The 57,671-nt window shown below is 72.7% G+C and carries 49 protein-coding genes (1 of these 49 cut by a window edge); 30 read left to right on the top strand and 19 right to left on the bottom strand.

Going from position 1 to position 57,671, the window contains the following annotated elements; all coding sequences use genetic code 11:
• Positions 1–71 precede the first annotated feature (71 nt).
• The 3 genes from M2163_RS09320 (at position 72) to M2163_RS09310 (ending at position 7,694) form a co-directional block, all read left to right on the top strand.
• Entirely contained in the window at positions 72–2,951 is a 2,880-nt protein-coding gene (locus tag M2163_RS09320) for an AAA family ATPase (RefSeq protein ID WP_280897238.1), read from the top strand.
• A gap of 78 nt (positions 2,952–3,029) precedes the next feature.
• Positions 3,030–3,527 carry a hypothetical protein gene (locus tag M2163_RS09315; RefSeq protein ID WP_037718541.1) on the top strand — a complete coding sequence of 166 codons (498 nt, stop codon included), beginning with the start codon at positions 3,030–3,032 and terminating at the stop codon, positions 3,525–3,527.
• A 396-nt stretch (positions 3,528–3,923) separates the two neighbouring features.
• A complete protein-coding gene (locus M2163_RS09310) occupies positions 3,924–7,694 on the top strand; it encodes a hypothetical protein (protein ID WP_280893706.1) in 3,771 nt (1,256 codons plus the stop codon).
• Here M2163_RS09310 and M2163_RS09305 read toward each other — a convergent pair.
• Positions 7,682–9,640: a peptidoglycan recognition family protein gene (locus M2163_RS09305; protein ID WP_280893705.1), complete on the bottom strand. Its 1,959-nt coding sequence runs from the start codon at positions 9,638–9,640 to the stop codon at positions 7,682–7,684. The genes M2163_RS09310 and M2163_RS09305 overlap by 13 nt on opposite strands.
• 267 nt (positions 9,641–9,907) lie before the next feature.
• Positions 9,908–11,044, bottom strand: coding sequence for an aminoglycoside phosphotransferase family protein (locus M2163_RS09300; protein WP_280853272.1), 1,137 nt, complete (start codon positions 11,042–11,044; stop codon positions 9,908–9,910).
• A gap of 243 nt (positions 11,045–11,287) precedes the next feature.
• Between M2163_RS09300 and M2163_RS09295 the strand changes: the two genes are divergently transcribed.
• Positions 11,288–12,781: a hypothetical protein gene (locus tag M2163_RS09295; RefSeq protein WP_280853273.1), complete on the top strand. Its 1,494-nt coding sequence runs from the start codon at positions 11,288–11,290 to the stop codon at positions 12,779–12,781.
• Between the two features lie 5 nt (positions 12,782–12,786).
• Here the strand turns inward: M2163_RS09295 and M2163_RS09290 are convergent, their stop codons facing one another.
• A complete protein-coding gene (locus tag M2163_RS09290) occupies positions 12,787–14,217 on the bottom strand; it encodes a SpoIIE family protein phosphatase (protein WP_280893704.1) in 1,431 nt (476 codons plus the stop codon).
• A gap of 378 nt (positions 14,218–14,595) precedes the next feature.
• Here M2163_RS09290 and M2163_RS09285 point away from each other — a divergent pair, with 378 nt between their 5' ends.
• Positions 14,596–15,009: an SsgA family sporulation/cell division regulator gene (locus M2163_RS09285; RefSeq protein WP_280853275.1), complete on the top strand. Its 414-nt coding sequence runs from the start codon at positions 14,596–14,598 to the stop codon at positions 15,007–15,009.
• Between the two features lie 34 nt (positions 15,010–15,043).
• Here M2163_RS09285 and M2163_RS09280 read toward each other — a convergent pair whose 3' ends face one another.
• Positions 15,044–16,141 carry a chemotaxis protein gene (locus M2163_RS09280; RefSeq protein WP_280853276.1) on the bottom strand — a complete coding sequence of 366 codons (1,098 nt, stop codon included), beginning with the start codon at positions 16,139–16,141 and terminating at the stop codon, positions 15,044–15,046.
• Between the two features lie 89 nt (positions 16,142–16,230).
• Here M2163_RS09280 and M2163_RS09275 point away from each other — a divergent pair, with 89 nt between their 5' ends.
• Both M2163_RS09275 and M2163_RS09270 read left to right on the top strand, forming a co-directional pair.
• Complete coding sequence (locus tag M2163_RS09275; protein WP_280893703.1) at positions 16,231–17,643, top strand: basic amino acid/polyamine antiporter; 1,413 nt, start codon at positions 16,231–16,233, stop codon at positions 17,641–17,643.
• Between the two features lie 21 nt (positions 17,644–17,664).
• Positions 17,665–18,918 (top strand): arginine deiminase, encoded by a 1,254-nt coding sequence (locus M2163_RS09270; RefSeq protein ID WP_280893702.1) that lies wholly within the window; start codon positions 17,665–17,667, stop codon positions 18,916–18,918.
• A gap of 4 nt (positions 18,919–18,922) precedes the next feature.
• Here M2163_RS09270 and M2163_RS09265 read toward each other — a convergent pair whose 3' ends face one another.
• Positions 18,923–19,351, bottom strand: coding sequence for a PaaI family thioesterase (locus tag M2163_RS09265; protein ID WP_280853279.1), 429 nt, complete (start codon positions 19,349–19,351; stop codon positions 18,923–18,925).
• A gap of 67 nt (positions 19,352–19,418) precedes the next feature.
• Between M2163_RS09265 and M2163_RS09260 the strand changes: the two genes are divergently transcribed.
• Positions 19,419–19,847, top strand: coding sequence for a MarR family winged helix-turn-helix transcriptional regulator (locus tag M2163_RS09260; RefSeq protein WP_280853280.1), 429 nt, complete (start codon positions 19,419–19,421; stop codon positions 19,845–19,847).
• Between the two features lie 14 nt (positions 19,848–19,861).
• Here M2163_RS09260 and M2163_RS09255 read toward each other — a convergent pair whose 3' ends face one another.
• From M2163_RS09255 to M2163_RS09240, 4 genes are all read right to left on the bottom strand, one after another.
• A complete protein-coding gene (locus M2163_RS09255; protein ID WP_280853281.1) occupies positions 19,862–21,448 on the bottom strand; it encodes an alpha/beta hydrolase in 1,587 nt (528 codons plus the stop codon).
• Between the two features lie 124 nt (positions 21,449–21,572).
• Positions 21,573–22,310 (bottom strand): class I SAM-dependent methyltransferase, encoded by a 738-nt coding sequence (locus M2163_RS09250; protein WP_280893701.1) that lies wholly within the window; start codon positions 22,308–22,310, stop codon positions 21,573–21,575.
• A 19-nt stretch (positions 22,311–22,329) separates the two neighbouring features.
• Positions 22,330–26,616, bottom strand: coding sequence for an aminotransferase class I/II-fold pyridoxal phosphate-dependent enzyme (locus M2163_RS09245; RefSeq protein ID WP_280897237.1), 4,287 nt, complete (start codon positions 26,614–26,616; stop codon positions 22,330–22,332).
• Positions 26,617–26,750: 134 nt separating this feature from the next.
• Positions 26,751–27,230 (bottom strand): nucleoside deaminase, encoded by a 480-nt coding sequence (locus tag M2163_RS09240; RefSeq protein WP_280893700.1) that lies wholly within the window; start codon positions 27,228–27,230, stop codon positions 26,751–26,753.
• 160 nt (positions 27,231–27,390) lie between these two features.
• Here M2163_RS09240 and M2163_RS09235 point away from each other — a divergent pair, with 160 nt between their 5' ends.
• Together M2163_RS09235 and M2163_RS09230 are read left to right on the top strand one after the other, a co-directional pair.
• On the top strand, positions 27,391–28,167 hold the full coding sequence (locus tag M2163_RS09235; protein ID WP_280853284.1) for a GNAT family N-acetyltransferase: 777 nt from the start codon (positions 27,391–27,393) through the stop codon (positions 28,165–28,167).
• A gap of 87 nt (positions 28,168–28,254) precedes the next feature.
• Positions 28,255–28,425, top strand: coding sequence for a hypothetical protein (locus M2163_RS09230; RefSeq protein WP_280893699.1), 171 nt, complete (start codon positions 28,255–28,257; stop codon positions 28,423–28,425).
• Here the strand turns inward: M2163_RS09230 and M2163_RS09225 are convergent, their stop codons facing one another.
• The 3 genes from M2163_RS09225 to M2163_RS09215 form a co-directional block, all read right to left on the bottom strand.
• Complete coding sequence (locus M2163_RS09225; RefSeq protein ID WP_280893698.1) at positions 28,426–29,307, bottom strand: GNAT family N-acetyltransferase; 882 nt, start codon at positions 29,305–29,307, stop codon at positions 28,426–28,428. It abuts the gene before it with no gap.
• A gap of 91 nt (positions 29,308–29,398) precedes the next feature.
• Entirely contained in the window at positions 29,399–29,944 is a 546-nt protein-coding gene (locus M2163_RS09220; RefSeq protein WP_280853287.1) for a hypothetical protein, read from the bottom strand.
• Positions 29,945–29,987: 43 nt separating this feature from the next.
• Positions 29,988–30,539, bottom strand: coding sequence for a GNAT family N-acetyltransferase (locus M2163_RS09215; protein ID WP_280893697.1), 552 nt, complete (start codon positions 30,537–30,539; stop codon positions 29,988–29,990).
• A gap of 43 nt (positions 30,540–30,582) precedes the next feature.
• Between M2163_RS09215 and M2163_RS09210 the strand changes: the two genes are divergently transcribed.
• Positions 30,583–31,308: a phosphotransferase gene (locus tag M2163_RS09210; RefSeq protein WP_280893696.1), complete on the top strand. Its 726-nt coding sequence runs from the start codon at positions 30,583–30,585 to the stop codon at positions 31,306–31,308.
• Positions 31,309–31,375: 67 nt separating this feature from the next.
• On the opposite strand, the gene M2163_RS09205 is transcribed toward M2163_RS09210, so the two are convergent.
• Complete coding sequence (locus M2163_RS09205; protein ID WP_280853290.1) at positions 31,376–31,816, bottom strand: SPW repeat protein; 441 nt, start codon at positions 31,814–31,816, stop codon at positions 31,376–31,378.
• 313 nt (positions 31,817–32,129) lie between these two features.
• Here M2163_RS09205 and M2163_RS09200 point away from each other — a divergent pair, with 313 nt between their 5' ends.
• Positions 32,130–33,155, top strand: coding sequence for a MerR family transcriptional regulator (locus M2163_RS09200; protein WP_280893695.1), 1,026 nt, complete (start codon positions 32,130–32,132; stop codon positions 33,153–33,155).
• A gap of 1 nt (position 33,156) precedes the next feature.
• Here the strand turns inward: M2163_RS09200 and M2163_RS09195 are convergent, their stop codons facing one another.
• Positions 33,157–34,530 (bottom strand): deoxyribodipyrimidine photo-lyase, encoded by a 1,374-nt coding sequence (locus tag M2163_RS09195; protein WP_280893694.1) that lies wholly within the window; start codon positions 34,528–34,530, stop codon positions 33,157–33,159.
• A gap of 36 nt (positions 34,531–34,566) precedes the next feature.
• A complete protein-coding gene (locus M2163_RS09190) occupies positions 34,567–36,093 on the bottom strand; it encodes an SDR family oxidoreductase (protein ID WP_280853293.1) in 1,527 nt (508 codons plus the stop codon).
• 105 nt (positions 36,094–36,198) lie between these two features.
• Here M2163_RS09190 and M2163_RS09185 point away from each other — a divergent pair, with 105 nt between their 5' ends.
• From M2163_RS09185 to M2163_RS09175, 3 genes are all read left to right on the top strand, one after another.
• Entirely contained in the window at positions 36,199–36,702 is a 504-nt protein-coding gene (locus M2163_RS09185; protein WP_280853294.1) for a MarR family winged helix-turn-helix transcriptional regulator, read from the top strand.
• Between the two features lie 135 nt (positions 36,703–36,837).
• Positions 36,838–38,901 (top strand): MMPL family transporter, encoded by a 2,064-nt coding sequence (locus M2163_RS09180; RefSeq protein ID WP_280893693.1) that lies wholly within the window; start codon positions 36,838–36,840, stop codon positions 38,899–38,901.
• A gap of 53 nt (positions 38,902–38,954) precedes the next feature.
• Positions 38,955–39,143, top strand: coding sequence for a hypothetical protein (locus tag M2163_RS09175; RefSeq protein WP_007379835.1), 189 nt, complete (start codon positions 38,955–38,957; stop codon positions 39,141–39,143).
• A gap of 69 nt (positions 39,144–39,212) precedes the next feature.
• Here M2163_RS09175 and M2163_RS09170 read toward each other — a convergent pair whose 3' ends face one another.
• Complete coding sequence (locus tag M2163_RS09170) at positions 39,213–40,133, bottom strand: LysR family transcriptional regulator (protein ID WP_280893692.1); 921 nt, start codon at positions 40,131–40,133, stop codon at positions 39,213–39,215.
• A gap of 345 nt (positions 40,134–40,478) precedes the next feature.
• Here M2163_RS09170 and sfnG point away from each other — a divergent pair, with 345 nt between their 5' ends.
• From sfnG to M2163_RS09140, 6 genes are all read left to right on the top strand, one after another.
• Positions 40,479–41,588: a dimethylsulfone monooxygenase SfnG gene (sfnG, locus tag M2163_RS09165; protein ID WP_280893691.1), complete on the top strand. Its 1,110-nt coding sequence runs from the start codon at positions 40,479–40,481 to the stop codon at positions 41,586–41,588.
• 13 nt (positions 41,589–41,601) lie between these two features.
• Complete coding sequence (locus M2163_RS09160; protein WP_280893690.1) at positions 41,602–42,819, top strand: acyl-CoA dehydrogenase family protein; 1,218 nt, start codon at positions 41,602–41,604, stop codon at positions 42,817–42,819.
• A gap of 66 nt (positions 42,820–42,885) precedes the next feature.
• Positions 42,886–43,440 carry an NADPH-dependent FMN reductase gene (ssuE, locus tag M2163_RS09155; protein WP_280853299.1) on the top strand — a complete coding sequence of 185 codons (555 nt, stop codon included), beginning with the start codon at positions 42,886–42,888 and terminating at the stop codon, positions 43,438–43,440.
• A 5-nt stretch (positions 43,441–43,445) separates the two neighbouring features.
• The gene (locus tag M2163_RS09150; protein WP_280893689.1) at positions 43,446–44,630 is read left to right on the top strand and encodes an SfnB family sulfur acquisition oxidoreductase; all 1,185 of its coding nucleotides are present in this window, start codon (positions 43,446–43,448) and stop codon (positions 44,628–44,630) included.
• A 23-nt stretch (positions 44,631–44,653) separates the two neighbouring features.
• The gene (locus M2163_RS09145; RefSeq protein ID WP_280893688.1) at positions 44,654–45,799 is read left to right on the top strand and encodes an LLM class flavin-dependent oxidoreductase; all 1,146 of its coding nucleotides are present in this window, start codon (positions 44,654–44,656) and stop codon (positions 45,797–45,799) included.
• A gap of 93 nt (positions 45,800–45,892) precedes the next feature.
• Complete coding sequence (locus M2163_RS09140) at positions 45,893–46,708, top strand: alpha/beta hydrolase (protein ID WP_280893687.1); 816 nt, start codon at positions 45,893–45,895, stop codon at positions 46,706–46,708.
• On the opposite strand, the gene M2163_RS09135 is transcribed toward M2163_RS09140, so the two are convergent.
• Positions 46,705–47,751: an acyl-CoA dehydrogenase family protein gene (locus tag M2163_RS09135; RefSeq protein ID WP_280853303.1), complete on the bottom strand. Its 1,047-nt coding sequence runs from the start codon at positions 47,749–47,751 to the stop codon at positions 46,705–46,707. The two genes, M2163_RS09140 and M2163_RS09135, sit on opposite strands and share 4 nt — an antisense overlap.
• A gap of 94 nt (positions 47,752–47,845) precedes the next feature.
• On the opposite strand from M2163_RS09135, the gene M2163_RS09130 reads away from it, so the two are divergent.
• From M2163_RS09130 to M2163_RS09105, 6 genes are all read left to right on the top strand, one after another.
• Positions 47,846–48,202, top strand: a complete 357-nt coding sequence (locus M2163_RS09130) for a YciI family protein (RefSeq protein WP_280853304.1) — start codon at positions 47,846–47,848, stop codon at positions 48,200–48,202.
• Positions 48,202–49,371: an RNA polymerase sigma factor gene (locus tag M2163_RS09125; RefSeq protein ID WP_280893686.1), complete on the top strand. Its 1,170-nt coding sequence runs from the start codon at positions 48,202–48,204 to the stop codon at positions 49,369–49,371. Before M2163_RS09130 ends, M2163_RS09125 begins: the two co-directional genes overlap by 1 nt.
• A gap of 118 nt (positions 49,372–49,489) precedes the next feature.
• A complete protein-coding gene (locus tag M2163_RS09120) occupies positions 49,490–50,815 on the top strand; it encodes an aldehyde dehydrogenase family protein (protein WP_280897236.1) in 1,326 nt (441 codons plus the stop codon).
• 170 nt (positions 50,816–50,985) lie between these two features.
• Positions 50,986–51,726, top strand: coding sequence for a tRNA-dependent cyclodipeptide synthase (locus M2163_RS09115; RefSeq protein WP_280893685.1), 741 nt, complete (start codon positions 50,986–50,988; stop codon positions 51,724–51,726).
• Positions 51,727–51,812: 86 nt separating this feature from the next.
• On the top strand, positions 51,813–52,697 hold the full coding sequence (locus M2163_RS09110) for an NAD(P)-dependent oxidoreductase (RefSeq protein ID WP_280893684.1): 885 nt from the start codon (positions 51,813–51,815) through the stop codon (positions 52,695–52,697).
• A gap of 45 nt (positions 52,698–52,742) precedes the next feature.
• The gene (locus M2163_RS09105) at positions 52,743–53,165 is read left to right on the top strand and encodes a PPOX class F420-dependent oxidoreductase (protein WP_280893683.1); all 423 of its coding nucleotides are present in this window, start codon (positions 52,743–52,745) and stop codon (positions 53,163–53,165) included.
• Between the two features lie 79 nt (positions 53,166–53,244).
• On the opposite strand, the gene M2163_RS09100 is transcribed toward M2163_RS09105, so the two are convergent.
• Entirely contained in the window at positions 53,245–54,039 is a 795-nt protein-coding gene (locus tag M2163_RS09100; protein ID WP_280893682.1) for an IclR family transcriptional regulator, read from the bottom strand.
• Positions 54,040–54,386: 347 nt separating this feature from the next.
• On the opposite strand from M2163_RS09100, the gene M2163_RS09095 reads away from it, so the two are divergent.
• The 3 genes from M2163_RS09095 (at position 54,387) to M2163_RS09085 (ending at position 57,528) form a co-directional block, all read left to right on the top strand.
• Complete coding sequence (locus tag M2163_RS09095; RefSeq protein ID WP_280893681.1) at positions 54,387–54,728, top strand: alcohol dehydrogenase catalytic domain-containing protein; 342 nt, start codon at positions 54,387–54,389, stop codon at positions 54,726–54,728.
• A gap of 64 nt (positions 54,729–54,792) precedes the next feature.
• A complete protein-coding gene (locus M2163_RS09090) occupies positions 54,793–56,571 on the top strand; it encodes a sugar phosphate isomerase/epimerase and 4-hydroxyphenylpyruvate domain-containing protein (RefSeq protein ID WP_280893680.1) in 1,779 nt (592 codons plus the stop codon).
• Between the two features lie 51 nt (positions 56,572–56,622).
• Positions 56,623–57,528: an aldo/keto reductase gene (locus M2163_RS09085; RefSeq protein ID WP_280893679.1), complete on the top strand. Its 906-nt coding sequence runs from the start codon at positions 56,623–56,625 to the stop codon at positions 57,526–57,528.
• A gap of 4 nt (positions 57,529–57,532) precedes the next feature.
• On the opposite strand, the gene M2163_RS09080 is transcribed toward M2163_RS09085, so the two are convergent.
• Positions 57,533–57,671: the end of a pyridoxamine 5'-phosphate oxidase family protein gene (locus M2163_RS09080; RefSeq protein ID WP_280893678.1), read on the bottom strand. Its footprint extends 317 nt past the window's final position; 139 of the gene's 456 nt are visible here — the last part of the coding sequence; the start codon falls outside the window, past its right edge; the stop codon is at positions 57,533–57,535.

Below are 57,671 nucleotides of genomic sequence, written 5' to 3'. Positions count from 1 at the left end.
AGGTGCCTGTAGGTCACGGTGTGCGTTCGCTCCCCGCGCGGGTGCAACTCCGTGACGGGGGGTGCGCCATGATGCAGCACGGTGTCCGGAGCAGAAGGCCTCTCCTGGAGCGGGAGAGTGAACTCGCCACCGTCGACGAGGCGTTGGGTGAGCTCACCGGGCTGCGCCCGGACGGTGCCGAACCGCACGCACGCCGCCGCGGAGCCCTGCTCGCCGTCGCCGGCCGTCCGGGCATCGGCAAGACCACCCTGCTCGCCGAGGTCCGCCGCCGCGCCGCCGCCCGCGGCTGCACCGTACTGGCCGCCCGCGGCGGCGACCAGGAGCAGCGCGTCGCCTTCCATGTCGCCCGGCAGCTCCTCCAGCCGCAGTTCGCCGGCGCGGCCGAAGCCGAACTCCGTGCCCAACTGGGCAGTTGGTACGACATCGTCGGTCCCGCGCTCGGCCTGTGCGCCCCGACCGACGGAGCGCCGCCCGACCCGCAGGGCCTGCGCGACGGACTCGACTGGGTCCTCACCCACCTCGCCGTGCTGCGCGCCCCGATGGTGCTGGTCCTCGACGACGCCCACTGGGCCGACCCCGAGTCCCTGGGCTGGCTGTCCGCGTTCGCCCCCCGTGCCGAGGAACTCCCGATGCTGGTCGTGGTCGCCTACCGGCCCGACGAACTCCCCGCGCACACCGAGTCGTTCAGGGCCCTGCCCGGCCGGGCAGGCGGACGTCCGCTCGACCTGGAACCGCTCAGCGCCGTCGCCGTCGCCCGCCTCGTACGGGAGACGCTCGGCGCGCACGCCGACGACGCCTTCTGCCGGGAGTGCTGGGCCGTCACCGCGGGCAACCCCTTCGAGACGGTCGAACTGACCGCCAAGGTGCACGACCGCGGGGTCACCCCGACCGAGGACGCCGCCCATCTGCTCCGCGACCTCGCGGCCGCCGTCAAGGGCAGCGGACTGGTCGCCCGCCTCGAACGCCTGGGCGCCTCGACGGTGCGCTTCGCCTGGGCCTGCGCGGTCCTCGGCACCGAGATCCACCCCCACCTCGCCGCCGCCGTCGCGGGCCTCGGCCACGAGGAGGCCGCCGACGCCGCCGACGACCTGCGCGGCGCCCGCATCCTCACCGGCGTCGAATCCCTGGAGTTCGTGCATCCGCTCATCGCCACCGCCGTCTACCGGGCCATCCCGGCGGGCTTCCGTGTCGCCCTGCACGGCCAGGCCGCCTGGTGCGTCGTCGACGACGGCCGGGGACCCGCCGTCGCTGCCCGCCACCTCCTGGAGACCCACCCCGACGGCGACCCGTGGGTCGTGCAGCAACTGCGGGCCGCCGCCGCCGAGACCCTGCGCTCCGGCGCGCCCGACGCGGCCCGCAGCTACCTCGCCCGCGCCCTGCGCGAACCCCCGCCCTTCGAGGACCGCGCCGCCGTCCTGTACGAACTGGGCAGCGCCTCCCTGCTCACCGAACCGGCCACCACGGTCAACCACCTGCGCGCCGCCCTCGAAGAGCCCATCGCGGAACCCGGTCTTCGCCACCGCATCGTCTACCGGCTCTCCCAGGTCCTCGCCCACAGCGACCGCCTCGCCGAGGCCTCCGACACCCTCGCCCGCGAGATCGAGGTCACCGGCGACGCCCGCGTCAAGCTGCGCATGGTCGCCGAGCAGTTCATGTGGGACGCCTTCCGCGCCGACGAGCCCGACCACCCCTCCCGCTCCCGCCGCATGGCCAGGCTCGCCGACCGTCTCACCGGCCGCGACCTGACCGAGCGGTACGTCATCGGCCTGCGCACCTGGGACGCCGTCCTGCGCGGCGAACCCGCACCCGTCGCCCTCCGGCACGCCGAGCGGGCGCTCGCCGGCGGCCTCGGCTGGGCCGAGCCCGACCGCGGCTTCGAGGTGCCCGTCCTGGTCGCCCTCGCCTTCACCTACGCCGACCGGCCCGGCCGCACCGAGGAACTCTTCGCCGCCGGGATCGCCGACTTCGAGCGCCAGGGCTGGCGCGGCGCCCACCTCTCCTTCGCCTACACCCTCCTCGCCTACGTCCGGTTCCGCCGCGGACGCCTCGCCGAGGCCGAGGACTTCGTCCGCGCCGGGCTGCGGCTGGCCGAGCGTGTGGGTTCGGGCACCCCGGCCCACTGGTACGCCGTGGGCACCCTGATCGAGGTGCTGCTGGCCCGCGGCCGGGTCGAGGAGGCCGCGCAGACCGCCGAGGACTACTCCTTCGGCGCCCCTTACCCGGCCGCGGTGGTCTTCCCCGACGCCCAGACCGTGCGCGGCGAACTGCTGCTGGCCCGCGGCCTGGCCGAGGAGGCGGCAGCCGAGCTGGCCGCCGCCGGGCGCCGCCTGGAACCGCGCGGCATGCGCAACCCCGCCTGGTGCCCCTGGCGGCTGCACCTCGCCCGCGCCCAGAGCCACGACGACCCCGACCGGGCGGTCGTCACGGCCCTCGAAGCGGTGGCCAGGGCCCGGCAGTTCGGAGCCCCGTCCGCCGTGGGCCAGGCGCTGAGGCTCGCCGCCGAGGTCGCGCCGGGTTCGGCCCGGATGAAGCTGTTGGAGGAGTCGGTCACCCACCTCGAACGCTCCCCGGCCGCGTACGAACTCGCCTGCGCGCTGGTGGCCCTGGGCACCGAACTCCGCCGCACGGGCCGCGCCCGGGAGGCGGCGGAGACCCTCTACCGGGGCCTGGACACCGCCGTCCAGTGCGGCGCCGACGGCCTGATCGAGACCGCCCGCGACGAACTGACCGCGGCGGGCCTGCGCCCGCGCCGCCTGCACAGCACGGAGACGGACACCCTCACGGCCCGCGAACGCAGGGCGGCGGACCTGGCCGCCGAGGGCCGTACGGACGCGGAGATCGCGAAGGAGATGAGCGTGGACGAACCGGTGGCGGTCCGCCTGCTGTCGTCCGTCTTCCGGAAACTGGGAACGGACCGTACCGGTCTGCGAACGGTGAGTCGCTCCACCTGAGGCGTGCGGGGCGCTACCCGATCAACCCCCACTCACCTGCACCCGCACGACCACCTCACCGCCCATTACCATGGGCGCATGTCGTTCCTCCGCCGCCGCAGCGCAACCCCCGCCGGTCCAGACTTCGACGTCCTGGCCATGGACCCGGGCGACTGGCCCGGCAACCTCGGCGCGGGGCTCCTGCCCGCCCCCGACGGCACCTGCCAGGGCGTCTTCCTGCGCTACGACCTGTTCGGCGGCCGCGGCCCCGCGATGATCATCGGCAACCTCCCCGAGGGCTCCCCGGCGCGCGAGGTCCCCGAGGGGCAGGTCCCCTTCGAGGTGGCCCAGCTGCTGATCGCGCTGGAGAACGACGAGGAGGTGACCGTCACCGACACCGAGGACGTGCCGGTGATGCAGGGCGACAACCTCCTGATCGTGCGCCGCCTCAAGCTCTCCGAGAGCCGGATCTCCTGCGTCCAGTTCGACCGCAGCGACAACGTCCTGGTGACCATCGCCGCCTGGGACCGCCCGATCACGGACGACCTGTACGCCCTCCTGAAGCCCCTGCCCGCCGAGCTCTTCCAGCAGGGCTGACCCCCCGGCGGCACCGGGCCCCGGAAGGCCGTGTCCCCCGACGCACGGCCACCGCGCAGGCCCCGGAAGCCATCGACGCATGACCACCGCGCAGGCCCCGGAAGGCCATGTCCCCCGACGCATGGCCTTCCGGAGCCGCCCACGGGCACGGTCGGTCGTCCGGCCCACCACGGTCACACCCGGGATCCCCCGCTCCGCCCGCCGCGGCGAAGCCCCGGGGTGCCGTGCCGCCAGCTTTCGCCATCCCGGAGTTGTCCGGCAGCCCCCTTCCACCACTCCAGACAATTTCCTGATCTTCCGCCACGCCCGCGGAACTGCCTTGCCCCGCACCCGCGTCGGTCCCTAGCGTGCGGATCCGCAGCCGACCGCGCCGACGAACGATGCCGGGGGAGAGCCATGGGGCGACGCGAGCGACCGCTGGACCCGACCGAGGGGCCGGTCGCCCGATTCGCACACGAGCTGCGGACGTTACGGCAGCAGGCCGGCGGCCCCACCTACCGGGCCATGGCAGAGCGGGCCCACTACTCCACCGCGACCCTGGCCCAGGCAGCGGCCGGCGACCGGCTCCCCTCCCTCCAGGTCACCCTCGCCTATGCCGCGGCCTGCGGAGGCGACCTGGACGAGTGGCAGCGGCGGTGGCAGCAGGCGGCCGACGAGACGACGGAGGAGCGCCGGGCCGCCGACGATCCGGGCCAGGCCCCCTATCTGGGCCTCGCGCGCTTCGACACAGGTGACCGCGAACGCTTCTTCGGCCGCGACCGGCTGATCGCCCGACTCGTGGAGATGGTCACCGCCGGCCACCTCGTCGTCCTCGTCGGCCCCTCCGGCAGCGGCAAGTCCTCACTGCTGCGCGCCGGCCTGCTCCCGCGACTGCCCGGCCGGACCCGCATCCTCTCCCCGGGACCGCACCCCTCCCGGGCCCACGCCGACGCCCTGACGTCCGAGGCGTCCCTGATCGTGGTCGACCAGTTCGAGGAACTCTTCACCCTCTGCACGGACCCCGACGAACGGGCTCGCTTCCTGGACCTGCTCTTCGCCGCCGCACGGAGACCCACCCGCGTCGTGATCTCCGTACGCGCCGACTTCTACGGCCACCTCACCCGCGACCGCCGACTCGCCGCCGCCGCCCAGGAGGCGACCCTGCTGGTGACGCCCATGAGCCCGGACGAACTGCGCGAGACCGTCGTGCGGCCCGCGGCCCTCGGCGGCCTGGTCGTCGAACGCTCGCTGACCGCACGGCTGCTGGACGAGATCGCCGACGAGCCGGGCGGACTGCCCCTGCTCTCCCACGCCCTGCTGGAGACCTGGCTCCGACGCCGGGGAAGAACCCTGACCGAGGCGGCCTACGAGGCGGCCGGCGGCATCCACGGGGCCATCGCCCGCACCGCCGAGGAACTGCACGCGCGGCTCACCCCGCAGCAGGCCGACACCGCCCGCCGCATCCTGCTGCGTCTGGTCACCCCGGGCCAGGGCACCCCCGACACCCGGCGGCCCGCCGACCGCGCCGAACTCACCGGCGCCGACTGGCCCGACACCCCGCTGGTCCTCGAACAGCTCGCCCGGGCACGGCTGATCACCGTCGACGACCGGACGGTGGACCTGGCCCACGAGGCCGTGCTCAGCGCCTGGCCCCGGCTGCGCACCTGGATCGACGAGGACCGTGAACGGCTGCGCACCCAGCGCGCCCTCACCGAGGCCGCCCACACCTGGGCCGACCTGCACCGCGACCCGGAGGCCCTGTACCGCGGACTGCGACTGGCCGCAGCTCAGGAGCACTTCACCGCCGACTCCGCGGAACTCACTCCTCTGGAGCGGGAGTTCCTCGACTGCTCGGCCCGGGCGCGCCGACGGGCCCGGCACCGGCGGCACGGCCGGCTCGGCGCCCTGTCCCTGCTGGTGGTCCTCTGCCTCGTCGCCGGGCTCGTCGCCTGGCAGCAGAACCGGCTCGGTGAACAGCGCAGGGTGGAGGCCGAGGCCCGCCGTCTCGCCGGCGTCGCCGAGAGCCTCAGACTGTCCGACCCGGTCACCTCGATGCGGCTGAGCCTCGCCGCCTGGCGGGTGGCCGACCTGCCCGAGACCCGGTCCGGGCTGCTCTCGGCGGCGGTCCAGCACGAACAGGACGTGTTCACCGACCCGGACGGCGGCAAGCGGACCATGCGGCGGCTGAGCGCCGACGGACGCACCCTGATCAGCGTGGGCGTCGACCGCGTGACCCGGTGGGACGTCACCGCCCACCGGCGGCTGAGCCGCGGGCCGGGCCTCGGCCGGAGCTTCGAACTCGCCGGATTCCCCCGCGCGGACACCACCTGGCTCCCGGTCTTCGACGGCACCCGCGTCACCGTGCGCGACCTCGCCACCGGGCGCCAGGACCGCACCCCTCTCACGGACGCGGACGGCGGCGCGGAGATGAGCCCGAGCGGCCGCACCCTCGTCGTGTACGACCGGAAGGGGACGAGCCGGCGCGTCCAGCTCTGGGACCCCCTCCACCGGCGGAAACTGCTGGACGTCGAGGAGCCGGGGAGGGTGCGCGACATCGACGTGGGCGGCATCGCCTGGGCCCGGCTCACCGCGCTGATGGCCCAGCTGCGGCAGGAGCGCCGCACCGCCGTCCAGACCTATCTGGCCACCCCGGACGCGACGGTCGGCCCCGACGACCGCCACCTGGCCCTGTGCGTCCCGGGCGGGCGGCTCCGGCTGTGGGACGTCCCCGCACGGCGTGAGATCACCGCGCCCTGGCTGCCGAGGACCTCGGCCCAGCAGTGCCTCCAGGAACAGATCGTGTTCAGCCCCGACGGGCGCAGCCTCGGCATGGTCGGCGCCGACGGCTTCCGTGCCTGGCGGATCGACGGCGGCCGGAAGATCGCCGAGGTGGCGTACCCGGGCCTCAAGACGGCCCAGTTCAGCACCGACGGCACCTTCCTGGCCGCCTCGGACGGCCAGGAGATCCTCGTCTGGCGGCTGTCCGGCTCCGACTTCCCGGTGTTCCGCCACCGACTCGCCGGCGAGACCGTCAAGGACATCCGCCTCGACACCGCCCGCCGGACCCTGCGCTACCTCGGCGGCGCGGAGGGCGTGTGGGGCCCGGGAGTGCACACGGTCACTCTGGGGCGGGCCGCGACCGACGACTGGACCACCACCCCCACGGCGGCCGCGGTGTTCAGCCGCGACGGCGAACGGCTGGCCACCGCCCGCCCGGACCCGGACGGAAAGCACCTGCGGATCCGTCTCCTGGACGGCCGCACCGGACGGCTCGTGGCCGGCGTCGGCACCGTGCCGTGCCAGGACGCCCTCGACGACTGCACCGGCAACCTGGCCTTCGACTCCACCGGCACGACCCTCGCCTACGGCGGCACGTCGCCCGACCCGTCGGGGCCCGCGACGGGCCGGATATGGCTGTACGACGTCCCGGGCCGCCGGGTCACCACCGTCCTGACCACGCAGGACCTCGGCGGGGGCCCGCTGTCGGACTTCGTCTTCGGACGGGGCGACCGCTCCCTCCTGCTGTCCGACGCGGCAAGCCCCGGGACCGGTGCCACCCGGGTGTGGGACCTGCGGCAGCACCGGACCACGGCCGTCCTGGCCGACACCTCCGGGCGGGCGGTCGTGCACCCCGACGGCGACCTCGCCGTCACCACCGGCGGAGAGGCCTACCGCCTGCCCTCCGGCACCCGGCTGCCCGCCACCCGTTTCACCGGCGGCGGCACCGCCGTGGCCTTCAGCCCCGACGGCCGCTACCTGGCCGTCGGGGAGGGGTCCGGCCGGGTCGTGCTGTGGGACGGCCGGCTCCAACGCCGGCTCGGCGTCCTCGCCGACCCCGAGACGACCACCTACCAGTACGTCTCGGCCCTGGCGTTCTCGCCCGACGGCCGCACGCTCGCCGTCGCCGGCGACGAAGGCACGCTGCAGCTGTGGGACGTCGACTCCCGCCGCCGTGTCGGATCACCGCTGCCCACGCCGGGGGACACCGTGCGGGCCCTGGCGTTCGGGCCGGACGGGAGCACCCTGCGCGCGGCGGGACAGCACGCCCCGCCGCAGACGTACCGGACCGGGCCCACCGACGCCGCCGGAACCGTCTGCCACCGGGCCGGCGGCGGCCTCACCCCCGAGGAGTGGAGCCGCCACCTCCCGGACGTCCCCTACCGGCGCACCTGCCCCTACCGGCGCTGAACGGACGGCTTCACATCGACGTCCGCGGCCCGTACGAACGCCACCCGGTGGCCGTACTGGATCTCGTAGTACAGGTCCTCGCCGACCACGACCCGGTGCGAGTCCGTAGTGAAGGTGACCGCGTAGTAGTACTCGCCGGGCACCCGGTCACCGGCCACGTACGCCTGGCCCTTGAGCACCTTGTACGGCAGCGGCGAGACCGCCTGTGCGGGAACCCCCGCCGGATAGGCCGAGGCCTCGGGGTAGGCGCGGCCGTACACCGGGACGCTGTCGAGGCCCTCCTTCGGTGTCACCACGAGGCCCGCGGCGTTCACCGCGGTCGGGTTGCTCGCGGGGTTCCTGAACCAGGCCTTCTGGCCCAGGTACCAGATCGCCGTCCAGTCGCCCTCGCGCCCCGCGACCGCGTACTGCTGGCCGGTGGAGACCCGAGACGACAGGTCGTTGACGTCGATCGTCGGGGCCCTGCCGCCCAGGCCGATGTCCGTGATGAGCGCGGAGTTCTCGTCGGGTGCCGAGTACAGCCGTACCTCGCTGGAACCGTGGGCGGCGCAGGGCTCGCCCTTGGTGACGCAGCCCGTGTACCGCGGCTGGTTGGTGGCGTAGTCCGGCCGGATCGTCACCAGGCCGCCCTGCTTGGGCGCGGTCGCCCGGAACGGGTGGCCCAGCAGCTCGAAGTAGTGCCGCCAGTCCCAGTACGGGCCGGGGTCGGTGTGCATGCCCGCGACGGTCGAGGTGGTCGGCCCGGGCACGTTGTCGTGGCCGAGGATGTGCTGCCGGTCCAGCGGGATGCCGTACTTCGCGGAGAGGTACTTCACCAGCCGCGCCGAGGACCGGTACATGGCCTCCGTGTACCAGGCGTCCGGATTCGCCAGGAAGCCCTCGTGCTCCAGACCGATCGACTTGGCGTTGACGTACCAGTTGCCCGCGTGCCAGGCGACGTCCTTGGCCTTCACATGCTGGGCGATGTGACCGTCGGTCGAGCGCAGGGTGTAGTTCCAGGACACATAGGTCGGGTCCTGCACCAGGTTGAGGACACCTTCCCAGGCGCCCTCCGTGTCATGGATGACGATGTACTTGATGCTCTGCGAGGCCGGACGGTCGCCCAGGTCGTGGTTGCCGTAGTCGTTGTCCCCGAACTCCTCGTACGGCGCCGGGATCCACTCGCAGGACACGCTCTTCGGGCACTCGGTGTTCGCCGCGCTCAGCTTCCTGAGACCCGTCCGGGCCAGCTGCGCGGTGTCCGGGGCGTGCTCCGGGCGGGCCGCCAGGGCGACGCGCTGGCCGGCGTCCGTGGTGCGTTCCCCGCCGGTGCGCAGTACGTCGAAGACGTCGTTCGCGTACGCCGCCGCCGTCGCGCTGTCGTCCGCTCCGGAGAAGCGGGCCACCGCGCCGTACCAGTCCGCCGGGTCCTGGCTCAGCGGCTCGCCCAGGTCCTTCTGGGCGGCGGCCAGCAGCGCGGCACCGCCCGCGACGTTGGCCGCGGGGTCGGTGCGCAGGTCCCCCGCGCTCAGGCCGGTCAGCTCGGCGGCCTTCGGCAGGGTTTCCAGCCGGGCGGGGAGATCGGCCGGCTCCGGGACCTTCGTGTCGGGCAGGAGAGCCGCGCGGGCGCTGTCACCGCGCGCGTCCTCGGTGCCCTCGCTGTGGTGCGGGGCCGAGGCGAGTGCGGTGCGGGCGTCGGTCAGGTGCATCGGCCCGTAGCCACCGGTCACGCTCGGCGCACCGGCGTGCGTGTCCCAGCGGGACTGGAGATACGAGACACCCAGCAGGACGCTCTGCGGCACGTGGTACTCGGCGGCCGCCGCGGCGAAGGCCCGCTGGAGACCGGCCGAGGAATCCCCTGCCGACGACGGGGCCGCGCCCAGCAGGGGCAGCAGCAGGGCGGTACCGGCCAGCGTGCCGAGCACCCTCCGGGTGACTCTGTTGGGGTCGGTGGGAGATCCTCGCAATGCAGCCTCCAGGGACGATCGAGCGCGATGAGCCGAGCGGGGCCGGGCGTGCGTCAGTGCTACCGGCTTGTCGACGATCCGTCAATCATGCCCAGAGACAGGGGATTTCCCATGTCAATCCGGGTGCACGGGAGTTTCGTGGCGGGTGCCCCGCGGGCCTGCGGGGCGTCAGTGGCGTACACCATTGACCGGGCCCGCGCAGGGTCCGGACATACGACGGTCCGCGGCGCGCCGCTCCACCGGGCGCACCGCGGACCATCGTCCCCGTCAGCGAGTGCCGACCGCCGCGCGTACGGCCCGTCGGGCCAGCTGGCAGTCGTCGTGCAGCCGCCTCAGCAGCAGCCGCTGTTCCTCGCCGGACGGCGCAGCACCAGGGTGGGCCGCGCCCGGTGCCGCCGGGGTCGAGTCGTGCATCGAACGCTGCACGGCCGTCTCGTAGGTACGGATCTCACGCGTCAGGACCAGCATCAGGTTCACCAGGAAGGCGTCCCGGGATGCAGGACCCGCTGTCTGGGCGATCTGGCTGATCTGACGGCGCGCCACCGGGGCGTCGCCGAGGACCGACCACAGGGTCGCCAGGTCGTACCCCGGCAGATACCAGCCCGCGTGCTCCCAGTCCACCAGCACTGGACCGGCCGGTGAGAGCAGGATGTTCGAGAGCAGTGCGTCGCCGTGGCAGAACTGGCCCATGCCCTGCCGGCCCGCCGAGTGCGCGATGCCGTGCAGCAGCTTCTGGAGGTCTCCCATGTCCCGGTCGGTCAGCAGCCCCAGCTCGTGGTAGCGGGAGATACGGGCCGCGTAGTCGAGCGGGGCGTCGAAGGTCCCCGCGGGCGGGCGCCAGGCGTTGAGCCGGCACACCGCGCCGAGTGCCGCCCGGATGTCCGCCCGCGGCGGGGCCTCCGCCGGATGCCGGTGCAGCGCCGCCACCCGGCCGGGCATCCGCTCGATGACCAGGGTGCAGTTGTCCGGGTCCGCCGCGATCAGCCGCGGCACGCGCACCGGAGGCCGGTGCCGGACGAACGAGCGGTAGGCGGCTATTTCGTGCCGGATCCGCTCGGCCCATACCGGGGAGTGGTCGAGTAAACACTTGGCGACGGCCGTGCTGCGTCCCGTCGTACCGACCAGGAGCACGGAGCGTCCGCTGCGGCGCAGCACCTGCACCGGGGCGAACTCCGGGCAGATCCGGTGCACCGACGCGATCGCCGTGCGCAGCTGGGCGCCCTGGGGGCCGGACAAGTCGAGTCTCCCGCTGAGCGGTTGGGTGCCGAGCCCCGGAACGCGCCGTGCCCTGCCCGCACCCGGTACGGGGGCCGTCGGCCGCGCGGGGTCGAGGTAGGGGCCACCGCCCGGGCGGAGATGCGGCGACCGGGGCGGGGCGGACACGGAGGACGATGCTGCGTACATGGGCGAGACAGATCCCTTCGTGTGCCTGCTGTGCCTGGAGAAGCAGTGCGCCGCCCGACCCGGATCACCGGGTGCACCCTGGGGAATGTCCCTGTGCGGTCCGGGTCGGGGTGGCGCGTTCCTACCTCACCGCATATGCCGCGTGGCACACCATCTGGCGAACCCTGGCGAACCCTGGCGAATAGTCCCGGAGCAACTGACGCGGGGCTACTGTCAACTCAGCCGAGAACCTGGGGGCTTGACGTGAGCGGACAACCCAACACCCGACTCTCGGACCTGTTCGGCCTGGCCGGCTGGTCCAAGGGTGAACTCGCGAGGCTGGTCAACCGGCAGGCGGCGGCCATGGGCCATCCCCAGCTCTCGACCGACACCTCCCGGGTGCGGCGGTGGATCGACATGGGAGAGATCCCGCGCGATCCGGTGCCGCGGGTGCTGGCGGCTCTGTTCACCGAGCGTCTCGGCCGTGTCGTGACCATCGAGGACCTCGGTCTGGTCAGGCACGGGCGTACGGGGAAACGGCAGGGCGACGGGAGCGCGGAACATCCCGACGGCATGCCGTGGGCGCCCGACCGAACCGCCGCGGTCCTCACCGAATTCACGGGAATGGACCTCATGCTCAACCGACGCGGCTTGGTGGGCGCGGGTGCCGCGCTCGCCGCGGGATCCGCACTCACCAGTGCCATGCACGACTGGCTGCACACCGATCCGGCCCTCACCGCCGATGCCCCCCAGTTCGACGACCCCCTGCACGCCGACCCCGCTGGGTTCGACCGATACGAGGCCGCCCCCATCGGGTCGCAGGAGATCGAGGAGCTGGAGCGCTCGGTCGAGGTGTTCCGGGCCTGGGACGCGGCCCGCGGCGGCGGGCTGCAGCGCAAGGCCGTCGTGGGCCAGCTCAACGAGGTGGGCGGCATGCTCGCCTACCGCCACCCCGACCACCTCCAGCGGCGCCTGTGGGGAGTCGCCGCCAACCTGGCCGTCCTCGCGGGCTGGATGTCCCACGACGTCGGCCTCGAACCCACCGCCCAGAAGTACTTCGTGATCGCCGCCCATGCCGCGCGCGAGGGCGGTGACCGGCCCCGGGCCGGCGAGGCGCTCTCCCGGGCGGCCCGCCAGATGGTGCACCTGGGCCGGCCCGACGACGCGCTCGACCTGATGAAGCTCGCCCAGTCCGGCTCCGGTGAGGAGGTGCTGCCCCGCACCCGGGCGATGCTCTACACCATCGAGGCCTGGGCCCAGGCGTCCATGGGCAAGGGCCAGGCGATGCGCCGCACCCTCGGACAGGCGGAGGACCTCTTCGTCTCCGACAAGAGCGACGTGCCGTCACCGAGCTGGATGCAGACCTTCAAGGAGGAGGACCTGTACGGCATGCAGGCCCTGGCCTACCGCACGCTGGCCGAGCACGAGCCCGGTGCGGCCGCGCACGCCCAGCACTACGCGGAGAAGGCCCTCGCCCTGCGGGTCGACGGACGGCAGCGGTCGAAGATCTTCGACTTCCTGTCGATGGCCTCGGCCTGCTTCATCGCCGACGACCCCGAACAGGCGGACCGCTACGCGCGGTTGGCGCTGGTGTCGATGGGTTCCAACTCCTCCCACCGCACCTGGGACCGGCTGCGCCAGATGTACCGGCTCACCGCCGAGTACTCCAGTTACCCGAAGATCAACGAACTGCGCGAGGAGATCAGGCAGGCGCTGCCGAAGCCCAAGGGAAGGGGTGGCAACAGCGCACGTGCGTGAGGTTGTTATGAAGTCACCTTGGCGATGAGCACGCAGGCGTCGTCCTCGCGCTCTCTCGCGCCGAACTCCTCCATGACCATCCGCACACAGTCCTGAGCGGTGCGCGCCCCGCCGAACCGGGGGGCGAGGTCGAGGAGACGGTTCACGGCGGTCGTGTGGTCCGGTCCGGGCACCAGTCCGTCCGTGTGCAGCAGGAGCAGGTCGCCCGGTTCGAGGGTCACCTCGGCCTGTGCGTAGACGGCTCCGGAGGTCGCGCCGAGGAGCACCCCGTCGGGGGCGTCGAGCCTGCGCCCCGTCCCGCGGCGGAACAGCAGCGGGGCGGGGTGCCCGGCCTGCGCCCAGACCAGGGTGCGGGTGCCGGGGCGGTAGCGGCAGCACACCGCGCTGCCGAGGGCCGGCTGGACGGTGGCGTCGAGCAACTGGTTGAGCAGGGACATCAGCGGGCCGGGCTGGGTGCCGGCCATCGCCATGCCGCGCACGGCGCCGAGCAGGGTGGCCATGCCGGAGGTCACGGAGACGCCATGGCCGGTGAGGTCGCCGACGCTGAGCAGGGTCTCGCCGTCGGCCAGTTCGAGGGCGTCGTACCAGTCGCCGCCGATCAGGGCGCTCGACGAGGACGGCAGATAGTGGCCGGCCAGGTCCAGGGTCCCGGTGCCCCGGTGCGGGAGCCGCAGGGAGCCGCGCCACGGCGGCAGCACGGCCTCCTGCAGCTCGACCGCGAGCCGGTGTTCGCTCTGCGCGCGCTGCCGGTGGCGTTGTAACGACTCACGGGTCTCGCTCACCGCCCGTTCACTGCGGCGCAGTTCGCTGACGTCCCGCAGCACGGCCCACATCGCGGCGGTGCTGCCGTCGGCGGCGAGCACGGGCTCGCCCATCATGTGGACGGTGCGCACCTCGCCGTCCGGGCGCACGACACGGAACTCGCCGTCTATGCGCTGGGCGTCGACCAGGCAGTCGGTGACCATGACGGTCAGCTTCGGCCGGTCCTCGTCGAGCACCAGGGAAGGGAGCTCGTCGAGGGTGAGCGGGGGAGCGGCGGGGTCGCGGCCCAGGATCTCGTACAGCTCACCGGACCAACTGGCCTCGTCGGTCAGCAGGTTCCACTCCGCGCTGCCGACCCGGCTGAGCAATGAGCCGCGCCGGGGAGCGGGCGGCGCGGTGCGTCCCGCGGACTCCGTCCCGGCCGGCGACGGCACGGGCGGCGGGCCGTCCCGCAGCTGTGCCAAGTGCGCGTCGAGGTCGCTGAGTTGGTGCAGGGCGAGGTCGTACAGCGCGCGCTGCCAGCGCTCCTGGGGGTCGGAGTCGTCGCTCGGCGCGTCCCGTCGTACGGCGTCCACGTCACCCTTGAGCCGCCGCGCCTGCGAGATGAGCGCGTCGACCGGGCCGCGTCCTGGCGGCTGGGCGGCGGGGCGGTCCGCGGAGAGGTGGGACGACATGACGCACTCCGATGCGGGGACGGTTCGGCCAAGGCGGGACGGAGGGACCGTTACGACTGTTGCACAGGCCGCGACGCGCTGTAAGGGATTCGGCAACACACGATTCGGCGGTGCTTCTGGCATATGCCACAGTCTTCGCGGAGCGGCCGTGCCGGGTGTGTCGTCTACGTCTTTCGGTGCATCAAGTCGTAGGTGGCGTACGTGACTTGATGGTCCGGTGGGGTGTCGGCCAAGTGTTCATTTATGTGTTCGACGACCCTGTGTTCTAAGGAGTCTGGCATACGCGCGCCGAGCCTGACTTCAGTCGTGTGACACAGGTCACATGAATTAGTCCAGGCTCAGGTGTAATGCAAAATGGGTCTGCGAGCTCCTAAGAACATGGACACGACCTTCGAGCAGCCCGCCAGCGCCCGGCTGATCACCGCGGAGAACGAGCACCTGTCCGTCCCCGCGACCCTGCGCTACGGCTCCGCCGATCCGCTGGCGGTGTGCGTGGACTTCCCGCCCGAGGTCTGCCTGGACGGGCGGGGGGCCACCTGGACCTTCGCCCGTTCCCTGCTGGAGGAGGGGTTGCGCGGGCCGTCCGGCGGCGGGGACGTGCACATCTGGCCGTGCGGCCGGGACACCACGGTCGTGGAGTTCCACTCGCCGTACGGCCTGGCGCTCCTCCAGTTCCCGACGGCCGTCCTGCGGGATTTCCTGCTGCGGACCTACGCGGTGGTCGGCGCCGGGCTCGAAGACCTCGACGCGGCCGTCGAGCAGGGGCTCAGCGCCCTCTTCGGGAACGTCTGACCGGTGCACGCCGTCCCGTGGGCGCCGTCCCCGATCAGTACCGCAGCACCCCGGCGATCCCGTCGGCGCCGCCCAGCGTGCCGTCCGGCACGAAGCGGACGTCGGCGCCGGTCTCCAGGCACTGCTCGACGATCTCGTCCACGATGTCCTCGCGGGCGTCGAGGTCGCCGCTCTCGGCTGGGACCAGGTGGTCGCCGTCCTGGTCGCGGACCGTCACCCGGTAGTTCTCCTCGACGGCCAGCAGCCCCACCCGGCCCTGCCGCGCGTTCTGCCAGATCTCGTCGACACCGGCCGCGAACGCCCGCCGCCCGCGCGCCGACTCGAGCTCGCGGGTCACCGCGTCGGCACTCCTGCGTGCCTCCGCGGCCACCAGCGGTCCGACCGCCTGCCACACCGCGTCCGGGGTGCCGTGCGCGAGACCGCCGTGCCGGACGTGCACCGCGTCCTTGGTGACGCTGCCGACGTCGTCCAGCGCGGACAGCGCCGTGGTCTCGCCGGTGACGTACAGCGGGCGCGGGTCCGCGCGCAGCAGTTGCGCCGTCGCGGCGTCCACGTCCCGGAGGAAGTGCCGGGTGTCCTCGTCCCGGAAGGTGCTCGGCATGTCGCCGATCCGTTCCAGGCGTTCGGCGTCGAAGTTCTCCCGGGTCCTGGTCAGCGGGAAGCCGCCGGCGCGGTGCTCGGTGACCCGGTCCACGCCGCCGTTCCACAGGGTGGCGCGGTCGGCGGAGACCGACAGCACCCAGAACGGCCGCTCGGAGGCCTGTGCGGAGACGAGGTTGCGGGTCAGGAAGGTGTCCGAGAGCACCACGCGCTCGGGCACGGCACGGGCCAGGGACCACACCTGGTGCTCGCCCGGCGCGGCGAAGATCACCAGTCCGTCCTCGGTGTGCGCCAGATCGATCTCGGTGAGGGCCTGGTCGAGCTGACGGGCGACGTCGATGCGCCGCTCCCGGGGGACCGCCGGGTCGGCCTCCAGCTGCTTCTTGGCCTCGGCCACCACATTGCGCAGCCGGACCGGGTCCTGGGCGTTGTCCGGTTCACGGCGGTGGGTCGGCGTCAGCACGGACACCGCCGGATAGGCGCGCGGACGGCGCAGTTCGGAGAGGGTCGCGGGGCTGAGTGCGTGCTCCATAACAGCACCATAGAACCGATCGGCAGATCAGGCATTTGGGGCAACTTGATCGGTCATGCAGGGCATTTCATTGTTAACGTGATGATCCCATGTCAAAGAACGACACTGAGACGCAGGACCCCGCCACCACCGCGAAGCTGAGCCTCCCGACGCTGACCACCATGGTCGTCGGCTCCATGGTCGGCGCCGGGGTCTTCTCGCTGCCCCGCCGGTTCGCCCAGGAGACCGGTGTGGCCGGGGCGCTCATCGCGTGGGCGGTCGCCGGCACCGGAATGCTGATGCTGGCCTTCGTCTTCCAGAACCTCGCCGTCCGCCGCCCCGACCTCGATGCCGGCGTGTACGCCTACGCCAAGGCGGGCTTCGGCGAATACCTCGGCTTCTTCTCGGCGTTCGGCTACTGGGCGAGCGCCTGCGTCGGCAACGTGACGTACTGGGTGCTGATCATGTCGACGATCGGCACCCTCGCGCCCGCCCTCGGCGAGGGCGACACCGTGCTCGCGGTGGTGCTCTCCTCGGCCGGTTTGTGGCTGTTCTTCGCGCTCATCGGCAGAGGTGTGAAGGAGGCGGCGGCCATCAACCGGATCGTCACGGTCGCGAAGGTCGTGCCGATCCTGGTCTTCGTGCTCCTCGCGCTCTTCTACCTCAAGCCGTCCGTCTTCGCCGACAACTTCGCCGGCGCCGACTACGCGGGCTCGCTGTTCCAGCAGGTCAAAGGCACCATGCTGGCAACGGTCTTCGTGTTCCTGGGAGTCGAGGGTGCCAGCGTCTACTCCCGGCACGCCCGCCGCCGCGAGGACGTCGGAAGGGCCACCGTCCTCGGTTTCCTGAGTGTCTTCGCGATCTTCGCCTCGGTGACCATCGTGTCGTACGGCCTCATGCCGATGAGTGAGATCGCCGAGCTGCGCCAGCCCTCCATGGCCGGCGTCCTGGAGTCCGCGGTCGGCACCTGGGGCAAGGTCTTCGTGAGCGTCGGCCTGATCGTCTCCGTGCTCGGCGCCTATCTCGCCTGGACGCTGATGGCCGCCGAAGTGCTGTTCGTGGCGGCCAAGGACGACGACATGCCGCGGTTCCTGAAACGCTCGACGCCGGCCGACGTCCCGGTGCCCGCGCTGGTGCTGACCACCCTGCTCAGCCAGCTCTTCCTCGTCGTCACCCTGTTCTCGGACGACGCCTTCAACTTCGCCCTGGATCTCACCAGCGCGCTGACCCTGATCCCCTTCCTGCTGGCGGCCGCCTTCGCGGTGCGGATCGGGGTGCGGGGCGAACTGGTGGTCGCCGTCCTCGCCACCCTCTACACCGCGTTCCTCATCTACGCCGCCGGCCTCAAGTTCGTCCTCGTCTCCTTCATCGTCTACGCCCCCGCCACCGCGCTGTTCGTGATGGCCCGCAAGGAGCAGGGCAGGCGCCTGTTCTCGGTGCGCGAGCTCGTCATCCTCGCGGTCTCCGTCGCCGGCGCCGTCCTCGGCGTCGTCGCCCTGTGGCTGGGCTGGATCAGCCTCTGACCCTCGCACGTCCCCGGAAAGGTGCACCTCGTGACCAGTACCGCATACGGCGTCCACTCCGAGGTCGGCAGGCTGCGCAAGGTGCTGGTCTGCGCGCCGGGGCTCGCCCACCGCAGACTCACCCCCACCAACTCCGACGACCTGCTCTTCGACGACGTCATGTGGGTGGAGAACGCCCAGCGCGACCACGCCGACTTCGTCAACAAGCTGCGGGAACGGGACGTGGACGTCGTCGAGCTGCACGATCTGCTCGCGCAGACGATGGCGGTCCCGGGGGCCAGGGACTGGCTCCTGGACCGCAAGATCGTGGCCAACGAGGTCGGCATCGGCCTCATCGACCCCACCCGCGCCTATCTGGAGACCCTCGAACCCGACCGGCTGGCCCGCTACCTGATCGGCGGTCTGGCCACCACCGACCTGCCCGAGGAGTACCGCTCCGGCCACATCGCCCTGGCCCGCGAGTCCACCGGCGTGCGCGAGTACCTGATGCCGCCGCTGCCCAACACCCTCTACACCCGGGACACCACCTGCTGGCTCTACGGCGGCCTCACCCTCAACCCGCTGTACTGGCCGGCCCGGCACGACGAGACGCTGCTGATGAAGGCCGTCTACACCTTCCACCCCGACTACGCGGGCGCCACCGTGTGGTGGGGCGATCCCGAACGGGACTGGGGACAGGCCACGTTCGAGGGCGGGGACATCATGCCGGTGGGCAACGGCGTCGTCCTGATGGGCATGAGTGAACGCACCTCCCGGCAGGCGATCACCCAGGTGGCCGCCGCCCTGTTCGAGAACGGTGCCGCCGAGCACGTCGTCGTCGCGGGGATGCCCAGGCTGCGCTCGGCGATGCACCTGGACACCGTCTTCACCTTCGCCGACCGCGACCTCGTGACGCTGTACCCGGCCATCATGGAGGCCGTCCACACCTTCTCGCTCAGGCCCTCCGACCGGGCACCCGGCATCGAGATCGTCGACGAGGGCTCGGCGGCCTTCGTGGACGTCGTCGCCAAGGCCCTCGGGCTGCCGGAGCTGCGGGTGGTCGAGACCGGCGGGGACGTCTACGCCTCCGAACGCCAGCAGTGGGACAGCGGCAACAACGCCGTCGCCCTGGAGCCCGGTGTGGTCTTCACCTACGACCGCAACACCCAGACCAACACCCTGCTGCGCAAGGCCGGCATCGAGGTCGTCACCATCGTCGGCGCCGAACTGGGCCGGGGCCGGGGCGGCGGGCACTGCATGACCTGCCCGATCGTGCGGGACCCCGTGGAGTTCTGACGGCTCACTCCGTGCGCTGTTCGAGTACGGCGATCGAGCCCTGGGCGACCGCGCACAGGGTCTCGACGCCGTCGGCGTCCACGGTGGCGAGGTCGCAGCGGCACACCACCCGGGTGCGGCCGGCCCGTACCACCCGGGCGCGGGCCCGCAGCAGTTCCCCGCGGGCCGGCCGCAGGAAGTCGATGGAGAAACCGGCGGTGGTCACCGCCGGGCCGGCCGTCGAACCCGCCGCGAAGGTCAGCGCGTTGTCCGCCGCGTAGCCGAGCACCCCGCCGTGCACGCTGCCGTGCTGCTGGAGCAGGTCACCGCGGATGTCGAACTCGAGTGTCGCCCCGCCCTCCCCGAAGTCGGTCAACCGGGCGCCGACCAGGGTGCTGAAGGGCTGGGCCGCGAGCACCTCGCGGGCGAGCTCCAGGTCCAGGGTCCGAGTCATCTCCCCACCTCACTTCATTAGTGAAGTGAGACTGGCGCCCACCCCTCCCGTCTGTCAACATCGGCCCATGCCCGAGCCCGGCGACCCGCGCCTCTACTTCCTGCTCCAGCGCGCCGCCCACCGGCTGCGCACCACCGCCGACCGGCGCTGCCTGGCCGCCGCGGGGGTCACCACGGCCCAGCTCGGCGCGCTGTTCGCCGTCCACGACGAGCCGGGGATCACCCAGCAGCGGCTCGCCCGTACGCTCGGGCTGCGCGAGTCGGCGGTGACCGGGCTGGTCGGACGGCTCACCGCCGCGGGCCTCGTCGCCAGGAGCACGCACCCGCGTGAACACCGGGCCGTCGTCCTGGAGTTGACCGCCTCAGGAGCCGACGCCCTGCGGGCCGCCCAGCCGGAGATCGACCGCTTCAACGCCGAACTGCGCGAGGTGCTGGGCGACGACGGCTTCACCGGCACGGCGACGGCCCTGCACCGGCTCGCCCACTGGGAGTCCTAGAGCTGGAGCGCGGCTCAGTCGTCGTCTTCGGCCCCGCAGGAGCTGCCGTCCGGCGGCAGATTGCCGTACAGCAGGAAGTCGTCGACCTTGCGGTGCACGCACTTGGAGGAGCCGTAACCGGTGTGGCCCTCGCCCTTGTTGTCGAGGACCACGGCCGAGTCGCCGAGCCGCTCGGCGGTCTCCACGGTCCAGCGGTACGGCGTCGCCGGGTCACCGCGGGTGCCGACGAGCAGGATCTTCGGGGTGCGGACGTCGCGCACCTGCTCGCGGATGAAGTCGGTGCCCTTCGGACGGCCGTAGCACATGAGGTACTCGGTGAGCCGGTAGCGGCCGAAGACCGGGGACGCCTGTTCGTAGGCGGCGCGCAGCCGGGTCAGGTCCCTGGCGATTCGGTCGGCGCCGGGGCGGTCGGGATCGTCCGCGCAGTTGACCGCCATCAGCGCCGCCGGAAGATTGTCGAGCGGCACGTCCTCCACGTCGGACAGGGGGGTGTCCGTCGGGTCGTCGGTGGGTGGCCGCGCGCGGGTGAGGAAGCCGGAGCCGCCGCCCGCGAAGGTCAGGACGCCCGTCGTGTCGCCGTCCTCCACGAGCTCGGCCAGCGCCCGTTCCAGCGAGGGCCACATGTCCTCGCTGTACAGGGCCTGGCTGATCGCGCCCACGAGGTCCTGTCCGGTGAAGGCGGGGCCGAAATCCGTCGGCACCGGGTCCTCGTCCAGCGACGCCACGAGCCGCAGGACCTGCTCCCGGGCGCTGCGCGCGTCGGTGCCCAAGGGGCAGGCGATGTCCTTCACGCACCAGTCGACGAAGTCCTCCAGCGCCGTCTGCTGCCCGGCCGCGCCCGCCACGCCCTGCTCGGACAGCGGCTCGGTGAGGGTGTCCACCCCGTCCAGCACCAGCCGGCCCACCTTCTTCGGGAACCGGGCCGCGTACACCGCTCCGAGCCGGCTTCCGTAGGAGAACCCGAGGTAGTTGAGCTTCCTGTCGCCGAGCGCCTGGCGTATGACGTCCAGGTCGTGGGCGACGTTCACCGTGCCGATGTGCCGGAGCACGGGCCCGGAGTGCTTGGCGCACTGGGCGGCCGCGTCCCGCAACCTGCCGAGCACGGCCCGGGGGTTCTGGGCAATGGCCGTCTCGTCGTCGGTGGCCGCCAGTGCCTCGTCGGTGCCGGCGCCGCAGCTGACCGGGGAGGACCGGCCCACGCCGCGCGGGTCGAACGACACCACGTCGTACTCGTCCGTGAGCCCCATGAAGTCGTCCCCGCCGGCGGCGAGCGAGGGCACGCCCGCTCCGCCCGGCCCGCCGAAGTTGATCAGCACCGAACCGCGCTTGTGCCGGGCCGTGGACCGGTAGCGGGCGAGTGCCAGGTCGAGGGTGCCCGCATGCGGCTTCGCGTAGTCGAGGGGAACGGTGACCTTTCCGCATTGCAGGTCCTTCGGCGTCTCCATGCCCACGCACTTCGACCACCGGATTTTCTGGCCGTAGAACCGCGACAGATCAGGTCCGGAGCCGTCCGCGGCCACGGCCGGCAGTCCGGCGCCCAGCAGCGCCAGTCCGAGGGCTCCGGACACGGCGCATCGTCGCCTCGTCACCTTGGCGAACATCCATGCCTCCAAGGACGCCCATCGGCGCCCTCGATCACGATAGGCGTCCCTTCCACGGCCCGCCTCCGGACGAGCGTGATCGCACAACGTGCCTTACCCTGCGCGGAGGGTGACGGTCTCCGGCTCATCCCGGCCCGTCCGCCGTCACCCCCGTGAGGAGCACCATCCCGGAGTCCCCGTAGTCCGGCAGGGTCGGGTCGGTGTCGACACGGGTGACGGACAATTCGCGGGTGAGCGGGGCGAACACCTCCGTGACGGTCTGCGGGGACACGGGGCAGCCCGGCCAGCGCGAGGTCGGCCCGATGCGGTAGGTCGGCATGTTCTCCATGAACGCGGCCACCAGATGACCGCCCGGCACCACACAGCGGGCGAACGCCCGGCAGAAGTCGGCGAACTCGGCGCGGTCCTCCGTGGCCCCCTCGGCGACGAAGTGCATGGACGCCAGGCCGTAGCCGCCCGGCTCCAGGTCCCGCACGTCCGCGTGGACGACGTGCACATGGGCCAGGGACCCCGCGAGGGTCCTCGGCAGGTCGGGGTTGAGGTGTCGGCACAGCGCGTGGAACGGCAGCCAGCTCGCGTCCGGCCCGCACACGATCTGCCGGTGCAGATAGGCCACGTTGCCCGCGCCGGCCTCGACGGCGTCCACATGACGGCTCGCCGCGGACGCCAGGATCAGCGGATAGAGGTTGGGCCCGGCTCCGAACTCCACCGAGCGGGCCACCGCGCCGGGAGCCAGGCGCCGGTAGAACGCGGAGTGGTGGGCGATCACTTCGGCGTCCGCGGGGTGCAACTCCCGGTAGTTCTCGGCGAGATAGTCGGCGACCGGCCAACGGTCCCAGTCCACGTCGTCGTTGTGCGTCATCACCACCGTGACCACCTCCTCAGTTCCGCGGCCGCAGCCGGAAGCGTCCTGCCAGCGCGGTCATCGTCGCGTTGAGCCGCTCGATGTCCTCGTCGGAGTGGAGCGCCGTGATCTGGGCCCGGAAACCGACCCGGTCACGGGCCACCAGCGGATGGGCGGCGAGCGTCACGTAGATGCCCTCGTCCCACAGGAACGCGGCGACCGCGTCGAGGTCGGCCGGGTCGGCCAGCGGGATCTCCACGATCGGCAGCCGGTCGTCGTTGAGGGTGCTCACGCCGAGGTCCGCGAGATGGTCGAGCACCCGCGTGGTCTTGCGGTACAGGCCGGCCCGCAGCGCGTCCCCCCGGCGGTCGTTGACCTCGAGGCCGGCCAGCGCGGTGGCCAGCGACGCCGTGGGCGAGGGACCGGAGTACAGATAGGGGGACGCGGCCGTCTTGAGACGGTCCTTCAGGTCGGTGGGCAGCGCGAGGAACGCGAGCAGCGACGAGTACGCCTTGGAGAAACCGCCGGTCAGCACGATCCCGTCGTACGACTCACCGCAGTGCCGCACCACGCCGTTGCCGCGCAGGCCGTACGGACAGGGTTCGCCCGGCGCGCGTTCCCCGATCACCCCGAAGCCGTGCGCGTCGTCGACGTACAGCGTCGCGCCCCGGTCCCGGCACAGGGCGGCCAGCACGGGCAGGTCGGGAAGGTTGCCGGACATGCTGTTCACGCCGTCCATGCACACCAGGCGGGTGGTGCGCGCGGGCACCGAGGAGAGCAGCGCGTCCAGTTCCTCGGGCCGTTCGGCGTGGAAGCGGTGCAGGGTGGCGCCCTGGCCGCGGGCGACCACGCAGCCGTCGTACACCGTGCGGTGCGCGCTCGCCTCGACGAAGACGTGACCGCCGTCGGCGAGGACCGGGATCACCGAGGCGTGGATGAGGGTCAGCGTGGGCAGCAGCAGGGTGTCGGGGGCGCCCAGCAGCGCGGCGAGGCGTTCCTCCAGCGCGGGATACAGCCGCGGACTGCCCAGCAGCCGTGACCAGCTCGGGTGGGTGCCCCACCGGCGTACCGCGGGACCGATGCGGGCGGCGATCTCCGGGTCCCAGTCGAAACCGAGGTAGTTGCAGGAGGCGAAGTCGGTGAGCCAGCGGCCGCCGCTGCGGATACGGCGGCCGCGCACCTCGTCGATGACCGCGTCGCTCATCGGACTGGTGCGCCGCAGACGGTCGAGGTCCGCCGAGCGGCGCTCGGCGACGGCCGAGGGCGCGGACCGGCGGGCCGGGCGCCCGTTCGTCCCGCCGGAACCCGGGGTGAAGCGTCCGCCGTCCTGCCGCAGCACCCGCTCGCTCTGCTCGACCGTCATGGGCCGCGCGAACAGGAACCCCTGCCCGAACCGGCACCCCATCGCGGCCAGCATGTCCCGCTGCGCCGGATCCTCGATGCCCTCGGCGATCACCTGCAAGCCCAGCGTGTCGGCGATGCGGACGATGCCCTCGACGAGGGCGACCTGCCGGGCGTCGTGCGTGATGTCGTCGATGAACGACTTGTCGATCTTCAGTACGTCGATGGGGAAGTCCCGCAGGTAGCGCAGCGAGGAGAACCCCGTGCCGAAGTCGTCGACCGCGATGTGCACCCCCAGCTCCTTGAGGGCCTGGAGCACCGCCTGGATCTGGGCGTCCCGGCGCAGCAGCACCGTCTCCGTCAGCTCCAGCTGGAGCGAACCGGGCGCGAGCCCGGGGGTGCGCAATGCCTTGCCGACCTGGTCCACGAAACCGGCGTCGCGGAACTGGCGCGCGGACACGTTCACACTGACGTACGGCGGAGTCACCGGCCCCGGCAGCCGTTGCAGGCCCGTGATGTCGCCGACGGCGTTCTCCAGCACCCACGAGCCCAGCGGCGCGATGTGCCCGGTCTCCTCGGCGAGGGAGATGAACTGCTCCGGGGAGACGGGCCGGTGCGGAGCCCGCGGCCAGCGCACGAGTGCCTCGAAGCCGACCACCTCGCCCGCTTCGATGTCCACGACGGGCTGGTAGCGCAGGGCGAACTCCTGCGCGGCGACCGCCCGGGCCAGCCGGCTCTGCAGATCGTGCCGCTCGACCATGCGGGCGTGCAGCATCGGCCTGAAGCGCCGCCACTGCCGTTTGCCCGCCGCCTTGGCCGCGTACAACGCGAGATCGGCGTGACCGAGCAGTTCCTCGGCGTCGGTGCTGTCGCGGGCCGTGGCCACGCCCACGCTCGCCGAGACGGTGACCGACTCGTCACCGAGCACGAAGGGCCGGGTGAGGGTCTGCACCACCTGCGCCGCCAGCAGCTCGGCGTCGAGCGGCTCCCGGGCGTCCTCCATCAGTACGGCGAACTCGTCGCCGCCGAGCCGGGCCGCGGTGTCGGTGCGGCGGAGGGTCCGGGTCAGCCGGTTGCCGACGGCGATCAGCAGGTGATCGCCCGCCGAGTGCCCCATGGTGTCGTTGACCTGCTTGAAGTCGTCCAGGTCGATGAAGAGCAGACAGGTCAGGGATGATTCGCGGCGGCCGCGCAGCAGGGCGCGCTCGATGCGCTCCTGGAGCAGCGTCCGGTTGGGCAGGCCGGTCAGCGAGTCGTGGAAGGCGCGCTGGGTCAGCTCGTGCTCCAGCCTGCGCTGCTCGGTCACGTCGCGCAGGGTGACCACCAGACCGGCCACGGTCCGCTCGTCCCGGAAGTCGCTGCACCGCACCTCCACCTCCACCCGCCCGGACCGGTGCCGCACCCACCAGTGGTCGTGGGTGACGCGCGGCCCGTGTTCGCGGACGGCGGCGAGTTCACGGGACGCCCGCTGCCGGTCGCGGGGATCGACCAGGTCCGGCAGCGAGGTGCCGAGGAGGTCCGCGGTGCCGAAGACGGCGGCGGCGGAGGGACTGGCGTACCGGACGGTGTCGTCGTCCTCGACGATCAGGATCACGTCCGAGGTGTTGCGCACCAGGGTGCGGAAGTAGGCCTCGCTCTCCCGGCGGACGACCTCCTGGCGCAGCAGCACCCGTTCCATGGCGAGCCCGGCGTGGGAGGCGAGGATCTCCAGTGAGCCTCGCGTCTCGGTGAGCGGTCCGCGGGGGCCGGCGACCAGCAGGACGCCGGGGTCCTGGGTGGCCGGGCGGTCGGGCGAGGTCATGGGGCACACCTGGACGGCGGGCAGTCCCTCCAGCCGGGCCGCGACGGCCGGGCCGAGGTCGGCGGGGGCCACCAGACGCGCCTCGCGCGGAAGCAGGGGCGCGGCCTCCTCGGCCGACAGCAGCAGCGTCCGGTGACGGACCGCAGGCCCGAGCAGCATGCCCACGGCCGCCTCGCAGGACCGCACGACGTCCTGCTGTCTGACCGCGGACACCAGGGATCCGGCCGCCCGGCGCAGGGCCAGTTCGCGGGCCACGGCGCCGCGGTGGGCCACGACCATGCCCGCCAGCCGCAGGATGACCAGCAGGAACAGCACGGCCGAGAAGGCGGCGATCACCGTCGTGTGGCGGGCGTTGTGGGTGACCGCCTCGTACAGCAGGATCCCCGGGGCGATGGAGGTGACCGCGGCGAGCATCACGAGCCGGTGCGGTGGCGGGAGCGGGGACCGCTTCTGCGGTACGACGGCGGTGAGCTCCGCCATCGAGGGGTGCAGGGCGGCGAGGCCCCAGGCCGTGTAGAAGACGATCCACCCGGAGTCCAGCAGGGTGCCGGCCTGCCACATCGAGTTGAGCTGGAGGATGCCGTAGGCGATGTCGAAGCCGAGCAGCGTCAGGGTGCCGATCACCAGCAGCTGCACCGACCGGTTGCGCCCGTCGACCGGGCTCGGGGTCAGCAGCCGGGCCAGCAGGGCGAGGACCAGCACGTCACCGAGCGGGTAGGCGATGCTGATGGCCCGCTGCTGCCAGGTCAGGCCCTCGACCTCGGCGAGCGGCTGCACCAGGTACACCCACACCGGCAGGGCGAGGCCCGCGGTGACGATCAGCGCGTCGAGCAGGCTGGGCAGGTCGTGGCCCGCCCAGCGGTAGCGGATGAGCCCGTACAGACCGGCCGCGAACAGCGGGTAGGTGGCGAGGTAGCCGGCGTCGGCGGGGGAGGGGAAGGGGTTGGAGGCGGCGAAGTACTCCTCCAGGACGTTGTAGTACGTGTCGCCGGCGACGAAGGTGAGCAGGCCGGCGGCCAGCACCCACCAGGGCCAGCGGTGGGCGGGCCGGTGCAGCCGGACGCCGAGGAGCACGGCGCCGGCGCCGGCGAGTCCGATGACCGCCCAGACCGGTGTGCGCGCGGCCGGGAACGTCATGTAGAGCAGAGTGGCGACGGCGGCCAGGAGGACGTGGGCGGCCATCGGCCGACGTGCCGACTGCACGGGCATCCGCCTCCCCCTCTGGCCGCTGGAGGAGACCGGGCCTTCCACCTGGTCCCGGGATCATTTCCGATCGTAGGCACGGGGGTGGGGTGCCGCATCCCGGAGATCGGCGGTCAGCGCCCGTGGAACCGGTGGTGCAAGTGCCGTACACGCTCCGTGAACTCGGGCACCGGGCCCTCCACGACCACACCGGGGGCGACCTCGTGGACCGGCAGGGTCCGCACCGGCGGCGCCGGCACGCCCAATTGGTTCAGCCACTGGGCCAGTTGCTCGGACGAGGCCACGTACACGATGCGTCCGAGGCCCACCCAGGCGTGCGCGGCGGCGCACATCGGGCAGTGCTCGCCGGAGGTGTACACGGTGGCCGCGGCCCGCTCCGCGGGCGTCAGGTGCGCCGCCGACCAGCGGGCCAGTTCGAACTCGGGGTGGCGGGTGCGGTCGCCGGAGGCCACGCGGTTGTGGTCCTCGGCGAGGATCTCGCCGTCGGCGCTCACCAGGACCGAGCCGAAGGGCTCGTCCCCGGCCTCCAGCGCCTCGGCGGCCAGCTCGACGCAGCGGCGCAGATACGGCAGTTCGGTTTCCTTCACGACCATGCCCCGAGCCTAGGATCATCGCCGCCCGGGCGGAAACGAGCGCGGCAGCCTCGTGGGGGCTCCGGTACGTCCCGCCGGGGCCCCTGTCGACCGCGGTCGCGGTGGCCGGTCGGCCGTAAACGCCATTGCCGCGAAGACGTCCGGGTGATGGAGTGAGCACATGGATCATGCAGCGGTACTCGCTCTCTTCGACCGGGACATGCGCGAAGGCGCACAGCCCGACGGCCCCGGCGCGCGCGTGGAGCGGGTCGGCCGCGTGGTCCGGCAGGTCGCCGACGAGCACGGCTGGAACGGCGTCGTCTGGTCCGACCTGGACGCATCGAGCGCCGACGAGGCGATCGCCCGGCAGATCGCCCACTACACCGGGCTCGGCCGCGAGTTCGAGTGGAAGCTGTACGGCCACGACCTGCCCATCGACCTCGGACAGCGGCTGAGAGCGGCGGGCTTCACCGCCGAGCCCGAGGAGACGCTGATGATCGCCGAGGCCGCCGACCTCACCCTGGACGTCGAGCCGCCCGCGGGGATCCGCTTCCTCCCGGTCACCGACCGGGCCGGCGTCGGCCTCGTGGCGGACGTGCACGAGAAGGCCTTCGGCACCGACAGCTCCCGGCTGCGGCACCAGTTGCTCGCCCGGTTGCAGGACGACCCCGACACCGTGGTCGCGGTCGTCGCGCTCGCGGGCGACGTGCCGGTCAGCGCGGCCCGTATGGAGCTCGTGCCCGGCACCCGCTTCGCCGGCCTGTGGGGCGGCGGCACCGTCGAGGGCTGGCGCGGCCGCGGCATCTACCGCGCCCTGGTCGCCCACCGCGCCCGCGCCGCCGTGGAGCGGGGCTACCGCTACCTCCAGGTCGACGCGATGGCCACCAGCCGCCCGATCCTGGAACGCCTCGGGTTCGAGCCGCTGACGATCACGCAGCCGCACGTGTACCAGCCGTAGGGCCGGGCGGCTCGACAAGATCACCGGCCCGGATGTCACATCCGGCCCTGCCCGGCCCGTCGCACCGGCATGACGACACGCTGACCGATGCGGCGGGCAGGCGTACTGGACGGTGAACCGCTCGGCTTCCGCGCCCATCTGCTGGGCGTGGCCCACGAGTTTGGGGTGCCGAAGCCGATGACGGCCAGACCGTCGCGGCTCGACGGGCACGTGGTCCAGCCCGGCTCCCGCTCGGCACTGCGGGCCGCCACCCGGTGATCACAGGTCGAGCTGGTACTCCACGGCCCTGTGCGTCGGCAGGTATCCGAGGGAGTCGTTGACGGCGAGCATCGGCTTGTTGCTCTCCGCGGTGTCGGTGCGCAGCCCGGACAGCGCGGGATGCCGTTCCAGGGCGCGGCGGACGGCCGCGGCCTTCATCCAGCGGGCCAGCCCGCGCCCGCGGTGTTCGGGGAGCACGGCGGTGCCGTAGTGCTGGCCGTCGCCCAGCCCGTCGCCGGGCACGACGAGTTCGGAGAAGCCGACCACGCCACCGTCCGTCGCGTCCAGGACGGCGACGGTGTGCAGCAGCTCGCCGCGCCGCGCGACGGCCTCCGCGGCCGCGACCACCCGGTCCACGTCCCAGACGACCGTGCCGAAGTCCGTGTCCTCCATCGGCATGTCGTCCATCGCGCGTCGGGACTCGGCGAACGAACGCGCCAGGGGGTCCGGCACCGTGCCCTCCCACTCGGTCAACCGGTAGCCGGGGTGGGGCACTTCGACGAGCGCGTCGACGGCGGCACGATCGATGTCGGTCAGCGAGAGCCGGGCGTAGGTGAGCGCCAGGACCTGGCGGAAGCCGCGTGCGGCCAGGAACAGATCGGCGGGGGAGCCCTGTACGGCCTGCGCGATCACCGACCGCCGCCGCTCCGTCCGCGCCGCGTCCACGGCGGCCTCCAGGAGCCGGGTACCGACGCCCTGCCGACGCTCGGCGCCGTGCACCGCGAGCTGCAGCTCGGCGAGGTGCTCCTGCCCCTCCTTGGTGAACAGCCTCAGGAAGGCGGACCCGAGGGGGACCCCGTCGTCGCCGGAGGCCAGCCAGGCCAGACGGCGGCTGGAGGCGCCGGGGCGGGGATCGGCGAGCGGGGTGATGTCGAAGGACAAGCGATGCTCCGTCGGGGGAGGGTGTGCGGGCGCTTGCAGCCTGCCGTCGGGCGAGGGCGTCCGCAACGGGATTTGCCGACGGCACGGAACGTCAGCCGAGCCGCGCCGGGACCCACCCGGTGGCGGCCGTCACCTCGGCCGCGATGTCGCTCACCGTGCGGTCGTCGGTCACCACGCGCAGTGTGCCGGCGGGCGCACGCTCGTCCAGCAGCCGTGCCTTGCGGGCGCTGCCCCGCAGCTCCTGTTCCAGCTCGGATCCGAGCTCCCGCCCGGTCAGCCGCCGCTCGGCGGTGTCGTCGGTCGCGGTGAGCAGGACCCGCACGATCCGGACGCCGTCCCCCATGGCCCGCCGGAACATGCCCGTCGCCTCCTCCAGCACGCACACGGTGTTCACGTAGACGAGGCGCCGGTAGCCGAGTGCGGCGTAGTTGCCCCACACGGCGGTCAGGTTCCGTTCGCCGATGGCGCTCCGGTGGGGATCGCCCTCCGGTGCCGGATGCACCTGCCCCATGAAGTCCCCGTCGATGACGGCGTGGGCGACTCCGGCGGCCCGCAGCCGCGCCGAGACCTCCCAGCCCACGGTCGTCTTGCCGACCCCGGCGCGTCCCCCGACGAGCAGTGCCTCCGCGTGATCCATGCGGCGAGAATGGCACGCCGAGTCCCCGGCGGGCCACGGGGTTTCAGGCGCGCAGCCGCCATGTGCGCAGGACGGCCTCCCGGCCTCGGGACACCCTGCTGACCGGCGGTTCGTCGGTGAGCTCGAAGCCGCACGAGCGGGCGACCGCCTCGCTCGCCGCGTTGGCCGCGTCGATGCGCAGCACCACCCGGCGCGGCCGGATCTCCCGGACGGCGTACTCGGCGGCCAGCCGCACCGCCCGCCCGGCCAGCCGCTGCCCCCGGTGGGCGGCGCCGACACCGTAGGCGAGCTCCACGTCCTGTTCGTCCGGACCGCTGCGGAACAGCAGCACCTCACCCCGGGGCACGGTCCCGTCGGTGGTGACGGCGAGCTGGACCCGGTGCCCCTCGGCCTGCCCCTCCCGCGCCCCGGCGAGGTAGGCGCGCGCCGCGTCCAGGCCGAACGGCGAGGCCACCGGGGTCCACCGGGCCATCTCGGGGTCGTCGTAGAGCGCGACCAGGTCGGCGAGGTCGGCGTCCGCCCACTCGCGCAGCGCGACGCCGTAGCCTTCGAGGCGCACCGGGGGGACGAGGATGACGGTTCGGTTCGTGTCCATGAGCCGATCCTGCCCCGCGGAAGGGGCCGGACGGAGGGGTGGGATGGAGGAGTCGGTGCTCGACGGCGGGGCGGTCAACGAGGTCGTCCGGATCGGGGAGACCGTGCGGCGTCCGCCGTCCGAACGGCCGGGCTTCGTAAGGGAGTTGCTCGCCCTGTTCGAGAGCGCGGGCTGGCGGGGCGCGCCGCGGTACCTCGGCGTCGACGAACTCGGCCGGGAGATCTTCGCTCATGTCGGGGGGCAGGCCGCCGTGACCCCGCGCGAGCGTGCCGCGGCCCGCACCGACGAGGCCCTGGTGGAGGTCGCCCGGCTCGTCCGCGAGTTCCACGACCTGACCCACGGGACAGCGCTCGCCGGGGACCGCGACGTCGTCTGCCACAACGACCTGGCGCCGAAGAACACCGTGTACACCGCGTGGCGGCCCACCGCGTTCATCGACTGGGACCTGGCCGCTCCCGGTGAGCGGATGCACGACATCGCCCACGTGTGCTGGCAGTACCTCGACCTCGGGCCGGGCGTCACGGACGTGGGGTCGACCGCTCGCCGTATCCGGCTGATCTGCGATGCCTACGGCCTCGACCGGCGGGACGGGTTGCTGGACACCGTGCTGTGGTGGCAGGACCGGTGCCGGCGGGGGATCGAGGCGGGTGCGCTGCGGGGCGAGCGGGCCATGATCGGGCTGCGCGAGCGGGGGGTCGTGGACGAGGTGCGGGCCGCGGAGCGGTGGGTCGCTGGGCACCTGCGCGAACTCGGGGCCTTCCTGACGTGACGGCGCCACGCAGGCGGGCCGGTCCACGTCCGGTGGACCGGCCCGCCTCTCCTGGTCCGGGGAAGCCCTACGGCCTGGGGGCGCTCCTCGCCGCCGTCATGGTGCACATCAGCCCGAGGATCACCGCGAGGGCGCCGATGATGATGTTGTTCAGCGCCACACCGGCGTCGGGGCTGTCGCCCACGACCCAGGGAGCGATGATCATCCAGATGCCGACCGCGCAGAACGCCCAGCTGAGGCCGTACATGCGCTCGGGGGTCTGGGTGAACCCGAGGGCCAGCAGGCCGATCGCTATGCCCACGATGAGGTTGTGGGTCACGAGGGCGGGCTGGCTCGTCGTGTAGTGGAGTATCCAGGGGGACACCGCGCAGTACAGACCGAGGAGGAACACCGGTCCGTCCACGAGCGCCACATCACGACCGCCGAGCATGCGGGCGTAGCGTTCCCGCATTTCCGGAGCGTCGGGGTGGCTGGTGATGTCACCTCTGGGGTGCGAGACGTTGGCCATGATGCGTCTCCTTCGACTGACTGGCCTGACCGCGTGGTGCGGTGTGCGGTGGGCGCCGCCTGTTTTCAGTCTGCGCTTATTTTTCCTTTATGTGTAGAGGTGACCGGGCCCGCCCCCCGGAGAGCGCCGACTCCCTCCGAGGGGCGGACGGTGAGCCGCGGCCCGGGGCCGCCGGAGGCCGATGACCGACGCACCGCTTCCGCATCGAAAGTGCCCGCGAGCCCGGGGGCGACACGGCCACCGTGCCCGCCATGCTTCCGCCCCGGGCCCATGGTCATCAACTCGCATCGGTTCTGCGTCGTATAGTCGTGCCATGAGTGGCATACCGGACGGCGCGCGGCCCGTGGCCCGGCCGGAACCGGCCTCCCCCGACACCGCGACGAGTCTCACCACCGGCGCCCTGGCCCGGCGGCTGGGAGTGTCGCCCACCACGCTGCGCTCCTGGGACCGCCGCTACGGCATCGGCCCCGCCGTCCGCACCGACGGCAGGCACCGCCGCTGGACCCCGCGGGACATCGCCGTGCTGGAGGCGATGTGCCGGTTCACCTCCGCGGGGGTGCCGCCCGCCGAGGCGGCCCGCGCGGCCAAGGAGTCGGCCGTACCGGGGCCGGGAGGCGGCGCGGCCCCGAGTCCGCCGGAACCCGCGCCCCGGTCGCGGGCGGCCGGCACGCTGCCCCTGGGCGATGTGCGCCAGGAGTGCCGTGGCCTCGCCCGTGCCGCCGTACGCCTCGACGCGCCCGCCGTGGAGGAGCAGTTGACCGCGGCGGTCGAGACCCACGGGCTCGCCGTGGCCTGGCAGGAGGTGATGGTGCCCACGCTGCACGCGGTGGGCCGCAAGTGGGCCTCGTCCGGGGACCGTTACGTCGAGGTCGAGCACCTGCTGTCCTGGCACATGTCCACCGCGCTGCGCCGCTGCACCCGCCTGCCGGCCCGACGCGCGGACACGCTCGGCCCCGGGCCCGTCGTGCTGGCCTGCGTCCCCGGCGAGCAGCACACGCTGGCGCTGGAGGCGCTCAACGCCGGCCTGGCCGAACTGCGCCTGCCCACCAGGATGTTCGGGGCCGCCGTACCCGTGGAGGCGCTGACCGCCGCGGTGGACCGGCTCGGCCCGGCCGCCGTCGTCCTGTGGGCGCAGGCCCGCTCCACGGCGAGCCTGCCGCTGGCCCGGCACATCGCCGGTGCCCAGTGGGGTGTCAAGGGCGCCCGCAGGAGGCCCGTGGTGATGCTGGGCGGGCCCGGCTGGCTCGGCCGTCCCGGACAGGGAATGCTGCGGCCGACGGGTCTCCAGGACGCCCTGGACACCCTGGCCGGCCTCTACGGGGCCGAACCCGCCGGGTGAGTCAGTCGCGGCCACGGGCCCGTTTGAAGCGGGCGAGCCCCTCGGACAGCTCCACGATCGGATCCGGGTAGTCCAGTGCGGCGCGGTCCGGGGCCCGCAGTTTCCACGGCTCGTGCACCGCGGGCCCCTCCAGCCCGGCCAGTTCGGGCACCCAGCGCCGCACGTACGTGCCCTCGGGGTCGTACCGCTTGGCCTGGACGACCGGGTTCAGGACCCGGTTGGGGCGGGTGTCGGTGCCGGTGCCCGCCATCCACTGCCAGTTGAGCTGGTTGTTGGCGAGGTCCCCGTCGACCAGCAGGTCCAGGAAGTACCGGGCCCCGATCCGCCAGTCCACGTACAGGGTCTTGGTGAGGAATCCGGCGGTCAGCAGGCGGCCGCGGTTGTGCATCCAGCCCTCGTGACGCAGCTGGCGCATCGCCGCGTCGACGATCGGGTAGCCGGTGCGGCCCTGCTTCCACGCCTCGATCTCCTCGCCCGCGGTCCGCTCGGAGCGCCAACGGTCGTGCTGAGTGCGGTAGTCGGCGGAGGCCGCGGCCGGGCGGGCCGCGAGCACCTGGCGGTGGAAGTCGCGCCACGCGAGCTGCCGTACGAAGGCGTCCGCGCCCGGACCGCCCGCCCGGCGCGCCCGGTGGACGAGCTCGACGGGGGAGAGGGCGCCGAAGTGCAGGTACGGGGAGAGCCGGGAGGTCGCGTCGCCGGCCAGGTCGTCGTGGCGGTCCCCGTATCCGGCCAGGCCGCTGCGCAGCCAGCCGGTGAACCGCTTGCGGCCCTCCGTCTCACCGCCCGCGGCGAGTGCCTCCGAGAGCCCGGACAGGGCGTCGCGGGACGGCAGCGGCTCCGATCCGACGCCGTCCGGCACCCGCAGGGTGCGCGGGGCCGCGAGCGGCTCCCGCAGCCGCTCCTCGGACCAGCGCCGGAAGTAGGGCGTGAAGACGGCGAAGTGGTCCGAGCTCGCCGGGGCCACCTTGCCGGGGGCGACGGCCGTGGTCACCGTGTCGTGGACGTGCAGCCGTACGCCCTCCGCCTCCAGGACCCGGCGCAGCCGCTCCTCGCGCCGGTGGGCGTGCGCACTGACGTCGGACGTCATGTGCACCTCGTCGGCGTCCGCCTCGGCGGCGACCTTGCGCACCTGGTCGACGAGGGCGCCGGAGCGCAGGACCAGCCGTCCGCCGCGCTCGCGCAGAGAGGCGTCGAGGTCGCGCAGACAGTCCGCGAGGAACGCCAGCCGGTTGGGGACGGCGAAGCCCGTCGCGTCCACGGCCCGGTCCCGCACGAACAGCGGGACGACCTGCTCGGTGCCGTCCAGGGCCGCCCTCAGCGGTGGGTGGTCGTGCAGACGGAGGTCGCAGGTGAACAGGACGACCGAGATGCTCATGGTGCGTACTCCTGGGTGCGGGAAGGAGCCGGGAGGTCAGTGGACGGGGGTGCGTTCGGGGCCGCGGGCCGCCGAACCCGCCGCGACTCGGGCGATGTTGCGGGCCATGCCGCCGAAGACGATCGCGTGGAAGGGCGAGACGCTCCACCAGTAGGCCTGGCCGAGCAGACCGTGCGGATGGAACAGGGCACGTTGCCGGTAGCGGGTGCGGCCGTCCTCGTCGGTCGCCACGCCCATCTCCAGCCACGCCAGGCCCGGCAGCCGCATCTCCGCCCGCAGCCGCAACAGCCTGCCCGGCTCGATCGCCTCCACCCGCCAGAAGTCCAGCGAGTCGCCGACCCGCAGCCGTGCCGCGTCCCGGCGGCCCCGGCGCAGCCCGACCCCGCCCACCAGCCGGTCCAGCCGGCCCCGCACCGCCCAGGCCAGCGGGAAGGAGTACCAGCCGTTCTCACCGCCGATGCCCTCCACGACCCGCCACAGCGCCTCGGGCGAGGCGTCGACCAGGAGCTCCCGGTGGTCGCTGTAGAGACTTCCGCCGGCCCAGTCGGGGTCGGTGGGCAGCGGATCGCTGGGGGCGCCCGGCACCGACGCCGACGACCACCGGGTGGTGACCCGCGCCTCCCGCACCCGCTGCAGAGCCAGTCGTACGGCCTCCTCGAAGCCGACCGGTTCGACGGGCGGGCCGGGGAGATGGCGGACGATGTCGTTCTCGCGGCAGACCACCTCGTGCCGCAGCGACTCGGTGAGCGGCCGGGCGATCGAGGCGGGCACCGGCGTCACCAGGCCCACCCAGTGGCTGGAGAGCCCGGGGGTGAGCACCGGCACCGGGAGGATGACCCGGCGCGGCAGCCCGGCGACCGCCGCGTACCGGAGCATCATCTGCCGGTACGTCAGCACCTCGGGGCCGCCGATGTCGAAGGCCCGGCTGACCTGTGCCGGCATGCGGGCACTGCCGACCAGGGCCCGGAGCACATCGCGGACCGCCACGGGCTGGACGCGGGTGTGCACCCAGCTCGGGGTGACCATCACGGGAAGGCGTTCGGTCAGGTAGCGCAGCATCTCGAAGGAGGCCGAACCCGAGCCGATGACGACGGCCGCCCGCAGGACCGTGGTCGGGACCCCGGAGTCGAGCAGGATGCGGGCCACCTCCGCGCGCGACCGCAGGTGCGGCGAGAGCTCGTGCTCGGGCACGCCCGCCGGGATGAGCCCGCTGAGGTGCACGATCCGCCGCACACCCGCCTCGCGGGCCTGCTCGGCGAAGATGCGCGCGGCCCTGCGGTCGGTCTCCTCGAAGCCCTTGCCCGAGTTCATCGCGTGCACCAGGTAGTACGCCACGTCCACCCCGTCCAGGGCCCGGGCGACGGAGGCGGCGTCGGTCACGTCACCCGCCACCACCTCGGCACGGCCGGCCCAGGGATGGTCGCGCAGCCGGTCGGGGGAGCGGGCCAGGCACCGCACGCGGTACCCCGCGTCGAGCAGTTCGGGGACCAGGCGTCCGCCGATGTATCCCGTCGCACCGGTCACCAGACACAGCGGTCCCGCGCGCGAGTCGTCGTGCTCCATCGCCTGTGCCCTTTCTGTCGTCCCCTGCTGATCACTTCGACCGCCGGGCCGGGTTCGGATGCGGCCCGGGCCCGCGGGAGCGCGGCGCTTCTATACGCTGATCACGTGGCCACAGCGAACCAGCGGGACCAGGACGAGCGACCGGAGTCCGGCGCGGGCGGGACGCCGACCGACCTGTACGCCTTCGCCGTACGGCTGCGTCGCATGAACGGCGAGATCAACCGCCTCGTGCAGGGTTTCGCCGGTGACCACGGTCTGCACGCCACCGACATCCAGGCGCTGGCCGCGATCATGGACGCGGAGGAGCCCATGACACCCGGCGGCCTGCGCCGCCACCTCGGGCTCACCTCGGGCGCGGTGACCGCGTGCGTGGACCGGCTGGAGCGGGCGGGCCACATCCGCCGGGTCCGGGAGAGCGCGGACCGCAGGGTCGTCCACCTGCGCTACGAACCGGACGCCCGGGCGGCGGCCCGCTCGTACTTCCGTCCGCTCGCCGGGGCGACCGAGGCCGCCCGCTCCCGTTTCGGTGAGCAGGAGCTGGCCGTGGTCGTGCGTTTCCTCGAGGCGCTGAACGAGGAACTGGCCGCGGTGCGGCCGAGCGGCGGCTGATCGGGCGCCGCGGGGCGCATCCGCGGGCCGGCCGACGGGGGAACCACAAGCGTCGTCTACGATCACCGACACGGTGTAACTCAATGATTGAGATTGTTTTTCATCGAGTTACATGTCCCCGAACCCTGGAGACCGATGTCCCCCGCCCGACGCACCCGTGTGCTCGTCCCGCTCCTCCTGCTGGCCCTCTGGCTCGTCGCCGGAGGCGCCCTCGGCCCCTACGCGGGCCGTCTCGGCGAGGTCGCGACCAACGACCAGGCCGCGTTCCTGCCGCGCAGCGCCGAGTCGACGGCGGTCATCGCCGAGCAGAAGAAGTTCCGGCAGAACGAGACCCTGCCCGTGATCGTCGTCTGGACCGGCGGCGCGGTCGCCGACCGGAAGGCGGACGCCGACCGGGCGCTCGGCTCGCTCGCCGACCTGCCGGGAGTCGCCGGCGAGGTGTCACCGGCCATCCCCTCCGAGGACGGGAAGGCCCTCGAAGGCGTGGTCCCCCTGCGTCCCGACCTCGGTGACACCCTCCCCGACACCCTCGATCGGATACGGTCCGCCGCCGACCGCGTCCCCGGTACGACGGTCCAGCTCGCCGGACCGGCCGCCACCCAGGCCGACCTGTCCGACGCCTTCGCCGGCATCGACGGACTGCTCCTGGCCGTCGCGCTGGCCGTCGTCCTGGTCATCCTGCTGCTGGTGTACCGCAGCGTGCTCCTGCCGCTGGTGATCATCCTCGGGTCGGTCTTCGCCCTCGGTGTCGCCTGCGCCGTCGTGTACGCCCTGGCGGACCACGACGTCGTCCGCGTCGACGGGCAGGTCCAGGGCATCCTCTCCATCCTCGTGATCGGCGCGGCCACCGACTACGCCCTGCTGCTCACGGCCCGCTACCGTGAGGAACTCGCCCGCGACACCGACCGGTTCACCGCCGCACGGGCAGCGGTACGGCGGTCCTGGGCGGCGATCGTCGCCAGCGCGGCCACGGTTGCGCTCGGACTGCTCGCCCTGCTGCTGAGCGACCTCACCAACAACCGCGCCCTCGGCCCGGTCGGCGCCATCGGCATCGGCTGCGCGGTCCTGACCTCGCTGACCTTCCTGCCCGCCGCGCTCGCCCTCCTCGGCCGCGCCGCCTACTGGCCCGCCCGCCCCCGTGCCGCGGACGACGACCGCGAGGGGGTCTGGCACCGGGTCGCCGCGCTCGTCGACCGGGCGCCACGCAAGGTCTGGGCGGTCACCCTCGTCGTCCTGCTGGCCGGCGCCGCCTTCGCGCCCGCCCTCACCTCCAAGGGCGTTCCCCTCGACGAGACCTTCGTCGACGACGCCCCCTCGGTGACCGCCCAGCAGACCCTGAGCCGGCACTTCCCGGCCGGTTCGGGCAACCCCGCCGTGGTCGTCGCGGACGCGGACCGGCTCACCGAGGTCGTCCGGGCGGCACGCGGAACCGAAGGAGTCGCCTCGGCCACACCGGCGAGCGCCTCCGGCCGTCCCGGCGCCGATCCGCTGGTCGTCGACGGCCGGGCCCGTGTCGACGTGACCCTCACCGCGGCCCCGGACAGCGACACCGCCAAGGAGACCGTCGCGCGGCTGCGCACCGCCCTGCACGGGGTGCCGGACGCGAACGCCCTCGTCGGGGGCTACACGGCCCAGCAGTACGACACCCTGCGCACCGCGGAGCACGACCGCACCCTCATCGTCCCCGTGGTCCTCGCGATCATCCTGTTCATCCTGGTCGTCCTGCTGCGGTCGCTGCTGCTGCCCGTGCTGCTGGTGGTCACGGTGGCCCTCAACTTCCTGACCACGCTCGGTGTCTCGGCCCTGGTGTTCCGCCATGTGTTCGGCTTCACCGGCACCGATCCGTCCGTGCCGCTGTACGGGTTCGTGTTCCTCGTCGCCCTCGGCGTCGACTACAACATCTTCCTGATGTCCCGGGTCCGCGAGGAGTCCCTGCGGCACGGGGTGCGGCAGGGCATGGCACGCGGTCTGGTCACCACCGGCGGGGTCATCACCTCCGCCGGTGTGGTGCTGGCCGCCACCTTCGCCGCCCTCGGGGTGATCCCGCTGGCCTTCCTCGCCCAGATCGCCTTCATCGTCGCCTTCGGTGTCCTGCTCGACACGCTGGTCGTCCGGTCCCTGCTCGTGCCCGCGCTGGTGCGGGACATCGGGGCCCGCGTCTGGTGGCCGACCGCCGTCCCGGAATCCGGGAAGGCGTGACATGTACGCCCGAATCCCGGGCAACCGCACAGGTACGAGACGGTTCGTCAGCGATGTTGGAGGTGTCTGCCGCTATGAGCGCGAAGGTGTTGGAGCGGTTTCCAGCGGGAGCTCCGCGCGGATCGTGGCCGGCAGAGGAGTACGCGGCGCAGAGGCGGGCGCAGGGTGAACCGGCGACCGTTGTGATGGATCTCAAGTCGGACGCGTTCCTCGTGGTGGTCCCCGGGCGGGACGAGGACTGAACAGAGGGCCCCCGGGCGGGACGGGGGCTGAACGAAGGGGTCCCCGGGCGGGACGACTGAACGGGAGGGTCAGCCGGGCGGGGTGAGCGTCCCGCCCAGCCGGCCGGCCCGGCGCACGAACGCTTCGTGCAGGTCCCGGGCGGCCCGCGGTACCGACTCGGCCCTGCGGCGCTGGAGCATCAGCAGCACCCGGGTCGAGTCGCCCTCGATCGGCCGGTGGGTGATCGTGCCCCGGCGTTCCAGGGGATCCCCGACCACGCTGAAGTCGGGCAGCACGGTCACCCCCAGCCCCTCGGCCACCATCAGCTTGCCCATCTCGGCCCCGTCGGTGGAGTACGCGAAGGCCGGCCCGCGTCCGTCCAGCAGCCGGTGGACGAAGCGGTGCATGACATAGCCGGTGCGCATGGCGATCAACGGCTGGGCGAGCAGATCGTCCACCCGCACCCGTTCCCGTGCGGCCAGCGGACTGTCCGGGCGCAGGCACACCACCGGCCGCCCGTGCAACAGTTGGGTGCACTCGTACCCGGCGGGCGTGTCGTCGCCGTCGAGGTGGTTGACCAGCCCCAGGTCGAACCCGCCCTCCGCCAGGGCCCGTTGGATCTCCGTCTGCTGTGCGCCGACCACCTCGACCTGGGTGACGGGATGAGCGGCCCGGAACTCCTCGACCGCCGGGATGAGCAGCGGCACGGTCGCCGCGTTCACCGTGCCGACGCGGACCATACGGCTGATGCGGTGCTGCTCGCCCGCCGCCGCCCGCAACCGGTCCACCGCCTCCAGCACGCCGACGATGTGCGGCAGCAACTCCCGGCCCTCCGCGCTCATCGTCGCCCCCGACCGCTTGCGCTCCAGCAGGTCGACCCCGAGCTCCCGCTCCAGATTGCGCACGGTCTCGCTCAACGCGGGCTGTGACAGGCGCAGTTCCTCCGCCGCCCGGCGCAGTGAACCGAGCCGGGTCACCGCCGCTATGTATTCGAGCTGTTCTGTTCGCACGGCCAGCAGAATGCGGGCCGCTTTACCGCGCGTTCAAGAGTTTCCCTGTCACACGTTCGTGAAATTCAATGGTCCGCGATACGAGACCGGTCGGGTTTTCCTTGACGCCTCTCGCCGCCGACTGTCACGATCGACGGCATGAAGATGCGACTGGACCTCACGCGGCGACGCCATGTCGACCTCGCGCGCGTCTCCAGCGCCTCCTGTCGCGCCGCGGCCTGATCAACCTTCCGCAATCCGCCGCGTTTTCCTCTCTTCCCGAGAGTTTCCACGCCTGAATTCCGTGTGCCCGCACACCTTCTGAATTTCGGCGTGCCTGAAAACATTCCGCAACAGGAGTCACGCATGCCTGCCGCGCCCGTGAAATTCGCCTACTGGGTCCCCAACGTCAGCGGGGGACTCGTCACCAGCAAGATCGAGCAGCGCACCGACTGGGGCTACGACTACAACCGGGAACTCGCCGTCCTCGCCGAGAACAACGGCTTCGACTACGCCCTCAGCCAGGTCCGCTACATGGCCAGCTACGGCGCCGAGTACCAGCACGAGTCGACCAGCTTCAGCCTCGCCCTGCTGCTCGCCACCCAGCGCCTGAAGGTCATCGCCGCCGTCCACCCCGGACTGTGGCACCCGGGCGTCCTCGCCAAGCTCGGCGCCACCGCCGACCACCTCTCCCAGGGCCGCTTCGCCGTGAACGTCGTCTCCGGATGGTTCAAGGGCGAGTTCACCGCCCTCGGCGAGCCCTGGCTGGAGCACGACGAGCGCTACCGCCGCTCCGAGGAGTTCATCACCGCCCTCAGGAAGATCTGGACGGAGGACCACGCCGAACTCGCCGGCGACTTCTACCGGCTGCGCGATTTCTCCCTCAAGCCCAAGCCCCTCAACACCGAGGAGCGGCCGCACCCGGAGATCTTCCAGGGCGGCAACTCCACCGCCGCCCGCGCCATGGCCGGGCGGGTCTCCGACTGGTACTTCTCCAACGGCAGGGACTTCGACGGGGTCGTCGAGCAGATCACCGACGTCCGCAAGTCAGCCGCCGAAGCCGGCCGCGCGGCACCGAAGTTCGGCCTCAACGGCTTCCTGATCGCCCGTGACACCGAGGCCGAGGCCCGCGACACGCTCCGGGAGATCGTCGCCAAGGCCGACCACGAGGCCGTCGAGGGATTCGGCGCAGCGGTGAAGCAGGCCGGACAGTCCACCGGCGACAAGAAGGGCATGTGGCAGGACTCCACCTTCGAGGACCTCGTCCAGTACAACGACGGCTTCCGCACCGGTCTCATCGGGACCCCGGAGCAGATCGCCGAGCGGATCGTCGCCTACAAGAAGCTCGGCGTCGACCTGCTCCTGCTCGGCTTCCTGCACTACCACGAGGAGGTCGAGTACTTCGGCAAACGCGTGCTGCCGCTGGTGCGCGAGCTGGAGGCCCAGCTCCCCGAGTCCGTCCCCGCCCAGGTCTGAGGAGGCCACCGACATGAGCACCGTCACGAACGCCGACTTCCACACCCGCCCCGCCCCCGTCACCGCGGCCGACTGGATCGCCCGCGCCGCCGAGGTCGCCGCCGTCCTCGCCACCGACGCCGCCGAACGGGACCGCGCGGGCGCCACCCCCTACGCCGAGGTGCGGCTCCTCAAGGACGCCGGACTCGTCACCCTCCTCGGCCCCACCGAGCACGGCGGCGGAGGCCAGGACTGGACCACCGCCTACCGGGTCGTCCGCGAGATCGCCAAGGCCGACGGCTCCATCGGCCAGCTCCTCGGCTACCACTACCTGTGGTTCTGGGCCGCCCGCCTGGTCGGCACCCGCGAGCAGTGGGAGCACGTGGAGGCCGAGGCCTCCCGGGGCCGCTGGTTCTTCGGCGGTGCGGTCAACCCGCGCGACCAGGACGTCGTCGTGACCGAGGACGGTGACGACCTCGTCTACACCGGCCGCAAGTCCTTCTCCACCGGCAGCAAGGTCTCCGACGTCACCGTCCTCGAAGGCGTCCTGGAAGGCACCGACCAGCACGTCTTCGCCATCGTGCCCTCCGACTCCGAGGGCCTGACCTTCCACGACGACTGGGACAACATCGGCCAGCGCCTCACCGAGAGCGGTGGCGTCACCCTCGACGGCGTCCGTACGCCCTGGTCCTCGGCCGCCGGATACGTCGACAAGGTGTTCCAGCCGCGCGTCTACAACACCCTGAACGTCCCCACCATCCAGTTGGTCTTCGTCAACTTCTACCTGGGCATCGCGGGCGGCGCCCTGGAGACGGCCGCCACCTACACCCGCGAGAAGTCCCGCTCCTGGCTGCACGGCGGATTCGAGCGCGCGGTCGACGAGCCGTACGTCATCGACACCTACGGCGACCTCACCGCCAAGCTCTGGGCGGCCGAGGCCCTCGCCGACGCCGTCGCCGCCGAGGGACAGAAGCTGCACGACGACCCCGACGCGGTCACCGAGAAGGCACGCGGCGACTTCGAGGTCCGGGTCGCCGCCGTCAAGGCCCGCGCCACCGACGTGGCCCTGGAGATCTCCAACCGGATCTTCGAGGTGACGGGAGCCCGCTCCACGGCCACCTCGGAGGGCCTGGACCGGTTCTGGCGCAACGTCCGCACCCACACCCTGCACGACCCGGTCGCCTACAAGCGGCGCGAGGTCGGCCGCTGGGTGCTCGAAGGCGAACTGCCCGAACCCACCTGGTACTCCTGACCGCCTCCCGGGGCGCCCCCGCCCGAACCGGGGGCGCCCCGCCCCTCCTCCCCGAAAGAGGACCGCATGGCCACCGTCCTGTCCGTCTCCGGCAGCCCGTCCGCCTCCTCGCGCACCAACCGGCTGCTGCGCCACCTCGACCGGCGCCTCGCCGCCCAGGGCCACGAGGTGATCCCGCTCGACGTCCGCACGATCCCCGCCGAGGCCCTGCTCGGCGCCGACTTCCAGCACCCGGCGATCGTCGAGGCCACCGAGCTGTTCGCGCGCGCCGACGGGGTCGTCGTCGGCACCCCCGTCTACAAGGCGTCGTACTCCGGAGTGCTCAAGGCGCTCCTGGACCTGCTCCCGCAGTACGCCCTGGCCGGGAAGACCGTGCTGCCGCTGGCCACCGGCGGTTCCACCGCCCACGTCCTGGCCATCGACTACGCCCTCAGGCCCGTCCTCAGCTCAATGGGCGCGGCCCACATCGTGCAGGGCTGGTTCACCCTCGACAGGGACATCACCGTGCACGAGGACGGCGCGCTGAGCGTGGCGCCGGTGGCGACCGAGGCCCTCGCCCAGGTCGTCGACCAGTTCTCGACGGCGCTGGGACGGCGTCCGGTCCTGGCGGCGGCGGGCTGAGGAGCATGTCCGCCCATGTGATCGCCGACGACACGGAGGCCCTCGCGGTCGCCGCGTCGCTCGCCGAGGAGTTCCGCGCGGGTGCCGCCGCCCGGGACGCCGAGCGCAGGCTGCCGGGCGAGGAGGTGGAGCGTCTCTCCGCCTCCGGGCTGCTCGCCGTCACCGTCCCCGCCGAACACGGGGGAGCGGACGTCAGCGCGTCCACCGTCGCCGAGATCTTCCGGCTGCTCGCCTCCGCCGACGCGAGCCTCGCCCAGATCCCGCAGAGCCACTTCGTCTACGCCCAGGTGATCCGCCGCCAGGGCAGCGACGAGCAGCGGAAGTTCTTCTTCGCCGAGCTGCTCGCCGGACGCCGCTTCGGCAACGCCCAGTCCGAGGCGGGCACCAAACACGTCCAGGACATCCGCACCCGCCTGCACCCGCGCTCCGACGCCTCGTACCGGCTCGACGGCGTCAAGCACTACTGCACCGGCGCCCTGTTCGCCCACTGGATCCCGGTGCTCGCCCGCGCCGAGGACGACAAGCTGCACGTCGCCTACGTCCCCAGGGACGCCCCCGGCGTCACCGTGATCGACGACTGGGACGGTCTCGGCCAGCGCACGACGGCCAGCGGCACCGTCCGCCTCGAAGGGGTCGAGGTCCCGGCCGACCGGGTTCTGCCCCACCACCTCACCTTCGAGGGGCCCCAACTCCACGGGGCGGTGGCCCAGTTGCTGCACGCCGCCATCGACGCCGGGATCGCCGGGGGCGCCCTCGGGGAGGCGGCGGAGTTCGTCCGGACGAAGAGCCGTCCGTGGTTCGAGAGCGGAGCCGGCACGGCGGCCGAGGACCCGCTGCTGATCCAGCGGTTCGGCGAACTCGCCCTGAAGGTGCGGGCGTCCGAGGCGCTGCTGCGGGAAGCGGCCCGGGCCGTCGACGCCGCCCGCGCCGACCTCACCGACGACTCGGCGGCCGAGGCGTCCGTCGCGGTCGCCGCGGCCAAGGTGCAGGCCGCCCAGGCGGCGGTGGACGTGGCGAGCGCCCTGTTCGAGGTGTCCGGCACCCGATCGGCCCTCAACTCCCTCAACCTGCACCGGCATTGGCGTGACGCCCGCACCCACACCCTGCACGACCCGACCCGCTGGAAGATCCAGCACATCGGCCGGTACGTGCTCAACGGCACCCGGCCGCCCCGCCACGGCCTCCTCTAGCGACACCCGAACGGAGACCCCACGTGTCCCTCACCTTCCACTGGTTCCTGCCCACCAACGGCGACAGCCGTCATGTCGTGGGCGGCGGCCACGGCACACCCGCCACCGTCTCGGGGCGGGACCGGCCGCCGACGGTCGCCTACCTCGGCCAGATCGCCCGCGCGGCCGAGGACCTGGGTTTCGTGGGGGCGCTCACGCCCACCGGCGCCTGGTGCGAGGACGCGTGGCTGACCACCGCGATGGTCAGCCGGCACACCGAGCGTCTGAAGTTCCTGGTCGCCTTCCGGCCCGGTTTCGTCTCGCCGACGCTCGCCGCGCAGATGGCGTCCACCTTCCAGCGGCAGACCGGGGGACGGCTGCTGCTCAACGTGGTCACCGGCGGGGAGAGCCACGAACAGCGGGCCTACGGGGACTTCCTCGACAAGGACGCCCGCTACCGCCGTACCGGTGAATTCCTGGACGTAGTAAGGGGGTTGTGGGAGGGCAAGACCGTCGACCTGCACGGCGAGCACCTCCAGGTCGAGGACGCGAGACTGGCCCGCGTCCCCGACCCGGTGCCCGAGGTCTACTTCGGCGGGTCCTCGCCCCTCGCCGGGGAGGTCGCCGCCAAGTACGTCGACGTGTACCTCACCTGGGGTGAGCCGCCCGCGCAGGTCGCCGAGAAGATCGCCTGGATCCGCGGACTGGCGGCGCAGCGCGGCCGCACCCTGCGCTTCGGGATACGGCTGCACGTGATCACGCGCGACACCTCCGAGCAGGCCTGGGCCGAGGCCGACCGTCTGCTGGCGGGCTTCGACCCTGAGACGGTCAGGTCGGTACAGGCCGGGCTCGCCCGCAGCGAGTCCGAGGGGCAGCAGCGGATGCTCGCCCTGCACGGCGGCGGCAGCCGGGACGGGCTGGAGATCCACCCCAACCTGTGGGCGGGCATCGGGCTGGTGCGCGGGGGCGCGGGCACCGCGCTGGTCGGCAGCCACGACGAGGTGGCCGAGCGGATCAAGGAGTACCACGCCCTCGGCATCAACGAGTTCGTGCTCTCCGGCTACCCGCACCTGGAGGAGGCGTACTGGTTCGGCGAGGGCGTCCTGCCGCGCCTCGCCGCCCAGGGCCTGTGGCAGCACCCCTCCGGCCCGCAGACGGCGCCTTCGGCACAGGTTCCGTTCGCAAGCTGAGGCGACCGCGCGCCCGCCGCCACGGACGCCGTTCGCGAGCCGGGCCGCCACCCCGTACGCTCGCGAACGGGGCACCGACGAGAGGAACAGCCTGTGGCCGAATGGCAGTTGCCCAGGACCTTCCGCAGCGGCTCCGGTGCGGTGCGCTGGGACAGTCTCGGGGACCCCGACCGCGATCCGGTCGTCCTGCTGCACGGCACACCCTTCTCGTCGTACGTCTGGCGTGCCGTCGCCGGTGCCCTGGCCCGCCGCCACCACGTGTTCGTGTGGGACATGCCCGGCTACGGCACCTCGGAGATGTCCGAGGGCCAGGACGTCTCCCTGGCGGCCCAGGGACAGGTCTTCACCGAGCTGCTGGCGCACTGGGGCCTGGCCGAACCCCGGGTCGTGGCCCACGACTTCGGCGGCGCGGTGTCCCTGCGCGCCCATCTGCTGCACGGCGCCCGCTACCGCTCGCTCACTCTGGTCGACCCGGTGGCGCTGTCCCCCTGGGGATCACCGTTCTTCCGGCTCGTCGGTGAACACGCCGAGGTCTTCGAGCGACTGCCTCCCGCCCTGCACCGGGCGCTCGTCCGCGAGTACGTCAGCTCCGCAAGCAGCCCCGGTCTGCACACCACGGTCCTCGACCATCTCGTCGAACCCTGGCTCGGCGAGCTCGGCCAGGCCGCCTTCTACCGCCAGATCGCCCAGGCGGACCAGCGCCACACCGACGAAGTGCAGGACCGCTACGGCGAGATCACGATCCCGACCCTGGTGTGCTGGGGCGCGGACGACACCTGGATCTCCGTGGACAAGGGCCGTGAACTCACGGCCCGCATTCCGGGAGCGCGCCTCGAAGTGATCCCCGGCGCCGGTCACCTCGTCCAGGAGGACGCCCCCGCCGCACTCGTGGCGGCCCTCCTCGACTAACTCTGGGCGAGGGCGTCCAGATGCGCTCTCCGTACCTCGGCCGTCTGCCCCTGCACCAGCAGGAACATCCCCTCGCGGAACAGCCGTTGGGCCGTCTCGTCGAGGCCCATGGCCCGGCCGCCGCCGGCCACCACGGCCGCGGTCGTGGCGGCGCGCATTAGGTCGTACGACCGTGTCTTGAGGGCCAGGCGTTCGGCGACGCGCTCGTACGGGACGGGGTGTGCGGCGAGGTCGTACACCTGCCCGCGCACCTCGTCGAGACGCTCGCGAAGAGCACGCGCGGTATCGAACTCCCCGGCACGCTCCAGCACTTGGAGCGCCGCGTAGGCCACCCCGAAGACGGCGGGGGAGGCGTTGGTGTTGCGGGGCAGGTCGATCAGCGCGAACTTCTCCTGCGGGGTGCGCAGCACCACCGACTCGTCGGGCAGCCACAGGCCGTCCAGCGCCAGGGACACCGTGCGGGCCGCGCTGAGCGCCGCCAGCCGCATCGGATCCGACGCCCGCAGTCCCGGCTGCTCGTGTGCCCCGGTGAACGCGAACACCACCTCGTCCGCCTCGCTCACCCCGGCCAGCAGCATCACGTCGTTCAGGCCCCAGCCCGTGTACCAGGGCACCCTGCCGTCGAACCGCCAGCCGCCGCGTCCGGCCGTCGCCCGCACCGGCACCCGGGGGAAGGCACGGACGTGCGCGAAGGCGATCCCGGCCAGCGACTCGCCGGTCGAGAGCGGCCCGAGCAGCCGCTCCCGGACCGGCGCGCCGGACTGCGCGAGCATGCGGACCGGCGTGTGGTGCTGCGTCTGCACGAACCAGGTCGAGCAGCACGCCCCGGCGAGGATCTCCTGGACCTCCCGCGCCACCGCGTCGGGGGCGCCCGCCCCGCCGTACTCCGTCGGCGCGCTCACCCCGAGCAGACCCGAGCGCCTGATCGCGTCGAGGTGCCCCACGGGCACGCCCTCCTGGTCGACGCGTGCCGCGTGCGGGGCGAGGAGGCCGTCCGCGAGCGCGCGGGCGGTGGCGATGAGCGGGTGCGGTGCGGTGGTCATGGACAGGATTGTGCCGATCCCGCCGCGCGCGGTGTCGATCCTGGGGTGTGCCGTTCGTGTAGGAGGTGAGACACACTCACAGGAGGAGATGGACATGCAGTACTACCTGCTCAACGTCATGCAGCCCGGCTGGGACGAACTGCCCGCCCCCGAGGTGCTGGCCGAGATCGGCGAGCGGCTCGACGCCTTCCACCAGGAACTTCGCGAGGCCGGGGCCTGGGTCTTCGCCGGAGGACTGCACAGCCCCGACTCCTCGACCGTGCTGCGGCCCCGCGACGGCGACGTGCTGATCACCGACGGTCCGTACGCCGAGGGCAAGGAACAGCTCGGCGGCCTCTGCATCGTGAAGGCACCCGACCTGGACGCGGCCCTGGAGTGGGGGCGCAAGGCGGCCCTGGCCACCACCCTGCCCATCGAGGTGCGCCCGTTCCAGCACGAGTCCGAGGACTGATGACCCCGGACATCGAGGGCGTCTTCCGCGAGGAGTACGGCCGCGCGGTCGCCGTCCTCGTCCGCTTCCTCGGCGACATCGACCTCGCCGAGGAAGCGGTCCAGGACGCCTTCACCACGGCCGTGCGGCGCTGGCCGGAGACCGGTGTGCCGCCCAGCCCGGCCGGCTGGATCGTCACCACCGCCCGCCACCGCGCGATCGACCGGCTGCGCCGCGAGTCCACCCGCCGGTCCCGCCACACCGAGGCCGCCCTGCTGCACGCCCCCGACGCACCGCCCGAGGAGGGCCCCGTGCGTGACGAACGGCTCCGCCTGATCTTCACCTGCTGCCACCCCGCGCTCGCGCCCCAGGCCCGGGTCGCCCTCACCCTCCGGCTGCTCGGCGGTCTCACCACCGCGCAGATCGCCCGCGCCTTCCTGGTCCCCGAGCCGACGATGGCCCAGCGCCTGGTCCGAGCCAAGGCCAAGATCCGCGACGCGCGCATCCCCTACCGCGTCCCCCGCGACGCCGACCTCCCCGACCGGCTCAACGGGGTGCTCACCGTCGTCTACCTCATCTTCAACGAGGGCTACGGCGGCACCCCCGAACTGTGCGCCGAGGCCGTACGCCTGGGCCGGCTGCTGACCGAGCTGATGCCGGACGAGCCCGAGGCCACCGGACTGCTCGCGCTGATGCTGCTCATCGAGTCCCGCCGGGCCGGACGCACCGACGACAACGGCGCGCTCGTACCGCTGTCCGAGCAGGACCCGGCCCGCTGGGACCGCGCCCTGATCGCCGAGGGGCAGTCCCTCGTTCGGCGCTGTCTGCGCCGCAACCGGCCGGGGCCGTACCAGATCCAGGCCGCCGTCCAGGCCGTCCACAGCGAGCCGCCCACCGACTGGGGGCAGGTCCTGTGCCTGTACGACCAGCTCATGGCCGTGGCGCCGAGTCCCGTCGTGGCCCTGAACCGCGCGGTCGCCGTGGCCGAGACCGAGGGGCCCGCGCGCGCCCTCGCCCTGGTGGACGCGCTGGACCTCGACGGCTACCACGTCCGTCACGCCGTACGGGCCGACCTGCTGCGCCGGCTCGGACGCCCGGCGGAAGCGGCGGACGCCTACGCGAAGGCCGCGGAACTCACCACGAACCCGGCGGAGCGCGCGTACCTCGAACAGCGCCGCCGAGCGCTGTGACCCCGGCGCGGAAAATGCCGGTGGCGACCCGGAATTTACCCGGCCGGAAAAAGGTTGCAATATGCATCTGAATGTTGAGACCCAGGCCGAAAGGCCCGCGCACCCCAGCGAGGCACCCGTGAACCACCCCGCCCCCGAGCAGACCGCCGACGTCGTCGCCCGACTGCGGGCCACCTTTCGCAGCGGCCGCACCAAGCCCGTCGAGTGGCGCACGACCCAGCTGCGCCGCCTGCGCGAGATGCTCACGGAGAACGGCACGGACCTGGCCGCCGCCCTCCACACCGACCTGGGCAAGAGCTCCACCGAGGCCTTCCGCACCGAGATCGACTTCACGATCCGGGAGATCGACCACACCCTGGACCACCTCGCCGACTGGCTGCGCCCCGAGTCCGCCCCCGTCCCGGCTCACCTCGGTGCCGACGCGCGGGCCTGGACCCAGTACGACCCGCTCGGTGTCGTCCTCGTCATCGCCCCCTGGAACTACCCGGCCCAGCTGCTGCTCGCCCCGGTGGTCGGCGCCCTCGCCGCCGGCAACGCGGTGGTCGCCAAGCCCAGCGAGCTGGCCCCGGCCACCTCCGCCGCCGTCGCCCGGCTGCTCCCCGCCTACCTGGACACGGACGCCGTCGCCGTCGTCGAGGGCGGCATCCCGGAGACCACCGCCCTGCTGGCCGAACGCTTCGACCACATCTTCTACACCGGCAACGGCACGGTCGGCCGAGTCGTCCTGCGCGCCGCCGCCGAGCACCTCACCCCGGTCACCCTGGAACTGGGCGGCAAGTCCCCGGCGTTCGTCGACCGCGACGCCGACCTCACCGTCGTCGCCGACCGCCTGGCCCGCGGCAAGTTCCTCAACGCCGGACAGACCTGCGTCGCCCCCGACTACGTCCTGACCGACCCGGAGACAGCGGCCGCCCTGGAGCCGCTGCTGAAGAACGCCGTCGACACGCTGTACGGCGCCGACCCCGCCGGCTCCGGCGAGTACGGCCGGATCATCAACGAACGGCACTTCGACCGGCTCACCGCACTGCTCGACTCGGGCCGCACGGTCGTGGGCGGCACGAGCGACCGTGCGGGCAAGTACATCGCGCCCACCGTTCTCGCCGACGTCGACCCCGGCTCTCCCGTGATGCAGGAGGAGATCTTCGGCCCGATCCTGCCGATCGTCACCGTGTCCGGCCTGGACGCCGCCATCGACTTCATCAACGACCGGGACAAGCCCCTGGCCCTGTACGTGTTCACCGACTCCGACACGACACGGCGCCGCATCGCCGACGAGACCTCCTCCGGCGGTCTCGGCTACGGCCTGCCCCTCGCCCATCTCACCGTCTCCGACCTGCCGTTCGGCGGGGTCGGGGAGAGCGGCATGGGCAACTACCACGGCCGCTGGTCCATCGAGACCTTCAGCCACCGCAAGGCGGTCCTGGACAAGCCGCTCGGCCGGTGACGCCCGTGACGCGCGGCGCGACGAGGTCCGGCGGGCCCCGGGGGACCCACCGGGCCGTCGGCGCGGGTTCCGGGCCGGTGAGATTGCGGGACCACCGGTTGCTCCTAGGCTCGATGACGACGACCGGAGCATCACGACGCGCGTCCTGCGCGGACGACGGGGGAGTACCGATGCACGACTGGGCGATGCCGACGGCCGGGGCACCCTCGACCGAGGCCCGCCGGGGGGACGGCTTCCTCGCCACCCCCTTCTCCGAGCGCTGCGCGGGCCTCGTCGACGTCGGACACCATGTGTTCCTCGGGATCAGCTCCGGCAACGGCTACTTCTCCGAGGACCGGCTCCTCGCGCTGCTGGGCTGGGCCGCCGCCCGCTTCACCCGCATCACGATCGCCCACCCCGACACCGGTACCGTCGCCTGCACCTACCTCGGTCGCGGCTACCCACCCCGGCATGCCCGTGCCCGCGCCCACCGCGACGTACGTCAGACGGCCAACCGGATCTCCCGCGCCGTGGCCACCGCACGGATCGACCCGACCCGGCTCGATGTCGCGCGTTTCTCCGACTTCTACGACACCCCCGCCTACCGTGCCGCCCTGGAGCGCGTCACCCGCGCACACCGGGAGCAGCCCGCGTTCCACGCCACCTGCACCCGCATGGTCACCGGCGTCCTGCGCACCACCATGCCCGCCGGGTGGACCCCGAGCGCCGGTCAACTGACCACGGGAGCGGAGTACTTGGACCGCGAACTGCCTTTCCTCCTCGACACCCCGGGCATCCTCGGGGTACCGGCGTCCGTCTTCGCCTACCGCGCCACCCCGGCCCTCGCCGGATTCCTCTACGGCCCGGACGCCCCGCTCCCGGCCGCCGTCACCCAGGGATTCGTCACCGTGGAACCCCTCCCACAACCATGACCGCACCCCGGCCCGGGTCCGCCGGACCGTCTCCGGCAGGCTCGGAGTCCGACAGCACATCCGCACCACCGCAGGGAGTCGACGACATGACCGACAAGCTCACCGTGAGCGTCCTGGGCACCGGCATCATGGGTGCCGCGATGGCCCGCAACCTGGCCCGCGCCGGGCACACCGTCCGCGCCTGGAACCGCACCGCGAGCAAGGCGCAGCCGCTGGCCGCGGACGGTGTCGAGATCGCGGACAGCCCCGCCGAGGCCGTACGCGGCTCCGATGTCGTCCTGACCATGCTGTACGACGGCCCCGCGGCCCTGGACGTGATGCGCCAGGCCGCCGAGGAGCTCCGCCCGGGCACCGCCTGGGTGCAGTCGACCACGGCCGGCATCGAGGCGATCGCCGACCTGGCCGCCTTCGCCGACGAGCACGGGCTGGTCTTCTTCGACGCGCCCGTTCTGGGCACCCGACAGCCGGCCGAGGCCGGTCAGCTGCTGGTCCTGGCGGCCGGACCGGCCGACGGCCGGGGTGCCGTGGCCCCCGTGTTCGACGCCGTCGGCGCCCGCACGGTGTGGACGGGCGAGGACGGCGCCGAAGGCAGCGCCACCCGGCTCAAGCTGGTCGCCAACAGCTGGGTGCTCGCGGTGACCAACGCGGCCGGCGAGGCCCTCGCCCTCGCCAAGGCCCTCGGCGTGGACCCGCAGGGCTTCTTCGACGCGATCGACGGCGGCCCCCTCGACATGGGCTACCTGCGGGCCAAGTCGGGCCTTGTCCTCGACGGCCGGCTGTCCCCGGCCCAGTTCGCGGTGTCCACCGCCGCCAAGGACGCCCGTCTGATCGTGGAGGCCGGTGAGCGCAGCGGCGTCCGTCTGGACGTGGCCGCCGCGAGCGCCGAGCGCTTCGAGCGTGCCGCCGCCCAGGGGCACGGCGACGAGGACATGGCGGCCGCCTACTTCGCGAGCTTCGACGACAAGGCCTGACCCCGAGACCGGAACACCCGGCACACCCGACCCCGAGGAGCCCCCATGTCCAAGCCCCCGCTGCCGCCCGAGGCCGTCGAACTGCTGAGCCGCCCCAACCCCTGCGTGATGGCGACCCTGCGCTCCGACGGAGCACCGGTGTCGACCGCCACCTGGTACCTCTGGGAGAACGGCCGAGTCCTGATCAACCTGGACGAGGGCCGGGTCCGGCTGAAGCACCTGCGCCGCGACCCGCGCGTGACCCTCACCGTCCTGGCCGGCGACGACTGGTACACGCACATCACCCTCATCGGCCGCGTGACCGAGACGTACGAGGACACGGACCTCGCCGACATCGACCGCCTCTCCACCCACTACGGCGGCCGTCCCTACCCGAACCGGGTCCGGGGCCGCGTCAGTGCCTGGATCGAGGTCGAGCGCTGGCACGGCTGGGGCGAGATGAAGGACAACGACCAGGCCAACGGCTGACGAAGGATCCGCAGGGCGGGCGAGGGCGCCGACCGGTCCCTCGCCCGCCCTGCGGACCCGCGTACCCGCGTCCCGTGTCTCAGGCGTCGCTGCTCAGCGGATGGCTGAAGCCCTGGTCGGAGATGAGGCGGGCGCCCTCGGCGAGCTCCGTGGCGAAGCGCTCGACGGCCTCGTAGGGAAAGCGGTGGCTGGGACCGCTCAGGGAGAGCGAGGCGACGACCTTGCCGGTGCGGCCCGTGACCGGGACCGCCACGGCGGTGAGCCCCTCGTCGAACTCGCTGCTGCTCACGGCGTAACCGCGCTCGGCCGCCTCCGTGACCCAGGCCCGCAGCCGCTCGACCTGTGCCTCACCCTGCGGCGAGGCGAGGGCGACCCGGCGCAGGAACGCCTCGGAAGCGCCCCGCAGCAGGATCTTCGAGGAGGCGCCGGCCCACAGCGGCTGCTCGTCACCGACGTCCACGACATGGCGCAGCGGATGCGGACTCTCCTCGTGGGCGACGCAGATGCGGTGGACGCCCCGGGCGACGAACAGGTTGACGGTCTCACCGAGCCGGTCCGCGAGATCCCGCATGACCTTCCGGGTCTCCTGCGGCACCTCCCACTGGCCGCGCGCGAGATAGGCCCAGCGCCACAGCGCGGGCCCGGCGGTGTAGCCGGACGGGTGCGACCCCAGCAGGCCCGTCTCCTCCAGGGTCTGCACCAGACGCAGCGCCGTCGTCTTGGCCAGCCCGGTGGCACCCGTGATCTCCCGCAGCGTGATGACCGGCCTGTCCTCGCTGAGCAGCGTGAGGATGTCGAAGGCCCGCCGCACACTGCGCACCCCGCCCGCCTGCTGCTCGGCGTCACCCTCCGCCCGCGTCCGTCCGTCGCTCACCCGCTGCCTCCCCGTACGTTCCCTGCGGCCCTCGACCGCTGCTGCCTCCGACCGTAGTCCGCTCTGCGGACCGAGGAAACCGCACCGCCGAAGATTCACCGTCGCGAGCCTTGATGCCCGAAGAAGCGTCGCCCTATGGTGCCGCTCATCGGTCCAAGAGATCCGCATAGTGGACTTCCGGGATCCAGGGTCTCTGCCCCAACCACCGTGGCGATGGCCCGGCTCGTACGCGACGGCACCGTCGGATGGCCGTTCTGCCAACGGCCCCTTGTTCGGGGGTGGCGAGGCCGCCTAGGCTGACCGTGCAGTGGATCGATTGGACCATCTAGTGGTCAGTGGGAGTTCGAGTGAAAGCAGCCGTCCTCACGGCACCGGAACGGATGGAGACGGTCGACGACTGGCCCGAGCCGGTCTGCGGACCCGGCGACGTCGTCATCGAACCCCACCACGCCTGCCTCACATGCGCCGGCTGCCTCACGGGCCTGACCTCCGCCTGCCCCCACCGGGCCATCGCCGGCCTGAACGCCCCCGGCGGCGACTTCACCGCCGCCCTGACCGAACTGCCCGACGCCCGCCCCGGAGCCGTGATCGAGGCCCGCTTCCCGCTCGCCCGGGCGCAGGAGGCCTTCGCCGGAGCCGCCGGACGGGCCGGCAAGACCTGGATCCGCCTCGGGAGCGAGCATGAGTGACACCTCGGGAGCGGGCGTGCGTGACACTTCGGGATCGAGCGTGCATGAGACCTCGGGAGCGAGCATGCGCAAGTCCATCGCCACCGTCTGCCTCAGCGGCACCCTCACCGAGAAGCTGACCGCCGCCTCACGGGCCGGCTTCGACGGCGTCGAGATCTTCGAGAACGACCTTCTCGCGAGCCCCCTCGCACCCGAGGAGATCGCCGCCCGCACCGCGGACCTCGGCCTGCGCATCGACCTCTACCAGCCCATGCGGGACATCGAGGCCGTCCCGGAGGAGCTCTTCGCCCGCAACCTCAGGCGCGCGCGGCACAAGTTCGAGCTGATGCGCAGGCTCGGCGCCGACACCGTCCTCGTCTGTTCCAGCGTCTCCCCGCGGGCCGTGGACGACGACGCCCTCGCGGCGGAGCAGCTGAGCCGACTGGCCGACCTGGCACGGGAGTCCGGCGTCCGGGTGGCCTACGAGGCACTGGCGTGGGGGCGGCACGTGAGCACGTACGACCACGCCTGGCGGATCGTCGAGGCCGCGGACCATCCGGCGCTCGGCACCTGCCTGGACAGCTTCCACATCCTCTCCAGGGGCTCCGACCCCCAGGGCATCGAGGCCATCCCCGGCGACAAGATCTTCTTCCTCCAGCTCGCCGACGCCCCGCTGATGGCCATGGACGTCCTCCAGTGGAGCCGCCACTACCGCTGCTTCCCGGGGCAGGGCGGCTTCGACGTCGCCGGACTCCTGCGGCACGTCCTGCACACCGGATACGACGGCCCCCTGTCCCTGGAGGTCTTCAACGACGTCTTCCGCCAGGCGGACGCGGGCCGCACGGCGCTGGACGGGCTGCGCTCCCTGCTCGCTCTGGAGGAGAACGCCGGAGTCCTGCCGCTCCCGGCTCCGGTGATCCCGTCGGGCGTCGCCTTCGCCGAACTCGCCACCAGCGACCCCGAACCGGTCGGCGAACTCCTCACGGCCCTCGGCTTCACCCGCGCCGGCCGCCATCACGGCAAGCCGGTCGACCTCTGGGAGCAGGGCGAGGCGCGCGTCCTGGTCAACACCGGGACCGCGGGCCGCCGTACCGACACCACCCTGGCCGCCGTGGGCCTGGAGACGGCGGACCCGGCCGCCTCCGCGCGGCGGGCGGAGGCCCTGCTCGCCCCGGCCCTGCCCAAGCGCCGTGCCGCCCAGGACGTGCCGCTGGAGTCGATCGCCGCCCCGGACGGCACCGAAGTCCTGTTCTGCGCGACCGGCCGCCCCGAACTCCCCAGCTGGACCGACGACTTCGTGTCCACGACCCAGAACACGACCACGCAGGCCGTCGCCATCGACCACCTCGCGCTGACCCAGCCCTGGCACCACTTCGACGAGTCGGTGCTCTTCCACCGCACGGTGCTGGGCCTCAGCCCCCACGACACCGTCGAACTCGCCGACCCCTACGGCCTGTTCCGCAGCCGTGCCCTGTCAGCCGCCTCCGGCGGGCCCCGCCTGGTCCTCAACCTCGCGCCCGCACCGGAGGAGGGCGGTGAGACACGGGCCCGGCACGTGGCGTTCGCCGTCGACGACCTCGTCGCCGCCGTCCGCCGCTTCCGTGCGGCCGGGGCGGAGCTGCTGCGCGTCCCGGCGAACTACTACGACGACCTGGAGGCCCGTTTCGACTTCGCCGAGGGGGAGTTGGAGACATACCGCGAGCTCGGCATCCTCTACGACCGCGACGAGCGGGGCGGCGAGTTCCGGCACTGCTACACCGAGACGGTCGGCCATGTCTTCTTCGAGTTCGTGCAGCGCTCGGGCGGCTACGCCGGGTTCGGCGCGGCCAACGCACCCATCCGGCTGGCCGCCCAGCGCAGGTAGGAGTCCGGGAAGGCCGCGGGGGACGAGCCGCAGGTGTGTCATCATCCGCCGATGACCTCCGAAACGATCACCGCGGACGCGGCAGGGAACTGGACACTCGGCGATCTCACGGTCAACCGCGTCGGCTTCGGCGCGATGCGGCTGACCGGCAGTGCGGCCTTCCACCTCGGCACCCCCAGCGAGAGGAAGCGGTCGATCGCCGTGCTGCACCGGGCCAGGGAGCTCGGCGTCAACCACATCGACACGGCGGCCTTCTACTTCTCCTCGCTGCGTTCCGCCAACGAGCTCATCAACAGCGCGCTGTCCCCGTACCCCGACGACCTCGTGATCGTCACCAAGGTCGGGCCGTACCGCGACTACGCCGGGGAGTGGGCCACTGCGGCCCGCCCCGACCAATTGCGCGGGCATGTCGAGGAGAACCTGCGGCAGTTGGGCCGCGACCACCTCGACGTCGTGAACCTGCGGCGGATGCGGCAGGAGTCGATCGCCGAGCACTTCGGGGCCCTGGCCGAACTGCGCGAGGAGGGCCTGATCCGGCACCTCGGCGTCTCGGACGTCGAGCCCCGCCATCTCGCCGAGGCGCAGGCGATCGCGCCGGTGGTGTGCGTGCAGAACCGGTTCGGACTCGACTCCCGCGACCCGGGCACCGACGAGATCCTGCGGATCTGCGGCGAACAGGGCATCGCGTTCGTGCCGTTCTTCGCGATCGCGGGCCAGGGCGGCTCCCAGGGCGCCACCGCCGACGACGACGAGCAGGTCCTGGCCGTCGCGGAGGCGCACGGCGCGACCCCCGCCCAGGTCCGGCTCGCCTGGACCCTCGCCCAGGGCCAGCACGTCCTCGCCATCCCCGGCACCGGAAATCCCGACCACCTCGCCGAGAACATCGCGGCGGGCGCGCTGAGGCTCACCGGCGCCGAGCTGGACATCCTGAACTCACTGCGTCAGAAATCGGGTTGAGCGGTCATACGACCCACACGCCGTCCTCCATGACATGCCGTCCGCGCATCTCGTGCACGCCGTTGAGGGCCTGCACGGTGCGCGGAAGCACCTGGAAGAAGGCGTAGGAGGAGCTGTCCTCGCGCGGATCCCAGCCCGTCTTC

Source organism: Streptomyces sp. SAI-135 (assembly GCF_029893805.1).
Classification (GTDB): domain Bacteria; phylum Actinomycetota; class Actinomycetes; order Streptomycetales; family Streptomycetaceae; genus Streptomyces.
The sequence above is the reverse complement of the archived record's forward strand: the minus strand, read 5'-3'. Positions and strand labels throughout refer to the sequence as shown.

Coding starts and splice junctions, on each gene's coding strand:
- M2163_RS09320 (WP_280897238.1), top strand. CDS start 72: ATGCAGCACGGTGTCCGGAGCAGAAGGCCTCTCCTGGAGCGGGAGAGT.
- M2163_RS09315 (WP_037718541.1), top strand. CDS start 3,030: ATGTCGTTCCTCCGCCGCCGCAGCGCAACCCCCGCCGGTCCAGACTTC.
- M2163_RS09310 (WP_280893706.1), top strand. CDS start 3,924: ATGGGGCGACGCGAGCGACCGCTGGACCCGACCGAGGGGCCGGTCGCC.
- M2163_RS09300 (WP_280853272.1), bottom strand. CDS start 11,044: ATGTACGCAGCATCGTCCTCCGTGTCCGCCCCGCCCCGGTCGCCGCAT.
- M2163_RS09290 (WP_280893704.1), bottom strand. CDS start 14,217: ATGTCGTCCCACCTCTCCGCGGACCGCCCCGCCGCCCAGCCGCCAGGA.
- M2163_RS09285 (WP_280853275.1), top strand. CDS start 14,596: ATGGACACGACCTTCGAGCAGCCCGCCAGCGCCCGGCTGATCACCGCG.
- M2163_RS09280 (WP_280853276.1), bottom strand. CDS start 16,141: ATGGAGCACGCACTCAGCCCCGCGACCCTCTCCGAACTGCGCCGTCCG.
- M2163_RS09275 (WP_280893703.1), top strand. CDS start 16,231: ATGTCAAAGAACGACACTGAGACGCAGGACCCCGCCACCACCGCGAAG.
- M2163_RS09265 (WP_280853279.1), bottom strand. CDS start 19,351: ATGACTCGGACCCTGGACCTGGAGCTCGCCCGCGAGGTGCTCGCGGCC.
- M2163_RS09260 (WP_280853280.1), top strand. CDS start 19,419: ATGCCCGAGCCCGGCGACCCGCGCCTCTACTTCCTGCTCCAGCGCGCC.
- M2163_RS09255 (WP_280853281.1), bottom strand. CDS start 21,448: ATGTTCGCCAAGGTGACGAGGCGACGATGCGCCGTGTCCGGAGCCCTC.
- M2163_RS09250 (WP_280893701.1), bottom strand. CDS start 22,310: ATGACGCACAACGACGACGTGGACTGGGACCGTTGGCCGGTCGCCGAC.
- M2163_RS09245 (WP_280897237.1), bottom strand. CDS start 26,616: ATGGCCGCCCACGTCCTCCTGGCCGCCGTCGCCACTCTGCTCTACATG.
- M2163_RS09240 (WP_280893700.1), bottom strand. CDS start 27,230: ATGGTCGTGAAGGAAACCGAACTGCCGTATCTGCGCCGCTGCGTCGAG.
- M2163_RS09235 (WP_280853284.1), top strand. CDS start 27,391: ATGGATCATGCAGCGGTACTCGCTCTCTTCGACCGGGACATGCGCGAA.
- M2163_RS09230 (WP_280893699.1), top strand. CDS start 28,255: ATGCGGCGGGCAGGCGTACTGGACGGTGAACCGCTCGGCTTCCGCGCC.
- M2163_RS09220 (WP_280853287.1), bottom strand. CDS start 29,944: ATGGATCACGCGGAGGCACTGCTCGTCGGGGGACGCGCCGGGGTCGGC.
- M2163_RS09215 (WP_280893697.1), bottom strand. CDS start 30,539: ATGGACACGAACCGAACCGTCATCCTCGTCCCCCCGGTGCGCCTCGAA.
- M2163_RS09210 (WP_280893696.1), top strand. CDS start 30,583: ATGGAGGAGTCGGTGCTCGACGGCGGGGCGGTCAACGAGGTCGTCCGG.
- M2163_RS09205 (WP_280853290.1), bottom strand. CDS start 31,816: ATGGCCAACGTCTCGCACCCCAGAGGTGACATCACCAGCCACCCCGAC.
- M2163_RS09200 (WP_280893695.1), top strand. CDS start 32,130: ATGAGTGGCATACCGGACGGCGCGCGGCCCGTGGCCCGGCCGGAACCG.
- M2163_RS09195 (WP_280893694.1), bottom strand. CDS start 34,530: ATGAGCATCTCGGTCGTCCTGTTCACCTGCGACCTCCGTCTGCACGAC.
- M2163_RS09190 (WP_280853293.1), bottom strand. CDS start 36,093: ATGGAGCACGACGACTCGCGCGCGGGACCGCTGTGTCTGGTGACCGGT.
- M2163_RS09180 (WP_280893693.1), top strand. CDS start 36,838: ATGTCCCCCGCCCGACGCACCCGTGTGCTCGTCCCGCTCCTCCTGCTG.
- M2163_RS09175 (WP_007379835.1), top strand. CDS start 38,955: ATGTTGGAGGTGTCTGCCGCTATGAGCGCGAAGGTGTTGGAGCGGTTT.
- sfnG (WP_280893691.1), top strand. CDS start 40,479: ATGCCTGCCGCGCCCGTGAAATTCGCCTACTGGGTCCCCAACGTCAGC.
- M2163_RS09160 (WP_280893690.1), top strand. CDS start 41,602: ATGAGCACCGTCACGAACGCCGACTTCCACACCCGCCCCGCCCCCGTC.
- ssuE (WP_280853299.1), top strand. CDS start 42,886: ATGGCCACCGTCCTGTCCGTCTCCGGCAGCCCGTCCGCCTCCTCGCGC.
- M2163_RS09150 (WP_280893689.1), top strand. CDS start 43,446: ATGTCCGCCCATGTGATCGCCGACGACACGGAGGCCCTCGCGGTCGCC.
- M2163_RS09135 (WP_280853303.1), bottom strand. CDS start 47,751: ATGACCACCGCACCGCACCCGCTCATCGCCACCGCCCGCGCGCTCGCG.
- M2163_RS09130 (WP_280853304.1), top strand. CDS start 47,846: ATGCAGTACTACCTGCTCAACGTCATGCAGCCCGGCTGGGACGAACTG.
- M2163_RS09125 (WP_280893686.1), top strand. CDS start 48,202: ATGACCCCGGACATCGAGGGCGTCTTCCGCGAGGAGTACGGCCGCGCG.
- M2163_RS09115 (WP_280893685.1), top strand. CDS start 50,986: ATGCACGACTGGGCGATGCCGACGGCCGGGGCACCCTCGACCGAGGCC.
- M2163_RS09110 (WP_280893684.1), top strand. CDS start 51,813: ATGACCGACAAGCTCACCGTGAGCGTCCTGGGCACCGGCATCATGGGT.
- M2163_RS09105 (WP_280893683.1), top strand. CDS start 52,743: ATGTCCAAGCCCCCGCTGCCGCCCGAGGCCGTCGAACTGCTGAGCCGC.
- M2163_RS09090 (WP_280893680.1), top strand. CDS start 54,793: ATGCGCAAGTCCATCGCCACCGTCTGCCTCAGCGGCACCCTCACCGAG.
- M2163_RS09085 (WP_280893679.1), top strand. CDS start 56,623: ATGACCTCCGAAACGATCACCGCGGACGCGGCAGGGAACTGGACACTC.